The organism is Mesorhizobium sp. M1142 (assembly GCF_040318565.1).
GTDB lineage: Bacteria > Pseudomonadota > Alphaproteobacteria > Rhizobiales > Rhizobiaceae > Mesorhizobium.
In genome coordinates this window covers 1-41,653 of record NZ_JAMYMK010000028.1, presented here as the reverse complement: position 1 = coordinate 41,653, position 41,653 = coordinate 1, and the positions used below count along the sequence as shown (strand labels likewise).

Genomic DNA, 41,653 nt, shown 5'->3' with positions numbered 1-41,653 from the left:
CGGTGGGCGGCGGCTCCGACCGGGTGATCACGTCAGTGAGCCATGCGCTTTCGGCGGGCACCCAGATCGAGCTTCTCGCCGCAAGGTATCCATCCGACACGACGGCAATGAACCTCAGCGGCAACGAGTTCAGTCAGACCATCCAAGGCAACACCGGCGCGAACATCATCAATGGTGGCGGCGGTGCCGACATCTTGACCGGTAACGGAGGCAATGATGCCTTCGTGTTCAACAGCGCTCTTGGGGCCGGCAATATCGACAGGATCACCGACTTCAACAAGCTCCAGGACAAGATCCAGCTCGACGACGCGGTTTTTGCCGGGCTTAAGCTGGGAGGCCTTTCATCCGATGCTTTCTTTGCTGGCACGGCCGCGCATGATAGCTCCGACCATATCATCTACAACAACTCAACAGGAGCACTCTCTTTCGACAGCGACGGGATCGGTGGCGCAGCTCAAATACAGTTCGCCACGCTCTCTCCAGGTCTGTCGCTTGCAGCAGGTTCGTTCCTTGTGATCTGAACGACCCGGAACGGCGGACCCTCTGCTCGAGCCGGTCCGCCGCTCCGTCTTTGTTCAGCACCGGATTTTTCCAAAGCGGGTGCCCATTCGGGCTGATACTCAACCTTCGTCACCAGCGGGTTCGCTAGCAGGGTATCATTGAAGGGTGGCTTGAATCTGCCCGCCACCGAGTTTACTCGGCGCGGTTCGCGGCCCGCTTCCGTGTCTTGAACGGACTTAGTGCATCTCAGTGAAATAGAGGCTCATCGCACGGTGCACGACGACGAAGCAAACGGCTTCGCGACCAATCCGGTTCTCGTCTCTTTACTCTTATTCGATTCTTGTCGGCAACGAACGGTCAGATCCCATCTGAGCCCGGTATCGACTATCAGATCCCTGGGCCGCTATCAGATCCGCTGCGCAATAGCGGCTATGGCTTCACAAACCGCCCCTTCGCAGATCACGATCTATAAATCGGGACTGCCAATTACTTGAGCGCGAGAGCAGGAACCAGGCACCGCGAACCCGGCAGTCATTCCGCAGTTGTCGCTCGCTTGTAAACGTGGGCCGAACCGCTTTAATGTCGCTTAAGTCTTCCTCATGGGCGAGTGCGGCAGGCGCTCCAGCTGGGAACCGCCCCTATTCTCACCTTGAGCGGCTTCCTACATTGACTTGATCTCGATCACGGAGATCTGCCGCCCGCTGAGCGCGCAGATCCCTACGAATTGTCCACAACTAATTGCTTGCGGCAGTGAGACCACGGAGCAGTTTGGCTCTTGTGGTTAACGTCTGTCTGATTTTCATCTCGTAAGGTAAATTGACAAATCAAAAGCAAACAAGAATGTAATTTCCCGTAATTTAAACGTCATAAGTTGCGAAGCTACAGCTATTTCAAAATAAAGTCGCGATTCCGCCGGAATTGTGACCTAAGAAAAGCGATAAGTTTCTTGTGTACAACCCGTTTTTATCAAAATAAGCCACAATGCATGCAGCATTCCAACAAACGCTCAATGATTTTATCAACGGGTGTCTTTATGTGATTTGGCGCTAATATACACCCTCTAGTAGGTAGGCCTCGGGCGCTATCGAACGAGAAAAAGGATTACTGGATGGCAACTCTGCACTACACCTCGGGTGGTTCCGCCACCGAAATCGCAAACGCTGGCTTCAATCTGGCCGACGTTCAATATGTTAGCCAGGTCAACGCATTGCCGGATGGCATGAAGGGTTTGGTTTACCTGAATGAGCACGAGGGCGTAACCTCATCCTTCATCGAGAAAATGACCCCCTTCCTCGGCAATCCGAATGTGTTTGGGTTCTATCTTGTTGACGAGCCCGATCCCACCGGCAGGTGGGGCACCTACGCAACCGCTGAGAACCTGAAGGCGGAATCCGACTGGATCCATGAGCATTTTCCAGGCGCCAAGACCTTCATCACCATGATGAACATGGGGTCCCCGACCAATCCGGATTTTACGAACACCTACAATCCGGCCAACACGCATATCGACTATTTCGGAATAGACCCCTATCCGGTGCGCACGGGAACGGACACGGTCGATTACGACATGATCGATCGAGCCGTGGCTGCAGCGGTGAAGTCGGGCATCCCGGCTAACAACATCGTTCCGGTATATCAGGCCTTTGGCGGCGGTAACTGGGAGACTTCCGATGGCGGAAGACATGTCATGCCCACCCCCGAACAGATGCAAACCATGATCGATCATTGGGCCGCATTGGTTCCGACGCCCGGCTTCGACTACACCTACAAATGGGGAACGCAGAACGGCGACACCGCGCTTGAAAGCTCCTCCGAATTGCAAGCCGTTTTCCGGGAGCACAACCTCGCTACCACCGGGGCCGAACCTTCCGACACCAGCGACGGCAGCGCTGCCGCGACACCCCCTTCCGATGCCGCCGCCAGCGATAGCAGTTCGACTGTGACTGCCCCATCCCATGACGCCACCGGCGACAACACTTCGACTGCGACTGCCCCTTCCCATGACGCCACCGGCGACAACACTTCGACTGCGACTGCCCCTTCCCATGACGCCACCGCCAGCGATAGCAGTTCGACTGCGACTGCCTCTTCCCATGACGCCACCGGCGATAGCAGTTCGACTGTAACTGCCGCTTCCGACGCCGCCACCGGCGATATCAGTTCGACTGCCACGGCCCCTTCCGACGCCACCGCCAGCGATAGCAGTTCGACTGCGACTGCCCCTTCCCATGACGCCACCGGCGATGGCAGTTCGACCGTAACTGCCGCTTCCGACGACGCCGGCAATACCAGTTCGACTGCCGCGGCCTCTTCCGAAGCCGCGACGGGCGATAGCAGTTCCACTGCAACTGTGCCTTCCACTGCCACCGCTGCCGATAATAGCTCTACTGTGGCCGCCTCCGACTCCAAGACCAGCCATGGCACTTCTACTGCGACTGCTACCGCCATCGCCCCTTCCGACGCCAGCACTAGCGATAGTAATTCTGCTGGAGCTGCGACTTCCCACCGCACGGCCAGTCACGGAAAAGCCACCAGTGATGCCTCCCATGCAAGTGCAAGCACCGACAAAATGGCGGGCCATAGCGGCAACGACACCTCCCATGTCGACACTGGCGGCAACAAGATGGAGGATTTGGGCAGCGGCGTTGACCGGGTGCTGGCTGTGTTGAGCCATGCTCTTTCTGCCGGCTCGGAGTTTCTCGCCCCCAACAATCACTCCGACAGAACCGCAACCAACCTGACCGGCCATGGGTTCGCCCAGACCGTCCAGAGCGGTGAAAATGTCGGGGCCCAGGCAAAGAACGGCGCCGCCGCCGAGATCATGTCGGGTCACGGAGGCAACGATGCCTTCGACTTCAGCAAGCTTCAGGACAAGCTCCACCTCGATCAAGCCGCTCTTACCGAGCTTAAGTCGAGCGGGCTTTCATTGCATGCGTCTCCTGCTGGTACGGCCACGGATGATGGTTCCCACCACATCATCTTTGACAGCTCAACCGGGTCGCTCTCTCTCGACAGCGACGCGGTCGGCGGCTCAGCTCAAGCGCAGCTCGCCACCCATCTCCCGTTGCAGCATCACTCTTTGATCTGAAAACCGGAGCGGCGGACCTTCAACTCGAGCGTGTCCGCCGCTCCTTCAATCGCGCCACGGAAGCTTGACTAAGAAAAATGCGATATCGGCAGACAGCAGAGAGATCGAAGTTGGTCGCGTTATCGCCAATGCGAATTTCGGATTCGCCACACCCTAAGCAGTCTCGGCAATTTTCAGCACGGCGTCGATCTCGGCCATCACCGCTGCCGGCAGCGGCCCTTTTTCCAGCGCACCGAGATTGTCCTCGACCTGCTCGGGCCGCGTGAAGCCGGGAACCGGCAGCGCGATTGCCGACTTGGCGAGGATCCAGCCGAGCGCGCCCTGCGCAAGCGTGCGTCCGCCCGACGTGAGCAGGTCGCGGATTGCCGAGAGCCTTGACAGATAGTGCGGGTTGGCGGCGCCATCCCTGAAAAATACCATCCATTCGGCATTGCCGCCGCGCACATCGTTGGTGGGCAGCCGCATGGCCGGCGTGTATTTGCCGGTGAGCAACCCCATTGCCAGCGGCAGCCGGCTGAACGAGACGAGGTTCTCGCGCGCCGCAACGGCCATCAGCCCGTTCGCCGGGGTAAACACATTGAAGTCGTTCTCTACGGCGACGAAGCCCTCGCGCGGCGCGTAGGCGGCAAGCCGTTCGCGGTGATCGGTGCTCCAGCCGAAGCCGCCGATCTTGCCCTCCTGGCGCAACAGGCCGAGCGTATCGAACACCTCGCCGGCGCGCTCGATCGGATACTCGTTGATATGTAGCAGCGCGACGTCGATACAATCGCGCTGCAGGCGCTGCCGCGAATTGTCGATCGATGTCCGGATCGCTGCGGCAGAGGCATCCTCGGGAGCAATCTTGCGCGTTTCGGGATCGCCGAAATAGCCGACCTTGGTGACGATGACGGCTTCGTCCTTACCCTTCAACGCTCGCCCGAGGATCAGTTCGGCATTGCCGGCGCCATAGGCGGCCGCCGTGTCGAACACCCGCGCGCCGATCTCATAGGCCATCGCCAGCGCGGCTTGCGACCTGATGTCATCGACCTCGCCATAGGTTGTCGCCGTGTCACGCCAACGCGCGGGGCCACCCGCCGCCCAGGTGCCGATGCCAATGCCCGGTACCGAGCGGCCATCCCAAAGCTCAATCATCTGCATGCCCGGTTCCTCAACGACGCACGCTGGCGTGGCGGGCATGCTCGCGGATCTCTTCGCGAGAAATGCCAGCATCCGCAAGTGTGCTGTCTGGGGCCCGCCTCAAGCTCGCAAGCGTCTGGCGATAGGCAAGCCAGCGGGCGAAACGGTGTCGAAGTTCATCCAACATGATCGTCTCCTTTGGCGTGCAGAATGCCCGCGCGCTTGGGTTGGTCGAAAGCGCAAAGCATCGGCGCGAAGCGCATGCGCGATCGAAAAGATTGCGCTGGCTTCTTAGCCAGCCGAGGCGCTTGTCACTGTCCCGCCAAGCAAGAATGTCCAACGCGTCCAACGCCTGCATACTTGCGCATGATGCCCCTTCGCGCTACAGCCACGGTCGCAAGGAGTTTTTCATTTCTGCAAAATGGATATCGGCTGGGACGATCTGAGGTTGTTTCTCGACGTTGCGCGGCTGGGTGGCTTGAGCGCAGCGACGGGAACCACACGCCTCAGCGCAGCCACCCTTGGACGACGCGTCACCGCGCTGGAAAAGCAGATCGGCGAACCTCTGTTCGTGCGCCAGCAGACCGGCTACCGGCTGACCCCGGTCGGCGAAGAACTGCTGCGGCGCGCCGAAGACGTCGAGGCAGCAATGCAGTCGCTGACCCGCTGGCGCGAGGGAAACCTGCCCGACCGCATTGTCCGCGTCTCGGCCGGGCCATGGACCTCGGCTTTCATTTCCGCCCATATCGGCGAGATCTGGACGGTCGACGACGGCATAAGGGTGGAGCTTGTCACCACGACCGAGCGGGTCGACATCGGCCGCCGTGCCGCCGACATCGGCATCCGCAGCGAGCGTCCGACCGAGCAGTGGCTGGCCGGCCGTCAGAGCGGCAAAGTCGCTCACGCCATTTATTCCGGACGTCACCTGATCAACGGCATCGCCGCTGGATTGTTCGTCGGCGTCACCGGCGAAGGCGCAAACGTTGCATCGGCGCGCTGGCTGCAAGCCCATCACGGCGACCGCATCGCCGTACGCGGCAACAACACCCATGCGGTGCGTGAACTGGTGGCCGCCGGCGCCGGCCTTTCGGTCTTTCCGTGCTTCGTCGGTGACAGCGATCCGCGGCTGGTTCGCGTCGCTCAGCCTATCCCCGAGCTCGAAACCGACCAATGGATCGTCACCCATCACGAGGAACGTCACTCCCCGCCGGTACGAAAAGTCGCCGACCGGATTGCCGCCTTGATGCGGGCGCACCAGCCGCTGTTTCGCGGCGAGACGCCGATCCGGTAAGCCTCAGGCGTCGATCGGCCGCCAGTGGATCAAGAATCAGATATTTTGTGGGCCGGACGATGTGCCGCCGCGTTGAGGACGGCGGAGTGAGGCGCGCTGCTCGTCGAGATCCTTGCCTTGGGCGAAGAGAGCGGTACCAATCAGTACCGGGCCGCCTATCCGGTCACTCGTCCTCCTGCCGGCTCATAGCCGTATGCTTCGCCCTTACGCACCACGCGACCGATGCCCGGCCAGCCAAGGTGCGCGCCGGCGATCCACGTCCCCGCCTTGGCCGCGTCACTGAAAACATTTAGGCGGGTTCCGCGCGCCGTCGGCTGATCGTCGTCATAGCCCCAACTGAACGCGGGATTGCCGAACTGCAAGGCCGGCACATGAACGACGTCCCCGAAGAATAGGAAACGGTCCTCGTCCGTGTCGAACGCGTAGCCGGTATGACCGGGAGCATGACCCGGCAGGGCGACCGCCCTCAATCGCTCACCCACCAGGTCGCCATTCTGGACAGGCTTCAGCAGGGGCCGGAACTGCGCAAGGTGCGCGTAAGCGAAAAAGCTCCCAACAGCCGCCTCGGGAATTACGATCGCCGTCAAGTTTGGAAAGAGCACTCGGCCGTCGGGGGTCAAAAGTCCGTGCACATGATCCTCAGCAGTTCGCCTTCACGTATTCTTCCTGAAGTTTGAATCGAAGCAGTATATGATTTCGGAAGCAGCTCTGCATTTCCACAAACGACCCAAACCCGAGACGCGATGCAAGTCGGGACACGGTCGCGGGTGATACATGGCATCGGCGCGCGATTGCGGTGGCATTTTCGAAAGCCACGTAATCCGGCTCCGCAAATATCACCCGGGCGACAGCCTCCGACTTCTCCGGAAGTGTCAGTTCCCTTTTGGCAATCAGCGCTTTGAGCTCGTCAAGCGATGGCGCTCGGCGGTTGTCAACTGATACGCGCTGTCGACCGCATGTCCGTGAGGGATAAGATGAGCCCACAGACATAGTTCTCAACCTTTAACTATCTTCATGAAGATATCGAACTCGGCATCCACAATCGGAACCGTGTGCTCGTAACCGGGATATCTGCCTGAATCGACGTCTGCCTTGTAGTCCTTGAAGGCAGCGACGCGCTCGTCCTGAATCTTCTCCAGCTCAGGGCCAAGGTTTCGATAAACTTTTCCGTGTCGCGGCTTATGGTTCTTGCCGTAACCGCAAACGTCTTCTGTGAAGAGGTACTGCGCATCGGCATATTTGCCAGCGCCCATGCCTAGCATGACAAGCGAGGAGTTTTCGGTGAGGAATTTCGCGACGCGATCTGGGACGACTTCCAGCTCCGCGCCGAAGACTCCTATTTGCTCCAGCTTTTGGGTGTGTCGCCAAATGCGCACTGCTTCGTCCGCGGTCTTGCCGACTGCGCGCCAACCCGTCCAGGTGATATAAGACGGCACTAGGCCGATATGGCCAACGACAGGAATGTAGTTGTCGCATAACGTCTTCTGGATGTCGTATGACGCCGCACAATAAAAGGCGTCGCCGCCTGTGCCGGCAAAGTGGAACGCTGCACGCAGATAGTCCTCCGCTGTTGCGAGCGGGCGGCCCGCGAAACTCCCATAGCTGCCATATGGCAAACCGACTTGTACGAAACAATCGCCGGCTGCTTGGCGCATTTCCGGATCGAAATATCGACCTTCGATGGAGAGCATATGGATGCCGGCAGCGGCTGCGGCAGCCGCCTCATCCGGGGTGCTGACGAAGAGCATGGAGATTTTCTGTCCGCTCTTCTTCATCTTGCGGATGTCCTCGACATGAGGACGGTTGTGATACATGCCCATAATCAGCCTCCGCAGGGGATCAGGCAGTCAAACAGCGCCTTGGCGATGAATGGCCAATTCATTTCGGCGCGCCAAGTAATCGGGCGGTCGCGCCAGAGCATCTCGGCGCAGGCTGCAAGCTGGAACGGCTGGTCCATATGGCTCAGATCTCGATCATGACGCGGCCATTTTCGACCTTCGTCTTGTACGTCTTGAGATTCTCGCAAGCGGGCGGGGTCTCTACGTCCCCAGTCGTGAAGTCGAAAACGGATGCGTGTTTAGGACACTCCACTGTATTCCCCATTACGAGACCGTCAGCGAGGTGAATACTCTCGTGCGTGCAAAGCCCGTCGGTGCAGAAATATTCGTCCGCATCATTTCGAAAGATCGCAAAGGTGCGACCGCCATGATCGAAGCGCTTGGCTTCCTCGGCTTCGATGTCGGCGGCGGCACAGGCGTCGATCCAAGGCATGGAACCTTCCTTCAGATGGCTTGCGGTTTGTAGTCGGCGGGGGCGGACGGCATGACCCCCTGCAGTAGCGCTACGGACTTTTCGAGTCCCTCCAGAGAGTTCAGGAGCACGTCCTCATGCTCGATGGAAAGCCAGCCGTCATAGCCGGCCATCTTGAGGCGATAGCAGAATTGCCGCCACCACTCCTCGCCATGGCCGAAGCCAAGCGTGATGTAGCTCCATGACCGGGCTGGAAGATTCATCAGGCTGCCATTCTCGAGCAGAGATGTCGTCGCCTGCACTGGTGCGTTGAGCATCGTGTCCTTGGCATGAACGTGATAAACCGCCTCGCCCAACGATTGAGCCGCCGCCAGCGGGTCGGCACCCATCCAGAACAGATGCGAAGGGTCCAGATTCGCCCCCACGACGGGTCCGACCGCCTGTCGCAACTTCAGAAGCGAGGGCACGTTGAAGACACACTGGTTGCCGTGGAGTTCAAGCGCGATGCGCTCCACGCCGTTCTCTTCAGCCAACGCCACGATCTCGGTCCAGAAGGGAATCAGCTTCTCTTCCCACTGGTATTTCAAAATGGCCTGTGTTTCCGGCGGCCAAGACGAGATGACCCAGTTGGGCATGATATCTGCAGCGTTGCCGGCCGGGAGGCCGCTCATGGTGCAGACCGTCCGGATGCCCATTTCGCCTGCGACGCGAATAGTGGTTTTCAGCCCTTCGCCCTGGGCCGGGTCGGTCGGGTGCAGCGGATTGCCGTTTGCGTTGAGGCTGATGATTTCTAGCCCGCGCGCCTCGAACGCGCCAACGAAGCGCTTCTGGCCTTCCCTGTTGCCCAGCATGGACGAAAGCCGAAAATGCGGCGCGGTGGACCAGCCACAGGTGTTCACCTCGACGCCGGAGACACCCATGCGCTTCGCATGATCCAGCATCGTTTCGAAGGGCAGGTTGCCGAGGCTGTCTGAAACGAAACCCAGCTTCACGCGTAAAACTCCGGCTTTGCGATCATTTGGACGGGTACGCGGCGGCCCTCGTGCAACGCCTTCACGCCCGCCTCGGCAACGACGGCGGCGCAATAACCGTCCCAGCAATTCGCAGCGGTTGCCGGGAACTCACCAGTCATGGCGAAGCGTAGGAAGTCGCGGTTCTGCCGACGGTACGCATCGGCATAGCGGGTCCGCCAGTCGGCGTCGTAGCTCGTGCTCTGTGCAAGCGCAGAATCGATGCGAGTGTAGGCGACGTTGTTCATCGCAACGGTGCCCCGCTCGCCGATCAGCTCGGCACGGACATCGTAACCATAGGCGGCATTGTTGTTGATCTCGATGTTGACGAGTTGGCCATCGACCGTCTCCAGCACCATGAAGACAGGCGCGACCCGGGCATCTGAGCGCTTCGGCTGGAAGGCCGAAATCGACGCATATTCCGTCGAGAGCACATAGCGCACGACATCGAACTCGTGTGGGGCCGAATTGGTGATAGCCATTGCGCCGGTGAAATCTGCCGCCGGCGTTTCGACATTGCGGTGAAAATTGTGCATCATCAGGGGCCGGCCAAGGCGGCCGTCTGTAAGCGCTCGCTTCATCTCTTCGTAGGAGCGATCGTAGCGCCGCATGAAACCAAGCTGGACGAATTTCGCGCCCGACTTCTGTTCGGCCTCCATCACCGCGATACAGTCAGCGGACGCTTGTGAGAGGGGCTTTTCGCACAACACACGCTTGCCGGCGGCAATACAGGCCTTCGACAGCGGCGCATGCGTGGTATCGGGACTTGCTACGATGATTGCGTCCACGTCCTTCCGCGCGGCAACATCTTCTGGATCGGTGGAGATGTCGGGCGCACCAAAGGTGTCGGCAACAGTGCGGGCACGCGCCTCATCCATGTCGCACACCAGCTGAAGGCTTGCTCCGGGAAGGTCTTCCGCCACTATCCTGGCGTGGTCGGCGCCCATCACACCGGCACCGATCACTGCGATCCGTATTGTCATATTTCTTCTGCTTTGTTCGACGTGAAGAGGCTGGTGGCGCCAAGGGTCATCAGGGCCGGTCGAAGGCAGAGGTTTCCCGAGGAAAACGATCGGGCCGCCCGCCCATCCAGCTCGAGAGGCGGCGCATTTTCATTGTGATCATGCATGCAATTCATGCTCGATTTCCGCCTCGAGGTCAGCCATGGTTTCACCGCCGGCCATCAGGTCGGTGATCTCCTCGCGGGTTTTCTCGCGCTTCCGGAAATCGGCGGCGATCGCACCGCGAATGAGGACGGCGAAATGGTCTCCCACCGCCATCGCGTGCATCACCTGGTGGGTGATGAAGATGACCGCGAGACCGCGCCGCTTGGCTTCATTGACGATGCGCAGCACGTGAGCTGCCTGCTTGACGCCGAGCGCTGCCGTCGGCTCATCGAGGATCAGAACGCGAGCGCCGAAATGCACGGCGCGGGCAATGGCCAAAGACTGGCGTTCCCCGCCTGACAGGCCACCAACAAGCCGGTCACCGTCGTCGATACGCGTGATGCCGAAATCCCGCACCGCTTTCACCGCGATCTCGTTGGCGCGCTTGCGGTCGTAGATCTTGAACGGACCCCAACCCTTTGTCGGCTCCAATCCAACGAAGAAGGAGCGGCCGATGCTCATTAAGGGGAACGTTCCGCCGAACTGGTGCACGGTGGCAATGCCCCGCTCCTGCGCAGCGCTCGGACGGTCGAAGCTGACCGCCTTTCCGTCCATCAGGATCTCGCCGCTGGTCGGCTTGTGGACGCCTGCCAACACCTTGATGAGAGTGGACTTTCCGGCGCCGTTGTCGCCGAGGAGACACAAGACCTCACCCCGGCGAATTTGCAGCGAGATCTTATGCAACACGTCGATCGGGCCGAAAGACTTGTTGACATTTTTCAGTTCGAGAATGGCAGGTTTTTCGCTCATAATTGTCGCATCTTTCGTTCTTCCAAGCAGTCGCTGATCGCAACTGCAGCCGCATCGCTTAGTGCTGTATGGGTGCCCTCGGCACGCTTTGTTTCGAACCTCGCCGGTAAGACAGAGCCAGTTCCCGGAATGCCTGATTCATCAGCACCGCCGTCAAAAGCATCACGCCGATGATCAGGTTCGACCAGTTCCGGTCGATCTGGGTGAAGTAGATGCCTTGGCTGACAATGGCGAACGTGATGGTGCCGACGAAGATGCCGATGACCGAGCCGAACCCTCCCGTGAGCAGTACGCCGCCGACCACCACGGACACGATTGCGTTGAAGATGAAGTTCATTCCGCCGGAAACCTGGGCCGAGTTGAACAGGATCGCCTGGCACATGCCAACGAATGTGGCGCTGACGGCGGACAGCACGAACAGTGCGATGGTCATGCGGTTTATCGGAATGCCTGCATTGCGGGCGCTGACGCGATCGCCGCCCATTGCAAACAGCCAGTTGCCAAAGCGGGTCTTGTGCAGCACGAAGCCAATGATGACAGCGAACACTACCCACCAGACGATGATGACCTGGTGGCTTCCACCGATAAGCTGTCCGAACAGGAATTTGGCCCATTCGGGCGCGGTGACGGCAACGCTAGCGTTGCCAGTTAGCAACACGGACCCACTGAGCACCAAGCCCTGCATCGCAACCAGGGTGGCGAGCGTAATGATCAACGAAGGCACCGAGGTGCGGATCGTCAGCAAACCATTGACAAGGCCGACCGCCACACCGACCGCCAGGGCGCCGGCCATGCCCACCGCGATGGGCAGGTCATAGTAGCCGCTAAGGATGGCGGTGGTCATAGAGCCCGCGGGAATCAATGCGCCGATGGAGATGTCGAGTTCACCCGAGATCATCAGCAGACCGACCGGAATGGCGACAATGCCGAGATTGGCGGCGAAATTCACCCAGCTCGCCGCCCCAAGGAGTGTACCCAGGTCCACGCCACCGAAAAATACGAAGAACAGCACCACCCCGATCAGGCTGAGGATCGAGCCTGCTTCCGGGCGGCGCAACAAGGATTTGATTGCCTCAGTCATGGCGGTCCCTCAAACCTTCTTCGATGAGTAGCTGAGCGCCAGCTGCCGAAAGGTGTCGTTGGTGAGTACGGCGATCAGGAGAAGCGCGCCGATGATGACGCTTCCCATGTTGGGATCGATACTCGTGAAGTAGATGCCCTGGTTTACGATAGAGAAGGTGATCGTGCCGAACACGATACCTACGACCGAGCCAAATCCGCCGGTAAGCAGAACGCCCCCGATGACCACGCACATGATCGAATTGAAGATGAAGGACTGCCCAGCCAGAACCTGAGCGCTCTGGTAGACCATCACCTGGCTGACTCCGACGAACGCGGCGGAAAACCCCGAAAGCATGAATAGACCGATGGTAAGCCGCTTGGTGGGGATGCCCGCGTTGCGCGCGCTCTCCTTGTCGCCCCCGAGTGCATAGATCCAGTTGCCCACGGGCGAGATGTGGAGGAGCCACAGAAGGGCGGCGATGTAGACGAGCCACCAGAGAATCGTCACTTGGAACATGCCCCCGAGATATTGGCCGAGAAGCGTCTTCGTGAGTTCGTCGGGCACCAGCGAGACACCGGTGCTGCCGGCGATCATCACCGTAAGGCCCAGCGTCAGGCCCATTGTGCCGAACATCGTTCCTATTGTAATTATCAAGGACGGGATCGTGGTTCGTGTGACGAACACGCCGTTGATCAAGCCGATGGCAAGACCGAGCCCAAGGGCGGCCGTGATGCCGAGCCAATCAGGCAGGCCATAGTAGCCGGATATGATCGCGGCCGTTAGAGAGGCCGCGGGAATCACGGCGCCGACCGAGATGTCCAGCTCACCAGCGATCATCAGCAGCCCTATCGGCAGAGCGATGATGCCGATCTCGGAGGCGATGCTCAGCCAACTGGCCGTACCGGCTGCTGACAAAAAGCCACTGCCTCCGAATATGGCGAAGAACAGAAAGACTGCGACCATGCCCAGGAACGAGCCCGTCTCGGGCCGCCGCGCCAGACGACCCAGGGCCAGTCCAGAACGGCCGCGATTTGCCATCGGCGTTGGGGTGGATGTCACGGGATGTGCCGTCATGGGTAATCCGCGAGTTATCGAGCGCCAAAAATTGCGGTCGCTATGGAAGTAGAATGCACTGGCCGCCCGCCTCACAAGGGGGGCGGCCGTAAGGACACCTATCGCGCGCCGGCCTTCACGCCGGCAATGGTCAGCTCGACAGTGTTCTTGTCGATGATCCCAGGACCGGTGAGGATCTCGCGCGTCGGCACAGTCAGCCCGTAGTTTACCTTGCCATTCAAGATTGAGACGGCGAGGTAGCCTTGCCAGTAGCCCTGCTGGTCGATCGCGCAGGCCTGTTTTCCATCCTTGATGTTGTTCAGGATGGTCTCGTCAAAGTTGATGCCGCAGAGTTGAACCTGCCCGGCCTTGCCGGCCTGGGTAATACCGTTCATGGCCGAATTGGCGTCGACATTGCCGATGGTGAACACCGCGGTCACGGCTTGATGCTGCAGCAGATAGGCCTTCACCGCCTGCGCCACTGCTGTTGCCGAGCCGAAGGAGGTAGCTGGCAACGGCAACACATCGGCCTCGCCGCCGCCATTCTTCATCCCTTCCCTAAAGCCACCACAGTAGGCCTCGATATTGGCCGCACCCGGCAGTGTGTTGATGCAGACGCCTTTCTTGTTGCCGGCCTTAGCGAGATACTCGCCGCCGGCGACGCCACCTTTGTAATCGTCCGAGCCGACATAGTTCATAGCGCCGAGGCGATCAGCCGCCTGCAAACCGCCGGCATTGTAGATAACAAGCGGAATGCCAGCGTCCACAACCGCCTTGAACGCCGGATCCATGGCTTCCGGCACCCAGTCCGGACCGACAATGGCGTCGGCCTTCTGGTCGATGGCTTGGCGGATCAGTTCGGCCGCGTCCACACCCAGATTGTCGTAGTTCTGCGGCCCGAGCCAGGTGACTTTACCACCTTGAGCTTCGACCACCTTACCGGCGTCTTCGGCACCACGCTTGACGATTGACCAGAATGGATCGTCCGGCTTGCCGCCGATAACGAAGATGTCGGCGGCGAGCGTGCTGCTGGTGCTGTACGCAGCCAGCACTGCTGTGGACACAAGTATCTTGAAAAGCTTCATAGTCTTCCTCCCGGTTTACCCGCCCCGCGGGGTTTCAACAAAAGCCTGGCTGCCCCGCACCCGCTCCTCTCGGGCTTAGTCGAGACAGCGTCTGATCGTCATTCCGCCGGCATTCCAGTGGCCGGGCCGCCGCGGGCTTCCTGCTGCGCGCGCAGCTTTTCTTTCTTTTTGCGGAAGCGCGCCTTCATAGCCTCGTCAGCTTCTTTGCTACCGTCGTGCCAAGTGCCAAAAAGCTTATCGAGAGGAACCAGACCGTCACCGCCGTAGTTCACCTCGAAATACTTGTGGTGCAGGTAGTGGACATAGGAATGGCTATCGAGCTTGATCTTGTCCGTGAGTTCGAAGGTCTCAAACCCAAGATGGCCATTCACCGCTCCGAAGCCGGCCCCATGCAGTGTGAAGTACGCGCAGACAGGGTTGGATGGGATCAGCAGGTGCAGCCAGGCTTCGGCATGGTAGAGGAACCCTTCCACCGGATGCATGGACAGCGACGACCACGGACTGGGGTTGATCGAGTTGTGGTGAACCGAGTGCACCCATTTGTAGAGCGGCGGCCAGTGGATCGCGCGGTGCAGGAAGAAGAAATACACTTCGTGCACAGCCGGAGCGATGATGACGAGGAACGACAGGTACAGCCAATGCGTCGTCCACGGCAGCCAGACGGCCCAGCTGTTCGCGTATGCCCATAGCATCACGATTTCGACCACGGTCCACAGCGGTATGGTGATGAAAAACGACCGGCTGAAATTGTCGATATTCTGGCTCTGAAACCAGAAGACGTCGGACGGCGCGTCGGAGGGGAATTTCGGATTATACTTGAAGCGCGTCTCTTGCTTGCGCTGGATGTAATAGCGCAGCTCAAAGAATCCGTAGAAGAGAAAAATGCCCCCCGCGTTCAGCCCGTAAAGCCAAAGGTAGTTGAGCAGGGAAAAGCTTGCCAGGCTGTCCCAGCTCGGGATGAGCAAGTTGACCCAGATGATTGCCGTGGCCATGTGGAACGCGTTCCAAGGCCAAAGAAACTCGGGAATCCAGGCTAGTACCTTCTTGGCGTTGAACGGGCGATGCCAGATCGGCACCGGCTCGGCGCGGCGGTGCGGGACCCAGTTTCCGCGCTTGTCGCGCATTCCATACTGAAGGTCATCCATCTTAACAGCCTCCCGACCGACCATCCAATCGGCCTTGAATCAGTTCGGGCTCTAGTGCGGAGGCGATTCATATCGGAGGCTTGATATCATCGGAATACAAAAATAGTATGGAGATCGCATTCGTATCATTTAGTGTCAATCATGATGATACAGCATTGGGAGGATTAATGAGGCGGCCTACGATTCGCGACCTCGCTCAAGCCGCCGGCGTATCCGTAGCGACCGTGAACAGAATCCTCAGCGGCACTGTCTCGGTTCGCCCAAAGACTGTTCAACGCGTACAAAGAGCAGCCGAAGAAATCGGCTTCTATGGGATCGGAGCGATCGACGACCGGGCCAAGAAAATATCGCCGCATCATCGATTGGGTTTCCTGTTGCAGCAATCGACCCGTGAACTCTACCAACTGTTCGGGAAGAAAATCATCGCAGCCTGTCGCGATCGTCGCGATGAGGTGGTCGAGGCCATCGTCGAGTTTGTGGATCTACTGACGCCGGAGACTATCTCTAGCCGCCTTATCGCGCTCGGCAACACCTGCGACGCAGTCGCGGTGATCGCACCAGATCACCCTATCATAGGACAGGCCATCCGTTCACTGAAGGAAATTGGGAAGCCCGTTGTTGCTTACATTACCGACCAATCCGCGCCGGAAAGAGCGGCCTACGTGGGAACGGACAACTGGAAGCTCGGGCGTACGGCGGCATTCTTGATTGCGCAAACCACCCAAGGTCCCGGTCGCATTGCGGTTTTCATAGGCAATCACCGGTATCAATGCCAAGACGTCTCAGATGCTAGCTTCCGTTCCTATTTGCGCGAACACGCGCCGCGACTCACAGTGGAGGAGAGTCGACCTACTCATGAGGAATCGAGCGAGGCTTACCGTATGCTGGCTGAGCTCCTAAAGACGACTGATGATCTTGTGGGAATTCTGATCGTGGGTGGTGGGATAACCGGAGTGCTCCGTGCGCTGAGGGAGGTCTCTGCCGAAAGGCGCGCGGGGATCAAGCTGGTTTGCCGTGACATAGGGCCCGAGACGCGAAAAGGCTTGTCTGAGGGATTAGTCACTGCAGCTCTTTGTCATCCACTCGAGGCGACCTCGGCCCTTCTAGTGCAGACAATGATCGACGTGATTGGGCCACAGACACCGTTGGCAACCCTTCAGCGGTCAATACCTTTTGAAATAGTCACGCCGGAAAATATCTGACGCATTTATCTCGGCGATGACTGAAGCGGTGCTTTGCGGATCGGGCTAGTCCGGCCAAGGCTGCCGATCGCTGGTTCCGAACCTCGTCGAGACTGCATGAACAATCTAAAGGCACCATTCATCATTGGTAGGACGGTCACTGTCGCGCACCGTTGGAGAACGTCCTCGAACTATTGATTTTATTGGCTTTTTCGTGGGCCTAAATCAGAGAGTTTCCCGTATTGTCTCGCATCGTTCCGCCCCCACCGGACGCTTTGAAATTGGCCACACCAAATGCCTGCTTCGCATCATCCACGAAGAGCTGCGCGCCATCTCCGGCGCCGAGCAATCCCGGCTGCAGCGCTTTGAACAACCAACGCTGTGGCCGTCGATACAGCCCTTTGCGTGAGCCCTTCAGGAGTTGGCCAACCGCCAGCCGTCGGTGGTTCCTGGCCAACCTCAATGAATTGTACTCCTTTCGTATAAATCAGAAATCTTCCCGCATCGTTCCGTATGGTTCCGCGACCCCGGCGCCACTATTCCGCAGGTGCCGTCTGGCTTGGTTTCCCGAAAATACGCTTTTAGGAAAGTCCTGGAGCCGGATGACCGATCTTGCGACGCAGTTCCGAACCGATCCCTCGATGACGGGCTACCGGACATGGCCGTCAAAGGTCTGTCGCTTACCAAGGAGCATCGGGACGGCAGCGACCGGTCTTGACCGGTCGGCGAGGATGACGAGCGTTCTTGTCGGCGAAAGATCCGCCCGCCTTTTCACGCCCTTAGCCACGTGATTGGATACGACGTATCTGTATATCAATTTCGTTGCTAAGGTCCTTCATGAACGAGCAAGATCGACGTTTTACGCGCGAGCGCATGACAATCCTCGGCGATGTCAAAGCGGCATCCTTTCTTCCATGGATCGAGCGTCATGCCGCCAAGCTCGGCCTCGCGCCGGCAATATTCGTTGCCGGTGCCGACCGGATCGAACTCGACGTTGCCGGTCCTGCGGAACTGGTCGATATGATGGAGATGGGGTGCTCTCTTGGACCAATCGATGTCTGGGTCGAGGCCATTCGTCGGACGCCGATAGAAAACGAATCAGGCTAGGTTGGGACCGGGTCTCTGCCTCTTTTTTGGGCATTGTTGCCAGTGCGAAAATATTGTGCAAACGTGATCGGACTGATCGTCATGTCTTGACCGCGAATCTGCATTTGGGAAGATGGGTCGATGTCGTTCGAAGGTTGATGCATGCTGCCCTATCCGTCCGGTTCATGGATGCCAGTTGCCCTCTCCGCGGACTTGCCAGCGGGAACCGTAATGCCGGCGCAAACCCCGGTCGGACCGATTGCCCTTTGGCGAAGCCGGTCCGGCCGCGCGGCGGCCTTTGCGGACAGATGCCCTCATCGCGGCATGCGCCTTTCCCGTGGTTTCGTGCGCGGCGAGGCCCTGTCCTGCATTTATCACGGTTGGAGCTATGCCCAGGCCGGAAACTGCTTGCGCATTCCGGCCCATCCGGGCCTGACGCCGCCGGAAACGATTGGTGTCGCAACACAGCCCGTCGAGGACAGCGGCGGAATCATATGGATTTCCGTAGGCGAACCCACCGCTCGGCCGCCGCGGTTCGACGGCCTAGCCCCTCTTCGCTCCATGATAGTAGAGGCGGGCATTGCCGCGCTGGAGGCGGCCGCCGGTACGAAGGCCGACGGAGGCCTGCTCGACTACGCGCAAAATGCCCAGACCCTACGGCTACTGCTGACCCCCCAGGGGAAAGCGCGGACGCTGATGCATGTTCTGGTCGACGAAGGCACTGGTCCGGCCAAGCGTATCGCTGCGTCGAGGGCAGCCGAGACGCTACGGCGGACGGCCGAGGATATTCTGCGCGGTGGCGTCGCCCAATGACCCGCAACGCGATGATCGACGAATGGTATCCGGTCGGCCTTGCCGGCCGGCTTGACACACGCATGAGCGCCAGACGGCGCTCATGGGCGAGCCGATCGGGGTGAGGCTCGGCGCAGACGGAAACGCGAAGGTTACGGGCAGCAACGGGCGTGCCCTGCCGGTCTGCATCCGCTACGGCCATGTCTGGTCGTCGCTCGGCGACCCGCAAAAAGGCGCTCTTTGCCATCCCCGAGGCTGATCAGCCCGGCCGCCGGCTCGTCGATGTCGGGGTTGTGCGCGTGCGCTGCTCGCCGCTGCGCGCGGTGGAGAACTTCCTGGACATTGCGCATTTCCCCTTCGTGCATACGGACATATTAGGGGCCGAACCGCACACGGAAGTCCCGAACTACAAGGTCGAGATACGGGAGGACGAAGACGAGGTTTGGGCGACCCAGGTGAAGTTCTACCAGCCGCAGGCCGCCAAGTCGGCGGAAGGCGGCATAACCACCGAATACATGTATCGCGTGCCTGCGCCGACCTGCTCGATCCTCTACAAGACCTGCCCGCCGCGCCCGGATGAATGGGACGTCATCACGCTTTTCGTGCAGCCGCTTGCCGAAGACCTGTGCGACGTCTGGCCGTGGATGGCGTTGTTCGACGACGAAACATCGATGGCAGACCTGATCCATTTCCAGCAGACGATCTTCCTTCAGGACCGGTCGATTCTCGAAAACCAGATCCCGAGGCTGCTGCCGCTCGATCCGGGCATGGAGATCCCCACAAGGGCGGACCTGACATCGGTTGCCTACCGGCGCTGGCTGAAACGCCACGGCTACACCTACGGCGCGCAACTGGTGGCGCAATGAAGCTCTACGACTACGTGCTGTCCCCGAGTTGCTACAAGGCGCGCCTGATGGCGGCGCTGACCGGGGTGAAGCTTGACATCCGCCCCGTCGATTTCCATCCCGGCGCCGAGCATCGCGGTCCCGAACTCATGGCGCTCAATCCGGCGGGTTCGATCCCGATCCTGGAGGATGGCGACCTCGTCCTGACCGAATCCTCGGCCATGCTGGTCTATCTTGCCGCGAAGGCCGCACCGCAATGGCTGGGCAACGATACTGCTCTGCAGGCGGCACGCGTCCAGCAATGGCTTTCCTTCTCGCATCGGCTGACCGGCAGCCTGGGGGCGGCGCGCTTGCACGAGATGCTGCTGCGTCCGGGCGATATCGCCACCCTGCATGGGCAGGGGATAGCGGCCCTGCGGGAGCTGGAAGCCGGCCTCGTCGAACAGCATATCCGCGGCCAGCGCTTCCTCGCGTCGGACAGGCCGACGATCGCGGACGTCGCCTGCTTTCCTTATGTGGCGCTGGCGCCGGACGGCGGCGTTTCGCTCGACCCCTATCCCGCGATCCGGCTCTGGTCGCGGGCGATCCGCAGTCTCGAGGGCTTCATCGAGATGCCCGGTATCCACCGGCTGCACGAACTGAAGCCCGAGCCCGTCCTCGAAGCCGGCGAGGCGTGACTTGGCGGGCCACTTGCTGAAGAACTGCGCAGCGGTCATCGTGGACGAGGGCAACGGTCCGGACATCCGGCGCAATGTCGATGTCTTGACCGACGGCCCGGCGATACGGGCCATCGGCGAAGGCCTCGACAAGGGAGAGTTGCCCGTCGGGACCGTCACGCAGGACGCCGCCGGCTGGTTCGTCTATCCCGGCCTCGTCAACACCCATCATCACTTCTTTCAATGCTTCGTGCGCAACCGCGCCGATCTGGACTGGACGAAGTTGTCGGTCATCGAATGGCTCGACCGCATCTATCCCATTTTCTCGCGGCTGACCGAGGAATGCTTCTACCACGCTTCGGTCACGGCGATGGCCGAGCTGATAAAGCACGGTTGCACGACCGCATTCGACCATCAGTATTGCTTTCCGTGGAAGGCCGGCAAGCGGCTGGTCGACCGGCAGTTCGAAGCAGCCGAACTCCTCGGTATGCGCTTCCATGCCGGACGCGGCGGCAACACGCTACCGAAATCGAAAGGCTCGACCATCCCCGATGCCATGCTGGAGACGACGGACGAGTTCATCGCCGATTGCGCCCGGCTGATCGACGCCTATCATGATGCCGGTCCTTTCAGCATGCGCCAGGTGGCCGTCGCGCCCTGCCAGCCAGTCAACTGCTATCGCGAGACCTTCGTGGAATCGGTGGCGCTAGCGCGTGATCGCGGGGTGCGTATGCATACCCATGTCGGCGAGGGCGAAAGCCCGGTCATCGAGGACCGTCACGGCATGCGGACGGTGGATTACTGCGCGGAGATCGGCTTCTGCGGGCCGGATGCCTTCTATGCCCATTGCTGGGAGCTAACCCACGACGAGCTGCGCAAGATGGCCTCAAGCGGCACCGGCGTTTCGCATTGCCCTGAGCCGGTCTATCTCGTCGGCGCCGAAATCACCGATATCCCGGCGATGTCGGCCTTCGGCCTCAGCATAGGACTAGGTTGCGACGGTGCAGCCTCGAACGACAATTCCAACCTGATGCACTGCATCCATTCCGCCTACATGCTGCAATGTCTGTCGGCATCGACACGCGACCATCCCGTTCCGCCGCCGGCCGATTTTCTCGGTTATGCGACGACCGGGGGCGCGGCGCTGCTCGGGCGCGGCGACATCGGCAGGACGCCTGGCATGGCTGCCGACCTTTTCGCCATCGACACGCGGCGCATGGACTATGTCGGCACGCGGCACGATCCGCTGAGCCTGCTTGCCAAGGTGGGCATCGGGATGCCGACCGACATGACCATGATCAACGGCCGCATCGTCTGGGCCAAGGGCGAGTTCCCGGGGCTCGACGAGGCGCAGCTGTTCGCTGAAGCCGAGGCGGCGCTCGCGACCGTGGAATTCTAGAAACCGAAAACAAGGGGAACCTACATGCTGACAAATCTTACCCGCAGAACATTGATGAAGGGCGCGGCCGCCTCCGGACTCGTCGCAGCGGTGGGTGGCCGCGCGCTTGCTGCCGACGAACCTCTGGGCATCGTGCTCGTGGTCCCGTCGCCGGTCGGCGATGTCGGCTGGGGCCGTGCGCTCGCCGACGGGCTCGAGCCGGTGAAGGCAGCCTACGGCGACAAGGTGAAGGTCACCATCATCGAGAATATACAGGAAGGACCGGATGCCGACCGCATCATGAACAAGGTGGTCGCCGACGGGAACAAGTTCCTGATCGCCGGCTCCTTCGGCTACCAGAACGGTGCCCTGCAGATCGCGCGCCGTAACCCCGACGTCACCGTGCTGCATGCTTCCGGTTTCCAGGTAGCGCCGAACTTCTCGCCCTTCGCGGCCCAATATTTCCAAGGTACCTACCTGATGGGCATGGCGGCCGCCGCGCTGTCAAAGACCGGCAAGCTCGGCTCGGTCTCCGCCTTCGCCATTCCCGAACTGATCACCTCCATCAATGCCTTCACGCTGGGCGCGCAAGCAGTGAAACCCGATGTCGAGGTTTCGGTCGTATGGGTGAACTCCTGGTTCGATCCGGCCAAGGAGCAGGAAGCCGCCAAGGCGCTGCTGGCGCAGAAATGCGACGTAATCTTCTCCAACGCGCAGGACACGCCCTCCGTCGTGTCGGCCTGCGAGGAGGCCGGCGTCCCTGCCTTCAACCTCAATTCGTCGATGAAGAAATACGCGCCTAAAACCTATCTCGGCTGCGTGGCGACGGATTGGTCACCCTTCTTCAAAGCCTCGGTCGACGCCCACCTCGCCGGCAAGTTCAAGGGCGCCAACGCTTTCCTGGGTGTCGGCGACAAGGTTGTAGAGGTCGTTGACTGGAACCCGGGTATCCCGGCCGACACGATGAACAGGATCAAAGAGGTTGGAGCCAAGATCGCCGGCGGCAGCTTCTCGCCCTTTGCCGGTCCGGTCGCCAAGGCCGACGGCAGCGAGGGAGTCCCCGCCGGCAAAACGATGACCGATGCCGATATCGTCGCAATGGACTGGCACGTCAAGGGTGTCACCACGCCGCTGCCCAAGTGACCGTGACCACCCCGCTCCTGTCGCTGCGCGGCATCTCCAAGAGCTACGGCCAAATCCATGCCAATAGAGACATCGATCTGGATGTGGCTCCGTGCTCGATCCATGCGATCCTCGGGGAAAACGGAGCGGGCAAGTCGACGCTGATGAAGCTGATCTATGGCGTCGAGCAGCCGGACGCCGGAATGGCGACCTGGAAAGGGGAACCCCTGGTCCTCGCTTCCCCGGCGGATGCGAGGCGCAAGGGGATCGGCATGGTCTTCCAGCATTTCTCCTTGTTCGAGACGCTGACGGTGGTGGAGAACATCCGGCTGGTCGTGCCCAGGGGCAAATCGGATCTTGCGGATCGCATCCGCATGCTCGGCCGCGAGTTCGGACTCGAAGTCGATCCGCTCGCCCATGTGCACGCGCTCTCTGTCGGAGAGCGGCAGCGGGTGGAAATCATCCGCTGCCTGATGACCGAACCCCAACTCCTGATCCTCGATGAGCCGACCTCCGTCCTGCCCCCGCAATCGGTGGACAAGCTATTCGAGACATTGCGGCGGCTGCGCGACCGCGGCGTGTCCATCCTGTTCATCTCGCACAAGCTGGAGGAGATCCGCGCGGTCTGCGACCGCGCGACCATCCTGCGCGGTGGGCGCATCACCGGCCGCGTGGACCCGCGCGACCACGACGCGCACGACCTCGCCCGGATGATGATCGGCCGCGACATGCCGCAGCCCATGCCGGCGCTTGCGCATTCCGGCGGTGAAAAGCGCCTCGAAATCGTCGGCCTCGACCATCGGCGGCCGGACGATCCCTTCGCCGTGCCGCTTTCCGACGTCAGCCTGACGGTCCGGGCCGGCGAGATCCTCGGGATCGCGGGCATATCGGGCAACGGGCAAAGTGAACTGGCAGCGTTGATTTCAGGCGAAACGGTGCTGCCGCGCGAACAGTCCGACCGTATCTACATGATGGGAAAGGATGTCGGCGCGCTCGACGCGGCCGCCCGCCGCCGACTGGGCTTCGCCTTCGTTCCCGAGGAACGGCTCGGCCGCGGCGCGGTGCCGGAAATGTCGCTCGTCCTCAACAGCCTTCTGACCGCCCATCCGTTCGGCCTGTTGAAACGCGGCCTCGTCGACACGAACCAGGTGAAGGCTTTCACCGAGGACTGCATCCGGCAATACGACGTGCGCACGCCCGGTTCGGAAGCGGAGGCCGGCTCGCTTTCGGGCGGCAATCTGCAAAAGTTCATCGTCGGTCGAGAGATCATGCTGTCCCCGCAATTGCTGTTCGTGGCGCAACCCACCTGGGGCGTCGACATCGGCGCCGCGTCCGCCATCCGCCGGCGCCTCGTTGCCCTGCGCAACGAAGGCATGGGTATCCTCGTCATCTCGGAGGAACTGGAGGAACTGTTCGAACTCTGCGATTCGATCCAGGTGATCCATCAAGGCCGGCTGAGCCCGCCGCTGGTGACGCGCGACACGAGACCCGAGGAGATCGGCCGCTACATGATCGGCGCGCATTCGACGGCCAAAAAGGTCCCTGCATGAGCGCTCTGTCCGCGCCGCTCCTGCCTGTTCTCGTTCGCCGGGAGCATGCCTCGCTTCCCGTCAAACTGATCGCCCCGCCCGTCGCGCTCGCCTTGGCGACGCTTCTCAATCTCGGGATCTACCTCCTTATGGGCCGCGATCCGGTAGCCGTTTTCCACGCGATGCTTCTGGAGCCCTTCCTGTCCTGGGCCTCTTTCTCGGAAGTCCTGCTTAAGACCGCGCCGCTACTGCTGATCGCGCAGGGGCTTGCGATCGGCTTTCGCGCAAAGGTCTTCAACATCGGCGCCGAGGGCCAGTTCATCCTCGGCGCGATCTTCGCATCGGCCATTCCCATCTGGTTCCCAGAGGCAACGGGCCAATGGATCTGGCCCTCCATGCTTGTCATCGGTGCGCTGGGCGGCGCTCTGTGGGCGTCGCTCACCGCCTTCTGGCGCGTGAAGCTCAATGCAAACGAGATTCTCGTATCGCTCATGCTGGCGCTCGTTGCCGCGCAACTGCTCAACTACCTGCTTCTCGGCCCCTGGAAGGACCCAAACGGGTTCAACTTCCCGCAATCGGTGATGTTCCAGTCCGACGCGATGGTGCCGATCCTGATCCCCGGCACCCGCGTCAACGTCTCGCTGCTTATCGCCTGCGCGCTCTCCCTTGCGGCCTGGATCTTCATGCAGAGGAGTTTCGCCGGCTTCAAGCTGCAGGTCGGCGGCCTCGCGCCGCGCGCGGCCGGATACGCCGGCTTCAACGAAGGACGGGCGATCTGGCTTTCCCTGCTCATCGGCGGTTTCGCGGCAGGCCTCGCCGGAGCGGCCGAGGTGGCCGGGCCGCTCGGCCAGCTGCAGCGCTCCATCTCGACCGGCTACGGCTATGCCGCCATCATCGTGGCCTATCTCGGTGGCCTTCACCCGGTCGGCATCACCTTTTCCGCGTTGCTCATGGCGGCCCTCTATATCGGCGGCGATAACGCCATGGTCTCGGCAAATCTGCCGGTCGCTGCGGTCAGGGTTTTCCAGGGCAGCCTGCTGCTCGCATATCTCGTCGCCATCGCCTTCGTCCGCTACCGGCTCGAATGGCGCCATGCCGCCCACGGAAGCACGTCATGAACGCCGTCGAGTTCATCATCGCCGGGATGTTGGCGGCGGCTACGCCGTTTCTCCTGGCGGCGCTCGGCGAACTGGTGGCCGAGCGGGCCGGCGTCCTCAATCTCGGGGTGGAGGGACTGATGGCCCTCGGCGCCGTCATCGCCTTCATTATCGTCTATCAAGGCGGCGGGCATCTCCTCGGTTTCCTCGCCGCGGGCCTCGCCAGCGCGGCTCTTTCCCTGGTCTTTGCCGTCATCGCGCTGGGATTTCGCGCAAACCAGGTTGCGGTAGGCCTTGCCATAGGCATCCTCGGCCAAGGCCTCTCGGCGCTGTTCGGCAAGAGCTATGAGAGCCTCACGGTTAAGGGGCTTCCGAAGCTTTCATTGCCCGGGCTTTCGGATATCCCGGTGATCGGCGGCTTGTTCGCCCAAGACGTTGTCGTGTGGCTTTCGCTTGCCGCGACCGTCACCATCTGGGCGATGTTCGCCTACACCAAAACAGGCCTCGTCGTCCGCGCCGTCGGCGAGAACCCCAAGGCGGCCCGTGCGCTCGGCTATCCGGTGATCGCCGTGCGCTTCGCCGCGGTCGCCTTCGGCGGCGCGTTGGCAGGTTTCGCCGGTGCCTACGCATCCGTGGTCTACACTCCGCTCTGGGCCGATGGCATGATCGCAGGGCGCGGCTGGATTGCGATTGCGCTCGTCGTCTTCGGCACTTGGCTTGCCAGCCGTATCTTCCTCGGTGCGTGCCTCTTCGGCGCCGTGTCCCTCGCAAGCCTCGCGGCCCAGGCGACAGGGCTGGACGTTTCCTCGCAACTTCTATCGAGCTTGCCTTATCTCGTGACCGTGATCGTGCTCGGCATCATCTCTTCGAACCGCCGTCTGCTCAAGCTCAACGGCGTGGCTTCGCTGGGAGAACCTTTCGAACGATAGTGTCGCTTGGTACGGCCCATCAAGGATCCCGTGAAGAATGGTGGATTGCGCCCGCGCTCTCAAGCCATCCAGCGCGCCTACTCGGCCGCTCTCGTGGCGTGCGGCCGGCAACCAGCGCACCCTCACAGAATGTCAGCCCCGACTCGAAGCATTCAGGCGTGAGCTAAAAGCGATAACGCACTCCGACAGTATTCGCGTTGGAACCCTCTCCCATGTTTCCAAACGTGCCTCCGGCGCCGGATCTGTGATGGAGTTGATAGACAAGCTCGACGTTGGGAGCTTGCCTTAGTCTGAAAGAAAGCTCCGCGCCGATAAAACCAAGGAAGGATGCATCGCCATCGTAATGGATTTCGCGGGCGTGCTCGATCTCGGTGACGCCTGTAACGGCACTGACACCGGCCGTCAGCGCTGGCGCAATCGCCAGATCGCCGATGACAAGGCCCTGGTGGCGAAGCCGCATCCCGGCCCAAAGCTCTCCGGATGTATCGTCGTCCTCGCCAAACCTTATGGCAGCCCCAGTCACACCGCCAAGGACAAAACCGGCGCCAACATCGGCGAAATCACGGCCGTAAGCAGCTCCAATCATGTAATTGTTCGTATAGTCGGCCCCGAAGACGTTGATAGTATCCCCGAAGGACCCGGTCACAAAGACGCCCCCAAAAACATAGACGTCGTTCTTCGTCGGTTGACCGGCAGCGAAAGGATCTTCGGTTGCAAAATAGATGAAGGGAGAACTGTTGTCGGCGAGGGCGGAAGTGAAGGAACCGGTCAGAATCAGCGCAGCCAAAGCCGCTTGCACCCCGCGCATGCACAAGCTCCGAATCAATTCTCAGTTGATCATCATTCCTCCGGTGTTTCCCGTGAAGAAGCAAGTTCCCTGCTCCAGAAATTGGAGGGCTCTACCCCGTTGCTTGACCAAGGTTTTTCGGGACGCTGACCTTCGGCTATATGGGGCAGCCCAACATCCCCCGCGCGCTGGCGATCTGCCGCAAGGAGGCTGGAAGTTCGACATCACGAGATCCTTCTTCCTGTCGCGGCGCTCGCTCAAGACATCGCCCAATTCCGGCATGCCAGTCTGGCAGGACAAGCTGTTCACCGGGCTGGCGCGCACGGCGGCTGATGCGACTGAATATTGCAAGATTCCGACCGGACGTGTGGTCGAGATCGTAACCCAGGTGGCTGTCTAAGCTTCTGCATATACAGTAGGCGCTGGTCCGACTTGGCACCTGCCCATCCGTCAACCCAACGTGAGCCCACAGGCGCATTGGCTCGCGTCGACATCATATGGATTTATCCAACCCATGCGAGCATACTGCCTGAATGCGTTCCTTTAGCGAGGAACAAGCTGATGCGCGTCGGTACGAGAGGCGTTCCGATCGAATACTACACGCTAAGGATTGCCGAGCCGGCAGGCTCGCAATCTGGTGCTGGAGGCGACCCCAAAGCAGAACACCGCAACGAGATAGCCGACGAGACTGAAGCGCAGATCACGAACGGCCAGGCCGGCAATGATGGCCAGTTGCGCAACACCAATGTACCGTAGGATGAGTGTGAGCGAGTCCGTGAGTGCCATCGGATATCAGGCCGACCCCCGGTCGACTATCTGCGGGAAGGTTGGCGCGAACCTTTGGCGGCCTCCTGCATCGCGATGGCAACAATTGCGCCAGAGACAAACGTCAATGCGGCAATCGATGTTATCGCCCACGAGAGCCCGAAGCGATCGGCGATGAGACCTGCTGAGAGCGCGCCGATCGCGTAGCCGAGATCGCGCCAGAACCGATAGACGCTGAGCGAGCGGGCGCGCCAGCTGGGATGCGAGGCGTCGGAAACGGCAGCGATCAGACTTGGATAGACCATTGCCGTTCCAAGGCCGAGCAGAAGACTGCCGATGAGCCACCATTCGAACCGGCCCGTGGCGGCGGTAAGAAACAGACCGCCGGCCTGGGTCCACATCCCGGCGACGATCAGGCCCTTGCGGCCCCAGCGATCGCTCAAGGGGCCGGTGACGACCTGCAGGATTCCCCATGTTGCAGGATAGACCGCCTTCAGGATGCCGATGCGCTCGATGCCAAGTCCGAAGGACACGAAGAACAATGGGAAAATACCCCAGCTCATGCCGTCGTTGAGGTTGTTGACGAGGCCGGCTTGCGAAGCCGCGAACAGATTGCGATTCCGGAACGAGGTCAGCGCAAACACCTCCCGGAAACTGATCGGCACGGATTGCATTGCGTGAGCGGATGTTTCCAACCGGAGGTGGTCGCGCGTGTCACGGATTAGCAGCACCGACAATACGGTGCCGACGATGGCGTAGCCGATCCCGAGATAGATGGGCACCGGGCGCAGGCCGCATCGCGAAGCGAGATAGCCCGTGAGGAATGCCGTTACGCCGACGGCGAGATAGCCGGCAAATTCATTGAGGCCGACTGCAAGGCCACGTGATTTCGGACCGACGAGATCGACCTTCATGACCACAGTCATCGACCAGGCCAGTCCCTGATTGATGCCGAGCAGTGCATTGGCCGCAATCACCCATCCCCAGCTCGGAGCCCAGATGATCATGAACGGAACCGGCAAGCCGACAAGCCAGCCGAGGACGAGAACGCGCTTGCGTCCCCAGCTATCGGCGAGTTGGCCGGAGACGAGATTGGCAAGCGCCTTGACCACGCCGAAGCTCACGATGAAGGAGACGACAAGTGTCGTTGACGTGATGCCGAACTCTTCCGATCCGATGAGCGGCACGACCGTTCGCTCGATCCCGACCATGCCGCCGACAAAAGCATTCACCAGCATCAGGAGAGCAAACTGCCGCCAGTTTTCCCTAAGCCCAAGTCTGACAGTCGAGCCTGCTGACCGCGAAACGCCCATCGGTCAGGCCGCGGCGACCAACCCGGCATTGGTGGCTCGGTTGCGCGCCGCATCCGGCGGCGGGGGTGGTGTGTCGGCGACCATCGTGGCGACGAAGGTGCCCTCGTCCTCAATGCGGAATGCTTTGTTGAAGCGCTTCTCGAAGCCAATCGTCGATGTCGGCTTGCCGCTGAGCGAGCGCCCGCAGACCGAGCCGGAATATGCGCCGGGCAGCACCTCGACGTGATCCGGCAGTTGCTTGAAACGGCGCACGCTGGAAAACAGCGTCCGCGCCCCGGCCTCGGCGTCGGTTGCCAGTTCGGTTCGCCCGAGATCGCCGACCATCAGCGTGTGGCCTGTCAGCGCGAACCACGGCTCGCTCGCGCGTGTCCGATCGGTGACCAAAAGCGAAATGTGCTCCGGCGTATGCCCGGGCGTGTGCATGACGGCCATCGTCATATTGCCGAGCTCGAGCACGTCACCGTCCTTGGCGCGCAGAAACGGGAATCCGGCCTCCGCGCCTTCGAAGAGCAGGTATTCCGCGCCGGACGCTGCAGCGAGCGCCCGCCCGACGGAAATGTGGTCGGCATGGATGTGCGTGTCGACCACATAGAGGATGCGCATGCCCGTCGCCTCGGCGACCCTAAGGTAAGGCGCAATGTCACCGACCGGATCGACCACCGCAGCGGCCGATTTTCCACCACATCCGAACAGGTAGGATGCGGCGACGGGATCGGAATGGAGGAATTGACGGAGGATCATGGCTTGCGCTCCCTACCTCGCCTGCGATAATATTCAACTATTCTGCTGAATGTTTCACCGAGGAACAGTCGTGTCAAGCATTGGACCAAAACAGGCGATTTTCGCCAGCCTTGCCGAGGTGGCTCAGGCGCTCGGGCATGCGCACCGGCTGGAATTGCTGGAGCACCTCGCACAGGGTGAACGCAGCGTCGAAGGACTTGCGGCTCGGGCCGGCCTCAACTTTGCCAACGCCTCGCGCCACCTTCAAATCCTTCGACGCGCGCGACTTGTCGAGGCCGAGCGGCATGGCAAGCATATGCTCTATCGCCTTTCAGGAGATGTTCTGGTGGTTGAATTAATGAAGGCTCTGGGGCGCGTGGGCGAGCGGAACGTCGCCGAGGTCAACCGCGTCATGACCGACTATTTCCAGGCTCGCGACGCCTTGGAGGCTGTGTCGCGTGAAGAGCTTGTCTCAAGGTTGCGTGATGGCCTTGTCACGGTTCTCGATGTCCGGTCGGAGGACGAATTCGCGCTCGGACATCTACCGGGGGCGCTCAACATCCCGTTCGCTGAACTTGAAAACCGGCTGGCGGAACTTCCCGCGAACCGCGAGGTCATTGCCTATTGCCGCGGCCGTTATTGCGTTCTCTCGTTCGAGGCTGTCGCGGCACTGCGGGCGCGAGGGTATGTCGCTCACCGGCTCGAGGACGGGTATCCCGATTGGAAGGCCGCAGGCCTTCCAATTGAGGCAGCGGCCTGAGTGGTCCCGCAGCCAAAAGTTTTCGATCGAACAACATGACGCCACCAGTTCCGCGATCACCGCTGCTTGAGCTGAAGGACTATTCGGCCGAGTCCGTGTTTCAGGTTGAAACATGCTTCGCGAGGCGCGGCGGCAAAAAGGCCTGTCGCCGGAACGCATGCCTTCTGTGTGTGTCCTTGATCCGGACGGCGACATAGTGCGCCGGTTGCGCAAAGAAGGCCGCGCCCGCCCATCGTCGGGCTGGGCCTGCTATCATACCGTCCTTCACGAGTTCGAACTGGATGGCCAGACGCTTGGCATCATTTGGCTGTGCGGTCGGCTCCTCCTTCGCCGTGCCGGTCGCCGAGCAGCTTTTCGCGTCGGGGTGCCGCCTGCTGATCAGCATCACCTCGGCCGGCCAGATCACGGTGCTTGGACCACCGCCCTATTTCGTGCTGATCGACCGGGCCCTTCGCGATGAAGGAACTAGCCATCATTCGTTCCGCACCCTGAATTCACCGAAGCCAATCCGGAGCTTATCGCGTAAGTCTTGATGTCGCAGCATCGGGGACTTGCAAAAGCTGCATTTTGCGGCCAGCCTAGGCGGATGATGGCCCGGCTGTCGCCAAAGCATCTCCTCGTCATGCTAATAGCGGTCTTCCTGACCGCCGGGTTCAGCCTGTCTGCCGCTCAGGCCAGCGTCATGTCGGCCAAGATGGCGGACGCTATGGCGATGTCCACCGGTGCCAGCACAGGCACTTTGGCCGGTGCTTCCATGAACGGCGACTGCAGGGCGTGCCTCAAAGACATCGGCGACAGTGGCAACGCGATGCATTGTCCGCCGACCTGCATCGCACCGGTGCTGGCGGTGCTGCCGCAAGACCTCGCGGTGACGGCAGTTCTCCACGTGCAGCAGCCATCGACGCAAGCTGCCCCGTTCCTGCAGGGACGAAGTTCCCTACCCGACCCATACCCTCCCCGACTCAGCGCTTGACGCCGTTTCAGCCGTGACGCGGCTGATTCCCGGCGCCTGATCGCCTGTGTTGCGCATCGTTGCGCGCGCGGGCGCATACAGCATTCCAGTTCGATGCCGAGTGGCTCGCCATCGATCGAGATCGCAAGGGCTAGCAGGGTGAAATACGATTTCAGTCATTCGATATCGCGCCGCGGGTTTTTTGCGGCGGCGGCGGGCGCTGCCGTGTCCTGCTCGCTGCGTCCTGCACGCGCCTCGACCGAGGACGAGCGCCGGATCAAGGTCGGCCCGGGCCAGGCGCTGCTCGATGGCGCCGACGGTCCGTCTACCGCAGTCTGGACCTATAGCGGCACCACCCCCGGCCCAACATTGCGCCTGCGGCAGGGCCAGCCGGTCCGCATCACTGTCGAGAACGGACTAGACGAAGACACGACCGTCCATTGGCATGGCATCCGTTTGCCGAACGCCATGGACGGCGTGCCGGGCCTGACCCAGAGGCCGATCGGACCGGGCGAGAACTTCGTCTATGAGTTCACGCCGCCAGATGCCGGCACCTTCTGGTACCATTCGCATGCCGACAGCCTGGTACAGATCGGCCGTGGACTCGCCGGCCCGCTGATCGTTGAGGAACGTGAGCCCGTCGCCGCCGACCGCGATCTCCTCTGGCTGCTGCAGGACTGGCGGCTCACCAGTGACGGCCAGATCGCCGGCGGCTTCGGCAGCATGATGGATGCGTCGATGTCGGGCCGCGTCGGCAATGCCGTCACCATCAACGGCGCGGCGCCGGCCGACCTGAGCGTGACGGCAGGTGAGCGCGTCAGACTGCGGCTCGCCAATGCCTGCCTTGCCCGCATGGTGGCGCTGCGCTTCGAGGGTCACCGTCCGGTGATCGTCGCGGTCGACGGCCAGCCCTGCGACCCGCATGAACCGGAAGACGGCCGCCTGGTGCTGGCACCGGCCATGCGCATCGACATTATGCTCGACATGCAGGGCGGTCCCGGCAGCAGGCACGCCGTGGTCGACGACTTCTATGACGGCCTCGTCTACACGCTGACAACGCTTGCCTATGACAAGGCGCCGCCGCTGCGCCACCATCTTCTCGATGCGCCGCGTCGCCTGCCCGCCAATCCGCTGCCGGCCCCCGATCTGGCCAAGGCCGAACGGCATGAGATCGTCCTGCAAGGCGGCATGATGGGCGGCGGCAAGCTGGCCGGCGTCGGCGGTATGATGGGCATGGCGATGCCCGGCATGAACGGCGCCGCCGCCTGGGCAATCAACGGCATGTCGATGACCGGCGATGGCGATGCCGGCATGGCGCCGCAGTTTACGCTCAAACGCGGCGTGACTTGCCACCTCACTGTGCGCAACGAAACCGCCTGGTGGCACCCCATGCACGTTCACGGCTTCAGCCTGTCGGTGCTTTCGCGCAACGGCTTGCCGGTACCGCACCGGCAATGGCAGGACACGGTGCTGCTCGCCCCCAAGGACACGATCGAATGCGCCTTCGTTGCCGACAATCCCGGTGACTGGATGCTGCACTGCCATGTCGCCGATCACCAGATGGCCGGCCTGATGACAGTGTTCCACGTGACCTGAAAGTTTTATCCAACCAAGGAGAACTGCAATGAAACTGACCTACCGCCTTGCCGCACTGTCCCTGCTGATCGCAACGCCGCTGCCCGCCTTCGCCGCGACTATCAACGCCGTCATGTACAAGAACCCGCAATGCAGCTGCTGTGAATCCTACGCCAACTACCTTGAGCACAATGGCTTCAAGGTCGATATCAAGCCGGTCAACAATCTCTCTCAAATCAGCAGCGATGCCGGCGTGCCGGCGGACCTTGAGGGCTGCCATACACTGATGGTCGACGGCTATGTCGTCGACGGCCTTGTGCCAGTCGAAATCGTCAAGAAGCTGTTGACCGAGCGGCCAGCTATCAGCGGCATCACGCTGGCCGGCATGCCGGCAGGCGCGCCCGGCATGGGCGGCGAGAAGTCCGAGACCTGGACGATCTACGCCTTCACCAAGGACGGCAAGGCGCCGACCGTCTATGCGACCGAGTGAGCGCACCGTGATCAAGTGCAAATGGGCTATCTTCCTTGTCTGCTCGCTGCTGGCGTTTCCGCCGCCCTCCGTGGCAGCGGGGGCATCTGAGAACTTCACACTGCTCGATACGCCCGCCGCCGTGCCGGAAATCAGCTTCGAGGACGGCACCGGCAAGCCGAAAACGCTCGCCGATTTCTCCGGTAAGGTGGTTCTGCTCAACATCTGGGCGACATGGTGCGCGCCCTGCCGCAAGGAAATGCCTACGCTTGATCGGCTGCAGGCCAAGCTCGGCGGACCGGATTTCGAGGTCGTCGCGCTGTCGATGGACCGGAAGGGTCCCGACGCCGTGAAGAAATTCTTCGCCGAGACCGGCGTGACACACCTTGCGCTGAACATCGATACCTCGGCCAAAGTCATGTTCACGCTCGGCGCGGTGGGCCTGCCGATGACCGTGCTTATCAACCGCGACGGCAAGGAGATTGGCCGGCTGATCGGGCCGGCTGAATGGGATTCTCCCGACATGGTCGATTTCATCCGCAGCCGTATTGCCGCTAGCCCGAAAGGAAAAGGCTGATGCTTGCCAGAAACCGGGACGAGCCGACGGTTCGGGACGTTTCATCCGCTTGGAACGAATGGATGCGTCTGTTGTGCGCCCTGATCGTCTTCACCGCGCTGATCGCCGGCTTCACGCATGGAGCGCGGGCGCATTCAATGGACGAAGTCGACGCCATGCTGCAGAACGACGAGAAATATTTCCAGCAGATCGACAGGCCAACGCCCGATTTCACGCTGCGCACCGCCGACGGTCGCATCGTGCGGCCGGCCGACCTCATCGGCAAGGTCGTCGTCCTCCATTTCATCTACACATCGTGCCCGGACGTCTGCCCGCTGCATGCCGAGAAGATCGCCGAGATCCAGAAGATGGTGAATAGCACGCCGATGAAGGATCAGGTCACCTTCGTGACGATCACCACCGACCCCACAAAGGACAAGCCGATGTGCTCAATGCCTATGGACCGGCGCATGGGCTCGACCCTGTCAACTGGCTGTTCCTGGCCACTGCCCCGGGCCAGCCGGAGGATATGACCCGCAATCTGGCGGAAGCCTTCGGTCACAAATTCAGCCTGACCAATGATGGCTACCAGATGCACGGGATCGTCACGCATGTGATCGACAAGGAGGGCCGCTGGCGGGCGAATTTCCACGGCCTGAACTTCGCGCCCGTCAATCTCGTCACCTTCGTCAACGCGCTCACTAACAATGTCGAGCGCACGCACCACGAACGGGACGAAGGCTGGCTGGCAAAATTGAAGAGCCTCTTTTGACGGAGAGGCACCGACATTCTCGACGACAAGAAAGGGAGACGCGCATGTTCACCAAGCCAAGAGATGCAGCCAGGTATTGCAGCGGCATCGCCCGCGCCCTGCTCTTTGCCGGCCTGACAGGATGGTTCCTGCTCGATCCGGGCTTTCAAGCCATACAGGCGAATGCTGCAGGCGAAATGTCCCAGGATCAGTTCGACCAGCGGATACACGACTATATCCTGGCGCATCCGGAGGTTCTCGTGCAGGCGCTGAAAAGCCTGGACCAGCGCCAGCGTGAAGCAGATGCAGCCCAGGCCAGGCAGGTGCTCAAGGCGCGCGCGGACGACATCTTCCGTGACAAGCAAAGTCCAGTCGGCGGCAACGCCGAGGGCAACGTTACCCTGGTCGAGTTCTTCGACTATAATTGCCCCTATTGCAGGCAGATGGCGCCGGTCATGGAACAGGCTGCGGCCGACGATCCGCAACTCAGGATCGTCTACAAGGAATTCCCCATCCTCGGCCCAGATTCGGTGTTCGCGGCCAAGGCGGCGCTCGCCGCCGACAAGCAGGGCAAATACACAGCGTTTCACAAGGCGCTCTATGGGTCCAAGACAAGGGTGACCGAGGCGGCCGTCCTCAAGATCGCCGCCGAGGCCGGGCTGGACGTCGAGCGCATGAAGGGCGATATGCGGCAGCCGGACATCCAGGCGCTGATCGACCGCAACATGGAACTGGCCCAGGCGCTGAGAATAACGGGAACGCCGGGATTTATCGCCGGCGACCAGATTTTTCCCGGCGCCACCGATCTTGCGACGCTGAAGAAGCTCATCGAGCAGGCGAGGAGCGGCAAATGACAAGGACCCCAAACCGACGCACCGTCATTCTCGGCGTCTTCGGCGCCGCCGCGGCTGCAGGCTTTCTCGCACCGGATTTGGCAATCGCTGCCGACGATCCCGAATTGACCAAACGGTTCAAAGATCTTAGCGAGAGCGGCAACAGCACCTGCTCGGCCAAGTTTACCGAGTCGATCGCGACCATGCCCGCGATGGCGCGCATCAAGGGCTCGTGCTGCAGCCCGATGGAATTGAAACGCTATCGCGAGCAGGTAAATGGGCTTACCCAATATCGCGCCATCCCGATGATCCCCAGCGACCCGTACGACATACCGGCGGCGACCGCGCAGCAGATGCTGCCTTACTACGATCTGAAGCTCACCGGGGACGAGCAGAAGGCATACGATTACGCGATGGCCAATTCCGAGGAGAAGGGCCCCTGCTGCTGCCCGTGCTGGCGCTGGAGAGTGTATGGCGGACTGGCGAAATACCTGATCCACGAACACGGCTTTGACGGCAGGCAAATTGTGAACGTATGGGACCTGTCCGACGGCTGCGGCGGGGGAATGTAGAATTGCCGGAGTATGCATCTTTCCCCGTTCTGTAACCGGAATCACCGTTGTCTTGACGGAGGTTGCCGGCGACTTAACTTAGCTTGCACTCGCCAATCGTGGGCGGCGAACTCAGCCTTCGCGCCAGAGGATCATTTCCATGATGGATGGGTCAGGGGGCATGTGGTTGATGGGCGGGATGGGCCTCATCTGGATCCTGGTGTTGGTCGCCCTCGTGCTCGCGATTGCGGCGCTCGTCAAATATCTACAACACTGACCGATTGAAGCGCCGAGGCGTTGGCCGCCGAGGCGGGCTTCGGCCGAGATCAGCAACGATGCGGATCAGGGGCTTGCCGTCACGCCCCACGTCGACGACCCTGCCACGAGTCGGCAAGGCTGGCGCTCAGTTCGCACGACCCGCCAGACTGCTACCCTTCGAGGCTCGGGCTCCATGTCGCGTGACTTTTCGGGGCGACGCTTAAGTCTGGCGGCTGTCGCATGCCTCGGTCACGCTGATCGGACCTTGTCCGTCGTCGCGCGAACATAGTTCAGGTTCTTGGTTCCGACGGCGCCGATGTCGCCGACCTTGAATCCGCTCTCGGTCAACAACGAGGCGATCCCATTCATGTCCACGTGACCATGTCGATGAAGTCTCGGCAATCTGGACTTGCGTACCGGCCTGCCGAAATCGATAAGCAACAGCCGGCCAGTGGGCTTCAAGACGCGTGCTGCCTCGCGGACGAAGGCCGATCGAACGGGCTTCGACAGATGATGCAGCATCAGCGTACCGATCACAATGTCGAACTGCGCGTCCTTGAAGGGAAGCTTCTGCGCCGTCCCGTTGACGAAGGTCAGATCGAGGCCAGACCTTTTGGCCTTGGCGCGCGCCCTCTCGATCATTTCAGCCGAAGCATCGACGCCCGTGACGCCTCCATCAGAACCCACTAGCCGCTTCGCGGCAATCGCAAGGGTTCCCGTCCCGCAGGCGACATCAAGCACCGCTTCGCCGGGCCGGAGCTTCGCCAAGCGAAGCATGTGCTCGCGAAACCGCCCCTCGCGGCCGAGGGTCAGAACGCGCGCAAGCCAGTCATAGCCCGCCGCCCGGTGCAGGACGATGCCGATCCCCCTGTCGCTCGCGCCGTGCGTGCCTTTTCCGCCGAGGCCTATGCGAGAAAGGAAGCCCCAGAGCAATACGATCGCGATTGCCGCTAGGATAAGGCCGTGGAACGCTGCCACCCAGGCGCCGGCGCCGATGTAGCCCATGCCAAAATTGCCCAGAAAGAGGAAGCCGGCGACGAGCGACAGTTTGGCAAGCAGGGCCATCGCGATCACGCCCTTGCGCGAATGCCGTCCGTTGCCGGCGCGGTGACCAGATAAGTGCATGTCGGCGACCTTCCGTTGCGGCCTGTCCAATATACGATTTGAGCTTCTGGACTTGGCGTATCATACTGGACACAATGTCCAGCATGAGATTCCGGACACCAGAGCTTTGAATGTCCAGAAGCAGGCGCCGAACGTGGCGATGACCATAAAAATCGACCGAACGAGCGACTCAAACACCATCGATCGCCGCGTCGCGCGGACGCGCGCGCTGCTGCAGGATGCGCTTATTGCCCTGATCCCGGAGCACGCATATGCGGCCAAAACGGTCGACGACATTTGTCAGAGAGCAAATGTCGGCAGGTCTACCTTCTATACCCACTACGCAGACAAGGATGCTCTACGCAGCGCGACCATCGAGGCGCATCTGGGGTCGCTAAGCCGTGGGCGCATGTCGGCAAGTCAGGAGATTGGTGCTCGCCTGTTTGCGTTTAGCCTTCCCATGTTCGAACACGCACTTGCGTTCCGGTCGCTTCACCACGCGCTGCTTGCGAGCAGCGGCGACACGATCCATGACGAATTGCGCGAGCGTATCCGGCGCGCCGTCCGAGCAGAACTTGTCGGAAAGCGGGTCGGTGGAGGTGGAGTGCCCGTCGAATTCGCCGTCCAGTTCATCGCCGGCGCATTTCTTGCGGTCCTCACCTGGTGGGTCGCCACCGACACGAACCTTTCACCGGCGCAAGCGGATGATCTGTTCCAGGGAATGGCGGGAAACGGTGTCGGCGCCTGGGATATATCAGGCTCCGATTCGTAAAACGGGATTGGCCTTGGCGGCGGCAGACGTGGCGCCTGATAGCGGTCGCCAGGAGGACTTATCGGGCTGGACTTGCCGAAGTGCCGATGGCGAGAAAGCTCCACTCCAGCGGCTCGCGCCAGAGACGATCCGCGTGAAGGTCGGCGAGACCCTGAAAGTGCGTTTCATCGGCACCAACAACGGCTTCATCCACCCCATGCACATCCATGGCGGACCCTTCGAGGTGGTCGCCCGCGACGGAGAGACGATTTTCCCTTCGGCCCGCTTCCTTGCCGACGCCGTTAATGTCGGGCCGAGCCGCCGTCGGCGCTACCCTGCCATCCATGGCATCGCCACCGCGCCGCTCGCCACCGCGATGCCGAGTGCGAGCAACGCGATCCCCACCGTCGCCTCGAAGCGGCGGCCGCGCGGCAACAGCTTCTCGACGAAGACGACCAGCGTCAAAAGCAGCATCCAGGCGAGGCTCATGACACCGGCCGCGACCAGAACGGCAAACAGCGCCCAGCAGCAGCCGAGGCAGTACAGGCCGTGCCGCAGCCCCATGCGAAGGGCGCCGATCCGCCCGTCGCGCCAGTGCTCGGCAATGAAGGCCAGTGGCGAGCGGCAGTGCCCGAGGCAGATGTGCTTGGCCGCCGTGAACTGGTAGAGCCCAGCCGCTGCGAGCGTGGCGCCGAGCGCGAGCGGCGCCCAACGCGAACGCTGAGGCGGATCGAAGCTCATCGCGATATCGCTGCCGAGCTGGACCAGCGCATACACTAGAAAGCCGGCTCCAGCCCAGACGAGGATATAGCCGGCGACGAAGATCCAGGTCGGAACTGCAACGCGGCGTTCGCGCCTTGACTGTGCCGACGCGAACATGAAGATCATCGGCGCAGCAGCAGGCAGCATCATCGCCGCCATCATCACGGTCCATACCGCGAGAAACACGGCGGCGTTGCCGATCGACCAAGGCTCGGCGGCGATGCCGCCCATCGCCATGCCGGCCATACCCTCCACGCCTCCCATCCGGCCGCGCACGGCAATGCCCATCGGCATGTTCATGCTGAGGGTTTGGTAGAGCGTCACCGCCCAGGCTGCCGCCGTCAGCAGCGCGATGGAAGCAAGCAGGCCGAGTGGCACGCCGCCCAGCCTTGTGACAAGCGGCGGCAAGGAGAACCGGCCGATGGCGCGTGGGTCTGCCACCGCCTTAGCTCGGGCCGGTCCACTCGAACGGTATGTGCTTGCTCGAGCGGGCAGTGCCCGTCCAGTCGAGGCCGAAGCCCTTGGTGCTGACCTCGACGGAACGGCCCCAGGTGGCAACCTGGCCGGGACCGACCTCGGAGCCCGGTGGGTTGATCGTCTGCACGCGTTTGCCGGGTGGGGTAGTCGGCCCCGAAAGCGCTTCCGCACGCCCGACGACGCGGCCAGGGATCTCGACCCGCCAGGTGGCGAGGTCGCCCGCCACCTCGAAGGCGATCGGCACAAACTCCATGCCGCGCAGTTCGCCAATGTTGGCGGCAAAGCCCGCCGGCCAGCCGCCGGCCTGCCCGCCGAAGATGGTCTGCAGCGCCTCGCGCTGCTTCTCGTTGGCCTTCTCATCAAGGTACATGCCCATGACGGCCTTTGCCTCGCCGGCCCAGAGATTGCCTTCGAACTCTCCGAGCGCCACCAGCGTCAGGCCGTCGAGCTTCACGTCGCCGTATTGGCCCTCACGCACGTGCCAGGCGAGCACGCCCTGGCAGTGATTGCCGGTCGGCCGCTGTGCAAATTCGCAAGGACAAGGGATGTCGCAGCTGCAGATGTCGAACCAGTCGCCTGCGAGCCGCCATCGAGGAACTGCGTTCATGGCTCTTACTCCCGAGAACTGATGGGGCAAGATTACTCCATCGGCGCTCGCGGCGCCACGTCTTACCTAGGCGGGTAATGGGCCGCTAAGCGGGCGGCTCACTTTGCTACGGCGCTTGGGTGGCGCGCTCCGCTCGCGGCTTTTTGGCGGTCCGTTACCCCATCTAGTCAGCGAAACAGGCGCAACGTCTGACAGCTTGTGACCTTAACCTTGCTCACCGCCCAACCCAGTGGAGTGCGGTGCACATAGAAACCGCCAGCAAACTCTGCCGGCGCATCGACGCGCGCGTTTTCGCACGGCGCACCTTTTGGGCGGCGGCCCGATGGCCACCGCCTCTGAAACCGCCCGCGGATCAAGCTTGCAGAACCTGCCCGGTAGTGGTGACCGGCGGCATCATTCCGTCTTCGACCAGGATGTCTTTCTTCCTGGCGAACTGCACGAGAACGCCGCGCGCCGTCTCCGCGTCGATCTCGCCGGCCAAAGCGGCTTTACAGGCGCGGATCGCAGCCCTTTGTTCAGGGCTGTTCCCGCACCAGTCGGTGACGAACTGGTAGGCATCCACGACCGAATTCAGCTGCCTCGGGAACCCGAGTCCGACCCAGACGCGAACGGGCTTTTCGAAGGGCTGAGAAAGCATGATTTCCTCCCTCCGAAACGGTCAGGCGGCAACGCCGCCCGTCTCGCCCGACTTTGCGGCCGCCACCCAAGGCATCGCCGTTGCGACGTCCTCGAGGATCTTCACGGAGCGGGCAAAGCCGGCGAACGCATCCCGCGCGACTTTTAACGGTATGAGACCGTCGTAGGCGCGGTGACACGCGCGCGTTGCCGTTTCGTAGATCACGCCTCGCCGATGCTTCGGCCATTCGTCGAGAAAATCGAAAGCATCCTCAAGACAGGCGATCTCTTGAATGAGACCTTCCGCGGCTCTCACGAACACGGGACTCTCAAATGTTCTCTCGCTCATCGAAACCTCCAATCTTTGAACGATTTCAGGTGGTTGAGGATGGTCGCCCCAGCAATCGGCAGCGACCTGCGGGAAATATGTGAAGGCCGATTTTCGACGTCAAGACCGCATGAAGCCAGTGCGCTATCCGACAAAAGTCCTCGGTTACGACGGACACGGTGAGTGCTACTCAGGCGACGGCCCGCTCGGTCCAGCCGGTGGGTTGAACGAACGTCACTCGCTTGGTCTATGGCACACGTTCACCATCTGCGTAGAACGCGGACGAGATCGGCCTCTTCTCCTGTCCTATTGTCACGCCGCAGCCGCCCTTTTGCCGACTGGGCAGTCCGACCCGTGGAGAAGTGGATCCGGATCAAGCCGTGCAAGACAGACACGAGACAGACAAAAGCAAGGTGCGCAGCCAGCCGGTGGTCGTCGAATTGCCGTTGCTGCCGGAGCTCGCGGCCGAGCTTTCCTGCGCACCGGCGGGCAATGGCAGCAGTGAGCGGCCCGAGACATAGGTGACGATTTGTACCGGACACATAGGTAACACTTTTCGGTTTTTGCCGGGAGGTGTTGATGCCGT

General features: G+C 61.4%; 44 protein-coding genes and 5 pseudogenes. 26 read left to right on the top strand and 23 right to left on the bottom strand.

Features of this window, described 5'->3' with window-relative positions:
- A pseudogene (locus NKH42_RS28720) lies at positions 1-521 on the top strand (calcium-binding protein); the annotation flags it as partial.
- A 1,088-nt stretch (positions 522-1,609) separates the two neighbouring features.
- Positions 1,610-3,589, top strand: a complete 1,980-nt coding sequence (locus tag NKH42_RS28715) for a calcium-binding protein (protein ID WP_352691299.1) — start codon at positions 1,610-1,612, stop codon at positions 3,587-3,589.
- Positions 3,590-3,742: 153 nt separating this feature from the next.
- Here the strand turns inward: NKH42_RS28715 and NKH42_RS28710 are convergent, their stop codons facing one another.
- Positions 3,743-4,726, bottom strand: coding sequence for an aldo/keto reductase (locus NKH42_RS28710; RefSeq protein WP_352509032.1), 984 nt, complete (start codon positions 4,724-4,726; stop codon positions 3,743-3,745).
- Positions 4,727-4,736: 10 nt separating this feature from the next.
- The gene (locus NKH42_RS28705) at positions 4,737-5,045 is read right to left on the bottom strand and encodes a DUF1127 domain-containing protein (protein ID WP_352509031.1); all 309 of its coding nucleotides are present in this window, start codon (positions 5,043-5,045) and stop codon (positions 4,737-4,739) included.
- Positions 5,046-5,126: 81 nt separating this feature from the next.
- Between NKH42_RS28705 and NKH42_RS28700 the strand changes: the two genes are divergently transcribed.
- Positions 5,127-5,996, top strand: a complete 870-nt coding sequence (locus tag NKH42_RS28700) for a LysR family transcriptional regulator (protein ID WP_352509030.1) — start codon at positions 5,127-5,129, stop codon at positions 5,994-5,996.
- 155 nt (positions 5,997-6,151) lie between these two features.
- Here the strand turns inward: NKH42_RS28700 and NKH42_RS28695 are convergent, their stop codons facing one another.
- From NKH42_RS28695 to NKH42_RS28650, 11 genes and pseudogenes are all read right to left on the bottom strand, one after another.
- The gene (locus NKH42_RS28695) at positions 6,152-6,583 is read right to left on the bottom strand and encodes an MBL fold metallo-hydrolase (protein ID WP_352906353.1); all 432 of its coding nucleotides are present in this window, start codon (positions 6,581-6,583) and stop codon (positions 6,152-6,154) included.
- A gap of 408 nt (positions 6,584-6,991) precedes the next feature.
- Entirely contained in the window at positions 6,992-7,816 is an 825-nt protein-coding gene (locus NKH42_RS28690; RefSeq protein ID WP_352479337.1) for a 3-methyl-2-oxobutanoate hydroxymethyltransferase, read from the bottom strand.
- Between the two features lie 50 nt (positions 7,817-7,866).
- A pseudogene (locus NKH42_RS31335) lies at positions 7,867-7,953 on the bottom strand (hydroxypyruvate isomerase); the annotation flags it as partial.
- A 5-nt stretch (positions 7,954-7,958) separates the two neighbouring features.
- A complete protein-coding gene (locus NKH42_RS28685) occupies positions 7,959-8,267 on the bottom strand; it encodes a MocE family 2Fe-2S type ferredoxin (protein WP_352509028.1) in 309 nt (102 codons plus the stop codon).
- Positions 8,268-8,278: 11 nt separating this feature from the next.
- On the bottom strand, positions 8,279-9,238 hold the full coding sequence (locus NKH42_RS28680) for a sugar phosphate isomerase/epimerase family protein (protein WP_352509027.1): 960 nt from the start codon (positions 9,236-9,238) through the stop codon (positions 8,279-8,281).
- The gene (locus tag NKH42_RS28675) at positions 9,235-10,239 is read right to left on the bottom strand and encodes a Gfo/Idh/MocA family oxidoreductase (protein WP_352509026.1); all 1,005 of its coding nucleotides are present in this window, start codon (positions 10,237-10,239) and stop codon (positions 9,235-9,237) included. The genes NKH42_RS28680 and NKH42_RS28675 overlap by 4 nt, the downstream gene beginning before the upstream one ends.
- A gap of 138 nt (positions 10,240-10,377) precedes the next feature.
- Positions 10,378-11,172 carry an ATP-binding cassette domain-containing protein gene (locus NKH42_RS28670; protein WP_352509025.1) on the bottom strand — a complete coding sequence of 265 codons (795 nt, stop codon included), beginning with the start codon at positions 11,170-11,172 and terminating at the stop codon, positions 10,378-10,380.
- A 58-nt stretch (positions 11,173-11,230) separates the two neighbouring features.
- Positions 11,231-12,253, bottom strand: a complete 1,023-nt coding sequence (locus NKH42_RS28665) for an ABC transporter permease (protein WP_352509024.1) — start codon at positions 12,251-12,253, stop codon at positions 11,231-11,233.
- A gap of 9 nt (positions 12,254-12,262) precedes the next feature.
- Positions 12,263-13,273: an ABC transporter permease gene (locus NKH42_RS28660; protein ID WP_352479442.1), complete on the bottom strand. Its 1,011-nt coding sequence runs from the start codon at positions 13,271-13,273 to the stop codon at positions 12,263-12,265.
- Positions 13,274-13,407: 134 nt separating this feature from the next.
- A complete protein-coding gene (locus tag NKH42_RS28655) occupies positions 13,408-14,373 on the bottom strand; it encodes a sugar ABC transporter substrate-binding protein (protein ID WP_352509023.1) in 966 nt (321 codons plus the stop codon).
- Positions 14,374-14,471: 98 nt separating this feature from the next.
- Entirely contained in the window at positions 14,472-15,518 is a 1,047-nt protein-coding gene (locus NKH42_RS28650) for a sterol desaturase family protein (protein ID WP_352509022.1), read from the bottom strand.
- A 167-nt stretch (positions 15,519-15,685) separates the two neighbouring features.
- On the opposite strand from NKH42_RS28650, the gene NKH42_RS28645 reads away from it, so the two are divergent.
- The 10 genes and pseudogenes from NKH42_RS28645 to NKH42_RS28600 all read left to right on the top strand — a co-directional run bounded on the left by NKH42_RS28645 (position 15,686) and on the right by NKH42_RS28600 (position 26,133).
- The gene (locus tag NKH42_RS28645; RefSeq protein ID WP_352509037.1) at positions 15,686-16,720 is read left to right on the top strand and encodes a LacI family DNA-binding transcriptional regulator; all 1,035 of its coding nucleotides are present in this window, start codon (positions 15,686-15,688) and stop codon (positions 16,718-16,720) included.
- Positions 16,721-17,536: 816 nt separating this feature from the next.
- A complete protein-coding gene (locus NKH42_RS28640; RefSeq protein WP_254819364.1) occupies positions 17,537-17,806 on the top strand; it encodes an acylphosphatase in 270 nt (89 codons plus the stop codon).
- Between the two features lie 141 nt (positions 17,807-17,947).
- Positions 17,948-18,598: an aromatic ring-hydroxylating oxygenase subunit alpha gene (locus NKH42_RS28635; protein WP_352479346.1), complete on the top strand. Its 651-nt coding sequence runs from the start codon at positions 17,948-17,950 to the stop codon at positions 18,596-18,598.
- Positions 18,595-19,443, top strand: a pseudogene (locus NKH42_RS28630) (aromatic ring-hydroxylating dioxygenase subunit alpha). Before NKH42_RS28635 ends, NKH42_RS28630 begins: the two are co-directional and overlap by 4 nt.
- Positions 19,440-20,099, top strand: a complete 660-nt coding sequence (locus tag NKH42_RS28625) for a glutathione S-transferase family protein (RefSeq protein ID WP_254819361.1) — start codon at positions 19,440-19,442, stop codon at positions 20,097-20,099. The pseudogene NKH42_RS28630 and the gene NKH42_RS28625 overlap by 4 nt, the downstream one beginning before the upstream one ends.
- 1 nt (position 20,100) lies before the next feature.
- A complete protein-coding gene (locus NKH42_RS28620) occupies positions 20,101-21,477 on the top strand; it encodes an amidohydrolase (protein ID WP_352752411.1) in 1,377 nt (458 codons plus the stop codon).
- Positions 21,478-21,504: 27 nt separating this feature from the next.
- Positions 21,505-22,599 carry a BMP family ABC transporter substrate-binding protein gene (locus NKH42_RS28615; RefSeq protein ID WP_352509036.1) on the top strand — a complete coding sequence of 365 codons (1,095 nt, stop codon included), beginning with the start codon at positions 21,505-21,507 and terminating at the stop codon, positions 22,597-22,599.
- Between the two features lie 2 nt (positions 22,600-22,601).
- Positions 22,602-24,128 carry an ABC transporter ATP-binding protein gene (locus tag NKH42_RS28610; RefSeq protein ID WP_352752477.1) on the top strand — a complete coding sequence of 509 codons (1,527 nt, stop codon included), beginning with the start codon at positions 22,602-22,604 and terminating at the stop codon, positions 24,126-24,128.
- Entirely contained in the window at positions 24,125-25,225 is a 1,101-nt protein-coding gene (locus NKH42_RS28605) for an ABC transporter permease (protein ID WP_352509020.1), read from the top strand. The genes NKH42_RS28610 and NKH42_RS28605 overlap by 4 nt, the downstream gene beginning before the upstream one ends.
- Positions 25,222-26,133 carry an ABC transporter permease gene (locus NKH42_RS28600; protein ID WP_352752413.1) on the top strand — a complete coding sequence of 304 codons (912 nt, stop codon included), beginning with the start codon at positions 25,222-25,224 and terminating at the stop codon, positions 26,131-26,133. The genes NKH42_RS28605 and NKH42_RS28600 overlap by 4 nt, the downstream gene beginning before the upstream one ends.
- 163 nt (positions 26,134-26,296) lie before the next feature.
- Here NKH42_RS28600 and NKH42_RS28595 read toward each other — a convergent pair whose 3' ends face one another.
- Positions 26,297-26,941: a hypothetical protein gene (locus tag NKH42_RS28595; RefSeq protein ID WP_254819357.1), complete on the bottom strand. Its 645-nt coding sequence runs from the start codon at positions 26,939-26,941 to the stop codon at positions 26,297-26,299.
- A gap of 122 nt (positions 26,942-27,063) precedes the next feature.
- Between NKH42_RS28595 and NKH42_RS28590 the strand changes: the two are divergent.
- Positions 27,064-27,320: pseudogene (locus NKH42_RS28590) on the top strand (KUP/HAK/KT family potassium transporter); the annotation flags it as partial.
- Positions 27,321-27,481: 161 nt separating this feature from the next.
- Positions 27,482-27,676, top strand: coding sequence for a hypothetical protein (locus NKH42_RS28585; protein WP_254819356.1), 195 nt, complete (start codon positions 27,482-27,484; stop codon positions 27,674-27,676).
- Between the two features lie 56 nt (positions 27,677-27,732).
- Here NKH42_RS28585 and NKH42_RS28580 read toward each other — a convergent pair whose 3' ends face one another.
- On the bottom strand, positions 27,733-28,923 hold the full coding sequence (locus NKH42_RS28580) for an MFS transporter (RefSeq protein ID WP_352509017.1): 1,191 nt from the start codon (positions 28,921-28,923) through the stop codon (positions 27,733-27,735).
- Between the two features lie 78 nt (positions 28,924-29,001).
- On the bottom strand, positions 29,002-29,739 hold the full coding sequence (locus NKH42_RS28575) for an MBL fold metallo-hydrolase (RefSeq protein ID WP_352509016.1): 738 nt from the start codon (positions 29,737-29,739) through the stop codon (positions 29,002-29,004).
- Positions 29,740-29,809: 70 nt separating this feature from the next.
- Between NKH42_RS28575 and NKH42_RS28570 the strand changes: the two genes are divergently transcribed.
- Positions 29,810-30,478, top strand: a complete 669-nt coding sequence (locus tag NKH42_RS28570; RefSeq protein ID WP_352740984.1) for an ArsR/SmtB family transcription factor — start codon at positions 29,810-29,812, stop codon at positions 30,476-30,478.
- A gap of 100 nt (positions 30,479-30,578) precedes the next feature.
- Here the strand turns inward: NKH42_RS28570 and NKH42_RS28565 are convergent, their stop codons facing one another.
- Positions 30,579-30,884 carry a hypothetical protein gene (locus tag NKH42_RS28565; RefSeq protein ID WP_352509014.1) on the bottom strand — a complete coding sequence of 102 codons (306 nt, stop codon included), beginning with the start codon at positions 30,882-30,884 and terminating at the stop codon, positions 30,579-30,581.
- 183 nt (positions 30,885-31,067) lie between these two features.
- Between NKH42_RS28565 and NKH42_RS28560 the strand changes: the two genes are divergently transcribed.
- The 8 genes from NKH42_RS28560 to NKH42_RS28525 all read left to right on the top strand — a co-directional run bounded on the left by NKH42_RS28560 (position 31,068) and on the right by NKH42_RS28525 (position 36,186).
- Positions 31,068-31,451, top strand: a complete 384-nt coding sequence (locus NKH42_RS28560; protein ID WP_352509013.1) for a hypothetical protein — start codon at positions 31,068-31,070, stop codon at positions 31,449-31,451.
- 138 nt (positions 31,452-31,589) lie between these two features.
- Positions 31,590-33,026, top strand: a complete 1,437-nt coding sequence (locus tag NKH42_RS28555; protein ID WP_352509012.1) for a multicopper oxidase family protein — start codon at positions 31,590-31,592, stop codon at positions 33,024-33,026.
- Positions 33,027-33,054: 28 nt separating this feature from the next.
- Complete coding sequence (locus tag NKH42_RS28550; RefSeq protein ID WP_352509011.1) at positions 33,055-33,495, top strand: DUF411 domain-containing protein; 441 nt, start codon at positions 33,055-33,057, stop codon at positions 33,493-33,495.
- A 7-nt stretch (positions 33,496-33,502) separates the two neighbouring features.
- Complete coding sequence (locus NKH42_RS28545) at positions 33,503-34,051, top strand: TlpA family protein disulfide reductase (protein ID WP_254819350.1); 549 nt, start codon at positions 33,503-33,505, stop codon at positions 34,049-34,051.
- A complete protein-coding gene (locus NKH42_RS28540) occupies positions 34,051-34,563 on the top strand; it encodes an SCO family protein (RefSeq protein WP_352509010.1) in 513 nt (170 codons plus the stop codon). The genes NKH42_RS28545 and NKH42_RS28540 overlap by 1 nt, the downstream gene beginning before the upstream one ends.
- Entirely contained in the window at positions 34,560-34,802 is a 243-nt protein-coding gene (locus NKH42_RS28535; protein ID WP_352509009.1) for a hypothetical protein, read from the top strand. Before NKH42_RS28540 ends, NKH42_RS28535 begins: the two co-directional genes overlap by 4 nt.
- A 44-nt stretch (positions 34,803-34,846) precedes the next feature.
- Complete coding sequence (locus NKH42_RS28530; RefSeq protein ID WP_352509008.1) at positions 34,847-35,635, top strand: DsbA family protein; 789 nt, start codon at positions 34,847-34,849, stop codon at positions 35,633-35,635.
- The gene (locus NKH42_RS28525) at positions 35,632-36,186 is read left to right on the top strand and encodes a hypothetical protein (RefSeq protein WP_352479363.1); all 555 of its coding nucleotides are present in this window, start codon (positions 35,632-35,634) and stop codon (positions 36,184-36,186) included. Before NKH42_RS28530 ends, NKH42_RS28525 begins: the two co-directional genes overlap by 4 nt.
- A gap of 486 nt (positions 36,187-36,672) precedes the next feature.
- On the opposite strand, the gene NKH42_RS28520 is transcribed toward NKH42_RS28525, so the two are convergent.
- Entirely contained in the window at positions 36,673-37,548 is an 876-nt protein-coding gene (locus NKH42_RS28520) for a class I SAM-dependent methyltransferase (protein WP_352509007.1), read from the bottom strand.
- Here NKH42_RS28520 and NKH42_RS28515 point away from each other — a divergent pair.
- Together NKH42_RS28515 and NKH42_RS28510 are read left to right on the top strand one after the other, a co-directional pair.
- Positions 37,547-38,299, top strand: a complete 753-nt coding sequence (locus NKH42_RS28515; RefSeq protein ID WP_352740991.1) for a TetR/AcrR family transcriptional regulator — start codon at positions 37,547-37,549, stop codon at positions 38,297-38,299. The two genes, NKH42_RS28520 and NKH42_RS28515, sit on opposite strands and share 2 nt — an antisense overlap.
- 121 nt (positions 38,300-38,420) lie before the next feature.
- Positions 38,421-38,603, top strand: a pseudogene (locus tag NKH42_RS28510) (multicopper oxidase domain-containing protein); the annotation flags it as partial.
- 5 nt (positions 38,604-38,608) lie between these two features.
- Here NKH42_RS28510 and NKH42_RS28505 read toward each other — a convergent pair.
- The 5 genes from NKH42_RS28505 to NKH42_RS28485 all read right to left on the bottom strand — a co-directional run.
- A complete protein-coding gene (locus NKH42_RS28505) occupies positions 38,609-39,481 on the bottom strand; it encodes a DUF2182 domain-containing protein (RefSeq protein WP_352509005.1) in 873 nt (290 codons plus the stop codon).
- A 4-nt stretch (positions 39,482-39,485) separates the two neighbouring features.
- A complete protein-coding gene (locus tag NKH42_RS28500) occupies positions 39,486-40,124 on the bottom strand; it encodes a DUF1326 domain-containing protein (RefSeq protein ID WP_352509004.1) in 639 nt (212 codons plus the stop codon).
- Between the two features lie 352 nt (positions 40,125-40,476).
- On the bottom strand, positions 40,477-40,761 hold the full coding sequence (locus NKH42_RS28495; RefSeq protein ID WP_352479368.1) for a DUF982 domain-containing protein: 285 nt from the start codon (positions 40,759-40,761) through the stop codon (positions 40,477-40,479).
- 21 nt (positions 40,762-40,782) lie between these two features.
- A complete protein-coding gene (locus NKH42_RS28490; protein ID WP_352509003.1) occupies positions 40,783-41,088 on the bottom strand; it encodes a DUF982 domain-containing protein in 306 nt (101 codons plus the stop codon).
- A gap of 352 nt (positions 41,089-41,440) precedes the next feature.
- The coding region (locus NKH42_RS28485) for a hypothetical protein (RefSeq protein ID WP_352756589.1) at positions 41,441-41,653 on the bottom strand (213 nt) is incomplete at its 5' end.

What these genes read in the sequence shown, in the direction of transcription:
- NKH42_RS28655 (WP_352509023.1), bottom strand. Translation starts at nt 14,373, where the DNA reads ATGAAGCTTTTCAAGATACTTGTGTCCACAGCAGTGCTGGCTGCGTAC.
- NKH42_RS28575 (WP_352509016.1), bottom strand. Translation starts at nt 29,739, where the DNA reads ATGATCCTCCGTCAATTCCTCCATTCCGATCCCGTCGCCGCATCCTAC.
- NKH42_RS28520 (WP_352509007.1), bottom strand. Translation starts at nt 37,548, where the DNA reads ATGCACTTATCTGGTCACCGCGCCGGCAACGGACGGCATTCGCGCAAG.
- NKH42_RS28605 (WP_352509020.1), top strand. Translation starts at nt 24,125, where the DNA reads ATGAGCGCTCTGTCCGCGCCGCTCCTGCCTGTTCTCGTTCGCCGGGAG.
- NKH42_RS28535 (WP_352509009.1), top strand. Translation starts at nt 34,560, where the DNA reads ATGACCCGCAATCTGGCGGAAGCCTTCGGTCACAAATTCAGCCTGACC.
- NKH42_RS28500 (WP_352509004.1), bottom strand. Translation starts at nt 40,124, where the DNA reads ATGAACGCAGTTCCTCGATGGCGGCTCGCAGGCGACTGGTTCGACATC.
- NKH42_RS28685 (WP_352509028.1), bottom strand. Translation starts at nt 8,267, where the DNA reads ATGCCTTGGATCGACGCCTGTGCCGCCGCCGACATCGAAGCCGAGGAA.
- NKH42_RS28595 (WP_254819357.1), bottom strand. Translation starts at nt 26,941, where the DNA reads ATGCGCGGGGTGCAAGCGGCTTTGGCTGCGCTGATTCTGACCGGTTCC.
- NKH42_RS28690 (WP_352479337.1), bottom strand. Translation starts at nt 7,816, where the DNA reads ATGGGCATGTATCACAACCGTCCTCATGTCGAGGACATCCGCAAGATG.
- NKH42_RS28700 (WP_352509030.1), top strand. Translation starts at nt 5,127, where the DNA reads ATGGATATCGGCTGGGACGATCTGAGGTTGTTTCTCGACGTTGCGCGG.
- NKH42_RS28490 (WP_352509003.1), bottom strand. Translation starts at nt 41,088, where the DNA reads ATGAGCGAGAGAACATTTGAGAGTCCCGTGTTCGTGAGAGCCGCGGAA.
- NKH42_RS28580 (WP_352509017.1), bottom strand. Translation starts at nt 28,923, where the DNA reads ATGCTGGTGAATGCTTTTGTCGGCGGCATGGTCGGGATCGAGCGAACG.
- NKH42_RS28675 (WP_352509026.1), bottom strand. Translation starts at nt 10,239, where the DNA reads ATGACAATACGGATCGCAGTGATCGGTGCCGGTGTGATGGGCGCCGAC.
- NKH42_RS28665 (WP_352509024.1), bottom strand. Translation starts at nt 12,253, where the DNA reads ATGACTGAGGCAATCAAATCCTTGTTGCGCCGCCCGGAAGCAGGCTCG.
- NKH42_RS28585 (WP_254819356.1), top strand. Translation starts at nt 27,482, where the DNA reads ATGCGCGTCGGTACGAGAGGCGTTCCGATCGAATACTACACGCTAAGG.
- NKH42_RS28600 (WP_352752413.1), top strand. Translation starts at nt 25,222, where the DNA reads ATGAACGCCGTCGAGTTCATCATCGCCGGGATGTTGGCGGCGGCTACG.
- NKH42_RS28670 (WP_352509025.1), bottom strand. Translation starts at nt 11,172, where the DNA reads ATGAGCGAAAAACCTGCCATTCTCGAACTGAAAAATGTCAACAAGTCT.
- NKH42_RS28625 (WP_254819361.1), top strand. Translation starts at nt 19,440, where the DNA reads ATGAAGCTCTACGACTACGTGCTGTCCCCGAGTTGCTACAAGGCGCGC.
- NKH42_RS28560 (WP_352509013.1), top strand. Translation starts at nt 31,068, where the DNA reads ATGGCCCGGCTGTCGCCAAAGCATCTCCTCGTCATGCTAATAGCGGTC.
- NKH42_RS28660 (WP_352479442.1), bottom strand. Translation starts at nt 13,273, where the DNA reads ATGGCAAATCGCGGCCGTTCTGGACTGGCCCTGGGTCGTCTGGCGCGG.
- NKH42_RS28525 (WP_352479363.1), top strand. Translation starts at nt 35,632, where the DNA reads ATGACAAGGACCCCAAACCGACGCACCGTCATTCTCGGCGTCTTCGGC.
- NKH42_RS28495 (WP_352479368.1), bottom strand. Translation starts at nt 40,761, where the DNA reads ATGCTTTCTCAGCCCTTCGAAAAGCCCGTTCGCGTCTGGGTCGGACTC.
- NKH42_RS28550 (WP_352509011.1), top strand. Translation starts at nt 33,055, where the DNA reads ATGAAACTGACCTACCGCCTTGCCGCACTGTCCCTGCTGATCGCAACG.
- NKH42_RS28650 (WP_352509022.1), bottom strand. Translation starts at nt 15,518, where the DNA reads ATGGATGACCTTCAGTATGGAATGCGCGACAAGCGCGGAAACTGGGTC.
- NKH42_RS28530 (WP_352509008.1), top strand. Translation starts at nt 34,847, where the DNA reads ATGTTCACCAAGCCAAGAGATGCAGCCAGGTATTGCAGCGGCATCGCC.
- NKH42_RS28710 (WP_352509032.1), bottom strand. Translation starts at nt 4,726, where the DNA reads ATGCAGATGATTGAGCTTTGGGATGGCCGCTCGGTACCGGGCATTGGC.
- NKH42_RS28640 (WP_254819364.1), top strand. Translation starts at nt 17,537, where the DNA reads ATGAACGAGCAAGATCGACGTTTTACGCGCGAGCGCATGACAATCCTC.
- NKH42_RS28715 (WP_352691299.1), top strand. Translation starts at nt 1,610, where the DNA reads ATGGCAACTCTGCACTACACCTCGGGTGGTTCCGCCACCGAAATCGCA.
- NKH42_RS28645 (WP_352509037.1), top strand. Translation starts at nt 15,686, where the DNA reads ATGAGGCGGCCTACGATTCGCGACCTCGCTCAAGCCGCCGGCGTATCC.
- NKH42_RS28540 (WP_352509010.1), top strand. Translation starts at nt 34,051, where the DNA reads ATGCTTGCCAGAAACCGGGACGAGCCGACGGTTCGGGACGTTTCATCC.
- NKH42_RS28635 (WP_352479346.1), top strand. Translation starts at nt 17,948, where the DNA reads ATGCTGCCCTATCCGTCCGGTTCATGGATGCCAGTTGCCCTCTCCGCG.
- NKH42_RS28515 (WP_352740991.1), top strand. Translation starts at nt 37,547, where the DNA reads ATGTCGGCGACCTTCCGTTGCGGCCTGTCCAATATACGATTTGAGCTT.